Raw genomic sequence first — 54796 nt, 5'->3', positions numbered from 1 at the left:
CGGCGGGCGCGCGCCGTGCGGGCCTGATCTCGGAGCCCATCGCGGCGGCGATTGGCGCGGGGATGCCGATCACCGACCCCACCGGCAGCATGGTGGTCGATATTGGCGGCGGCACCACGGAAGTGGCGGTTCTCAGCTTGGGTGACATTGTCTATGCGCGCTCGGTCCGCGTGGGCGGCGACCGGATGGACGAAGCCATCGTCAACTTCTTGCGCCGCAACCAGAACCTGCTGATCGGCGACGCCACTGCTGAAAAGATCAAATGCTCTATCGGGACTGCCCGTATGCCCGATGACGGGCGCGGCAAATCCATGCTGGTGCGCGGGCGCGACCTGCTGAACGGCGTGCCGAAGGAAACCGAGATCACGCAGGCCCAAGTGGCCGAAGCGCTGTCGGAAACCGTGACCACCATGTGCGAGGCGGTGATGATCGCGCTGGAAACCACGCCGCCCGATCTGGCCGCCGACATCGTGGACCGGGGCGTCATGCTGACGGGTGGCGGCGCGCTGCTGGGCGAGCTGGACCTCGCGCTGCGCGAGCAGACGGGGCTGAGCATCTCGGTCGCGGATGAGGCGTTGAACTGCGTGGCCATCGGCACCGGCAAGGCGCTGGAATATGAAAAGCAGTTGCGCCACGCGATTGATTACGAAAGCTGACAGGTAGGGCTTGGCCTTGGCCAGCGAACGCCAGATCGACACCGATTATGTCCGCCCGCTCCGGCGTATTCTGGTGGGGGTGCTGGCGGTTGTGCTGCTGTTGGTGTTCCTTGTCTGGCGCATCGACAGCCCGCGCGTCGAAAGCTTCCGCATGGCGGTCATCGACCGCATCGTGCCCTCGTTCGACTGGGCGCTTGCCCCCGTCACGCAGGTCGCGGCCCTGGCCGAGGATTTCCGATCCTACGCGCGGATCATGGAGCAAAACCAACAGCTTCGCCGTGAATTGCAGCAAATGCGCGCATGGCGCGAGGCTGCGCTGCAACTGGAACAGCGCAATGCCGAACTTCTGGACCTGAACCAGGTGCGGCTGGACCCGCAACTGACCCATGTCACGGGCGTGGTGATGGCCGATAGCGGGTCGCCCTTTCGCAAATCCGTGCTGTTAAACGTGGGCACGCGCGACGGCGTGGTCGATGGCTGGGCGGTCATGGACGGGCTGGGGCTGGCGGGCCGCATCGCGGGCGTGGGCACGCGCACCTCGCGCGTGGTGCTGCTGACCGACAGCGCCAGCGCCGTGCCGGTCATCGTGCAGCCCTCGGGCCAGCGGGCCATGCTGACGGGCGACAACAGCGCGTTTCCGATCCTCGATTTCGTCGAAGACCCGGACGATCTGCGCCCCGGCGACCGGGTGGTCAGTTCCGATGATGGCGGCGTATTCCCGGCTGGCCTGCTGGTGGGCGAGGTGGTGATGACCCGCGACCGCCGCTTGCGCGTGCGGCTGGCGGCGGATTACGGGCGGCTGGAATTCCTGCGCGTGCTGCGCTCGCGCCCGATGGAAGAGATCACCTCGACCGGCGACCTGATCCTGCCGCCCGATCTGACGCAGGACAGCGTCGACACCATGCCCCAGACGCCTGACGCCACGGCCCCCGACGGCGCGCCGCAAGCTCCCGTCCTGCCGCCCGTGATCGTCGATCCGGGCCTTGCCCCCATCCCCGACGCGGCGCGCAGCGATGGCTGAGCGCAGCCTGTCCGGGCGCGTCTGGTTCGCCTCTGTGTTCCTTGGCCTTGGCCTTGTGCTATGGCTGGTGCGGGTGCTGCCGCTGCAAGGCTTGGGCGACCCGGCCACCACACCGGGCGAGACGGGGCTGACCCTGGGCACCTGGCCCGCGCCCGACATCATGCTGGCGCTGACGCTGGCCTGGGTCATGCGTCGCCCCGACCTGTTGCCCGCCCCGCTGATCGCGCTCTACTTCTTCCTGGAGGACATCCTGATGTTGCGCCCGCCGGGCCTGTGGGCGCTGATCGTGCTGGGCGCGACCGAATTCCTGCGCCGCCGCAACCCGACGCTACGCGGCCTGACCTTTTGGGTGGAATACGCGCTGATCGTGCCGCTTTTGCTGGCGATGGTCGTGCTCAACCGCGTGGTGCTCGCAATTGTGATGGTGCCGCAAGTGCCGCTTGGCTTGAGCCTTGCGCAATTTGTCGGCACTGTGGCGATCTATCCGGTCGTGGTGGCCTGCCTGCATTACGGCATGGGCCTGCGCAAACCCGCGACGGGCGAGGTGGACGAACTGGGGCAAAAGCTGTGAAACGGTCTGACCGCGAGAAGGAACTCAGCCGCCGCATGATCACGCGGCGCGCCTTGGGCTTGGGCGGCATCATGACGGCCGTGACCGGCACGCTGATGTGGCGGCTGCGCGACATGCAGTTGGAACAAGCCGATGCGTTTCGCCTGCTGGCCGAAGAAAACCGCATCAACCTGCGCCTGTTGCCGCCCATTCGCGGGCTGATCCATGACCGCAACGGCGTTCTGCTGGCTGGCAACGAGCAGAATTACCGCGTAGTCATGACCCGTGACGACGCGGGTGACATCGACCTTGTGCTGTCGCGCCTGCAAAAGCTGATCGCGCTCGATGACGAGGCGGTGGCCCGCGCCCGCGAGGACATGATGCGCAACCGCCCCTTCGTGCCCGTGACCGTGGCCGAACGGCTGAGCTGGGAAGAAATCAGCCGCATCGCCGCCAATGCCCCCGCCCTGCCCGGCGTGACGCCAGAGATGGGGCTGTCGCGCATCTACCCGTTGCAGGCCGATATGGCGCATGTGGTTGGCTATGTCGGCCCCGTGTCGGACCGCGATCTGGAAGGGCTGGAGCGCCCTGACCCGGTGCTGATGATCCCGCGGTTCCAGATCGGCAAAAGCGGGGTCGAGCGCGCCGAGGAAGAGCGGCTGCGCGGCAAGGCGGGCTCGCAGCGGGTTGAAGTGAACTCTGTGGGCCGTGTCATGCGAGAGCTGGACCGCGTCGAGGGCGAGGCGGGCGAAACCCTGCACCTGACCATCGACGCCCGGCTTCAGAATTACGCGCTGGAACGTATGGCCGGGCAATCGGCGGCGGCGGTGGTGATCGATGTGGCGTCTGGCGACATTCTGGCCGCCGCAAGTGCACCCAGCTATGACGCGAACCTGTTCGTACGGGGTATTTCCAGCCGCGATTACAACAGCTTGCTGGAAAACGAGTATCGCCCGCTGGTCAATAAATGCGTGCAAGGCATGTATCCGCCCGGCTCTACCTTCAAGATGGTCACGGCCTTGGCGGCGCTGGAAGCGGGCGAAACCGACGGGCGCGAGCGTGTCTTTTGCCCCGGCCATATGGATGTGGCCGACAACCGTTTCCACTGCTGGAAGCGCAGCGGCCACGGCCGGGTCGATCTGGTCGCGGCACTGGCCGAAAGCTGCGACGTGTATTTCTACGAGATGTCGCAGCGTTGCGGGATCGAACGCATCAACGCCATGGCCGAGCGTCTGGGTCTGGGCATTCGCTACGATCTGCCCATGACTTCTGTCGCGTCGGGCCTGAACCCCTCGCGCGAATGGAAGCAGCGCACCCGCGATGCCGATTGGCGCATCGGCGACACGGTCAACGTGTCGATCGGCCAAGGCTATGTGCTGACCACACCCTTGCAACTGGCGGTGATGACCGCGCGTCTGGCCAGCAACCGCGCCGTTCTGCCCCGCCTGATCCGCGACCCGCTGGAGCGTGCCGCGCCGCAAGCCGCCGATCTGGACCTGCGCCCCGAATGGCTGGAGATGATCCGCCGCGGCATGTCGAATGTCGTCAATGACCGGCGCGGCACGGCCTATTCGTCGCGCGTGACCGAACCGACCATGGCAATGGCGGGCAAAACCGGCACCAGCCAGGTGTTTTCCATCACCCGCGCCGAGCGCGAGGCGGGCATCCGAAGCCAGGAAGACCTGCCGTGGAACCGCCGCAACCACGCGCTGTTCGTCAATTACGCGCCGCTGGTTAACCCCAAGGTGGCCGTGGCGGTCATCGTGGAACATGGCGGCGGCGGGTCCACGGCGGCGGCCCCCATCGGGCGCGACATCTTGCTGGCGGCACTGAATGAAGGGCGCCCGCCCCTGTCGGCCTATCCGACCTCTCAGCGCAACCGCATCAGCGCCGAGCAAGAGGCGCTGTCCGAACGGCTGCGCGATCTGGGGTCGTTCCGGGTCAGCCGCGCATGAGTTACCTGGAATACAACACCCAACGGATGCCCAAGGGCGCGGCCAAGATCCTGCATCTGAACTGGGCGCTGGTGGTGCTGCTGGTGGCGGTGGCCTGCTATGGCTTCGTCATGTTGTTTTCCGTCGCAGGCGGCAGCGCCACCCCGTGGATGGAGCCGCAGATGCAGCGCTTCGCCATGGGTCTGGCGGTCATGTTCGTGGTCGCGCTGATCCCGATCTGGTTCTGGCGTTCGGTCTCTGGCCTGGCCTATGGCCTGTCCACCCTGCTGTTGCTGGGGGTCGAATTCTTCGGCTCTGTCGGGATGGGGGCGCAGCGCTGGCTGGAAATCGGGCCGTTGCGCTTGCAGCCCTCGGAACTGGCCAAGATCACCACCATCATGGCGCTGGCCGCTTATTACGACTGGGCCGACATCAAGAAAATCTCGCGCCCGGTTTTCGTGCTGGGCGCGGCGATGATCGTGCTGTTTCCGGTCTTTCTGGTTGTGCGCCAGCCCGATCTGGGCACCTCGCTGCTGATCGCGGCGGCGGGCGGTGCGGTGATTTTCGCAGCCGGTGTGCATTGGGCCTATTTCGCGGGTGTCATCGGCTCTGTTGCGGGGCTGGTCGTGGCGGTCTTCGTCTCTCGCGGGACCGAGTGGCAGCTTTTGAAAGACTACCAGTATCGCCGCATCGACGCCTTTCTGGACCCCACGCTCGACCCGCTGGGCGCGGGCTATCACATCAACCAGGCCATGATCGCGCTGGGGTCGGGCGGCTGGTCGGGGCGCGGCTTCATGGAAGGCACGCAATCTCGGCTGAACTTCTTGCCCGAAAAGCACACCGATTTCATCTTTACCACGCTGGCCGAGGAATTCGGCTTTATCGGCGCGGGGTCACTTCTGGTGCTGTACCTGATGATCCTTGCGTTCTGCCTTGTGACAGTGCTGCGCACGTCGAACCGCTACGCCGCGCTGCTGGCAGTTGGGGTGACGGCGAATTTCTTCCTGTATTTCGCGGTCAACACCGCCATGGTGATGGGGCTTGCGCCCGTGGTCGGCGTGCCCTTGCCGCTTATCAGCTATGGCGGGTCGGCCATGATGGTGCTGATGGTGGGCTTTGGCCTGCTGCAATCGGCGCATGTGCACCGCCCAAGGCTTCCGACATGACGCTGACGGCGCTGTTCGCGGCAGGCGAAGGCGATTTCGCGGAGTATGAAGCCCCCTTGCGCGCGGCGTTCGAAGCCTGTGGTCTGGATGTGGCCGTCGTGACAGAGGCCGCGCCGGATCAGGTCGATTACATCATCTACGCGCCCGCCAACCCGCTTCAGGACTTCACCCCCTTCACCCGTTGCCGCGCGGTGCTGTCCCTTTGGGCCGGGGTGGAGCGTATTGTCGGAAACCCGACCCTGACACAGCCCTTGGCGCGCATGGTCGATCCCAGCCTGACGCAGGGCATGGTCGAATATGTGACCGGCCATGTGCTGCGCTATCATCTGGGGCTGGACCGGCCTGCCACCGACTGGACCCCGATCGTGCCCCCTTTGGCGCAGGACCGCCGCGTGGGGTTTCTGGGCTTGGGCGAATTGGGGCGCGCCTGTGCGCAAGCGTTGGCGCAGCTTGGGTTCCAGGTCGCGGGCTGGTCGCGCACCCCGCGCGAGGTTGCAGGAATTGCCTGCCATCACGGGGATGAGGGGTTGCGCGCGGTGCTGGAACGCTCTGACATTCTTGTCACGCTTCTGCCGAACACGCCCGCGACCGCGAATATCCTGAACGCCGACACGTTGGCGATGCTTCCGAAGGGCGCGCGGATCATCAATCCGGGGCGCGGCTCTCTGGTGGATGACACGGCCCTTCTGGCGGCCTTGGACAGCGGCCATATCGGCGGGGCGACGCTCGATGTGTTCCGCATCGAGCCCCTGCCGCCAGAGCACCCCTATTGGGCGCACCCCTTGGTCACGGTTACACCCCATATCGCCGCCGCCACGCGGCCCGAGACCGCGTCGCAGGTCATTGCCCGGAATGTGGCACGGGTCGAGGCGGGCGAGACGCTTTTGCACGAAGTCTCGCGCAAAGCGGGCTACTAGGGCGCCTTCGTTCAAATAATCGTAACACCTGCGTGGCAGGCTGATCCCTCGCGCGGAACGTGGTTTTGCGCTAGTCTTTGCCTATGAAAGCCCGCCGCACCATGCGCCAGCCCGCGCCGCCCCTGCCCGAGCATCTGCGCCCGGCCCCGCCCGCGCCATCCGTGCGCGGCTGGCTGTGGCAGGTGCCCTTGGGCGTGGTGCTGACGCTGGGCGCGCTTTACTGGATCTCGGGGTTGGTCGATCATTGCGCGCAAAGCGGCCGCTTCTGCCCGCAGACCGCGCCGGTTGTGGACCGCGCAGCACTTCCCCCCGAACCTGCGCCTGCCGCCCCCGCGCCAAACGCGCCCGCGCGTCCGGTGATGGACCACGCACTGGCCCCCCTGCCCCTTAGCCTGGGCGACGGGCCTTTGTCGCAAAGCTATGTCCTGCCCCCCGGCCAGACGGTCGAGGATGCGGCGACCCAAGCCGCCCGCATCGCGCTGGACCAAGTGAACCTGATCGCCGTGGTCGAGGCAGATGGCATTCGCCACGCGCTGGTGCGCTTGCCCGACGGGCGCATCTTGCGGCTGCGCGAAGGCGACCGGCTGGAAGATGCGACCGTCGCGGCCATCGGGGACAACACGCTTTACATGCTGCGCCCCGACAACACGCCGCGCGCGCTGGTGCTGGGGGGTTAACCTTCGCCGCCACCCGCGACGGTCAGGCCCAACATGCGCCAGCCCTGCATCCCCCAACGGTAATAAGCGATCTTCTCGGCCGGATAGCCCGCCTCGATAATGCGCCGAATCGCGGCGGGCGACTGGCCGCACCACGGGCCGTTGCAGAACATCACAAGGTTCGGCACGACCTCTGCGTCGCAGATGAAACCTTCGAAATCGGGCGTGCAGCCTAGTTCATGCAGCTCATCCGCCATCTCTGTATAGGGCATGTTGATCGCGCCGGGGATGGTGCCGGTCTGCCAGTCGGGGCGCACGCGGCCATCGACGACCAGCGTGTTCGGGTCTTGCAGCGCTGCCAGAACCTCTAGCTCGCCCACGGTGCGCACGCCCTCGGCGGGCGTCATGGGCTGGATGCAGAAATCGGGACAGGGGCGCGCGATGCGGGCAAATTCGCCCTCGATCACGGCGGATTCGTCCTGAATGCGCGAGATTTCGACCTCTCCGCCCGGCACAGGCACGGTCACGCTGGACATGTCGGGCGTGATATTGACGGTCTCGGCCAGCGCAGGCGCGGCCAGAACGGCCAAGAGCGCGGTCATGGGGGCAAATCGTGTCATGGTCTCTCCTCCGAGATGTGGGACAGGCAAAGCCTATCGCAGAAGCGGCAGCTTGCAAAACCCCTCGTTTTCACTGGCCGAAGCGCTTGACAGCGCGGCGCTCGTGGTGCATTTGGCGGCTTCCGTTCGGACATTCGGTCCGCGCGGGCCTATAGCTATGTCCCAAACGGGGCACGCTGTCCGATGGCACCAAACGCCTGCGACGCTTGCAGGGGCCACAGGGCGCGGCAGAGAAACAAGGAATGACCGATATGTTCGCGGTCCTGAAAACAGGTGGCAAGCAATACCGGGTGCAGGCGGGTGACCTTCTGCGCGTGGAACGCATTGCCGCACAAGCTGGCGAAAAAGTCCAGTTCAACGAGATTCTGATGATCGGCGGCGACGCCCCCGTGATCGGCACCCCCAACGTGGCCGGTGCCGGCGTGCAGGCCGAGGTGATCGACCAGATCAAGGCCGACAAGGTCATCCATTATGTCAAGCGCCGCCGCAAGCACAGCTCGCAGCGCACCAAGGGCCACCGCCAGAAGCTGACGCTGCTGCGCGTGACCGACATCCTGGCCTCTGGCGCGGACAAGTCGGGCGTGAAAGAAGCAATCGGCACCGGGTCGGTGTCCGGCTTTGCCATCGAGGCCGCCGCACCCGCGCCGAAAGCCGCTGCAAAGCCTGCTGCCAAGAAAGCCGCGAAGGCTGAAGCCCCGGCTACCGAGGCTGTCGAAGGCACCCGTCCCGCCAACCTGCTGACCGAAGCCCGTGGCGGCAAGGCCGACGATCTGAAAAAGATCTCTGGCGTTGGTCCGAAACTGGAAGGCCTGCTGCACGAAAACGGCGTTTTCCACTTTGACCAGATCGCCGCTTGGGGTCCGTCCGAGATTGCCTATATGGATGACAAACTGTCGTTCAAAGGCCGTATCGAGCGTGACGGCTGGATCGACCAAGCCAAGCAATTCGCATCTGAACAGGAGTAACAGCTCATGGCACACAAGAAAGCAGGCGGTTCCTCCCGCAACGGTCGCGACTCTGCCGGACGCCGCCTTGGCGTCAAGCTCTATGGCGGTCAGCTCGCGATCCCCGGCAACATCATCGTGCGTCAGCGCGGCACCAAGCATTTCGCCGGTGAAGGCGTCGGCATGGGCCGTGACCACACCCTGTTTGCCCTGACCGAAGGTCGCGTGACCTTTACCAAAGGTCTGAAGGGTCGCAGCTTCGTATCGGTCCTGCCGGTCGCGGATGCCGCGGAGTAAGCCGAACTGTCACATATGACATGTTAGACAGGGTCGGCAGAAACGCCGGCCCTGTTTCTTTTTACGCCCCGCCCGCCTGTCCGGAGGAGCATGGTGACAGCGCGCCAGCAGGGCATCGGGCAAGCGCCCGACCGGAGGAGAGTATGACACTAGACACCACGATGGGTGCCGCCTTGCCGGTTCTGACCAGCGCGCGCCTTGTGCTGCGCCCGCTGCAAGCATCGGATGAAGGGCTGCTGGAGCTTTACACAAGCGATGCGCGCGTGGCCGAGGGCACGCGCTCCATCCCCCATCCGCTGCCGCCGGGCGCGACGGCGCAATTCATCACCCGCGCGCTGGCACCCGACCGCGACGAAGATGTTTGGGTCATGGATGGCGCGGCGCATGACAAGGCGTCGGTTCTGGGGCTGATCTCTCTCAAGGCGCTGGACCGGCAGCAAAGCCAGATCGGCTATTGGGTCGCGCCCGCTTTCTGGAACGCGGGCTACGCGTCAGAGGCCGTCGCCTGCCTGATAAAGGCCAACCCGCATAACGCACGCACGCTGTTTGCCGAAGTGTTTCAGGACAACGCGGCCTCGGCCCATGTGCTGACCAATGCGGGCTTCGACTATCTGGGCGATGCAGAGGCCTATTCCGTCGCCCGCCGCGCCAATGTGCCGACCTGGACCTATATCCGGCGGATGTAATCAAAAAGCCCGGCAGGTGATGCCGGGCTTTCGCGATCAGGGGTGCCGAAACCTCAGCGCGGCGCGATCATCATGATCATCTGCCGCCCTTCCATCTTGGGCATATTCTCGACCTTGCCGATTTCCTCGACATCGGCGGCCACGCGGTTCAGCAGGTCCGCGCCAAGGTTCTGGTGGGCCATTTCCCGGCCCCGGAAACGCAGCGTGACCTTGACCTTGTCGCCGCCTTCCAGAAAGCGCATGACATTGCGCATCTTGACTTCGTAGTCATGCGTGTCGGTGTTCGGGCGGAATTTCACTTCCTTGATCTCGATCACGTGCTGCTTCTTGCGGGCCTCTGCCTCGCGCTTCTGCTGCTCGTATTTGAATTTGCCGAAATCCATGATCTTGCACACAGGCGGTGTGGCATTCGGCGAAATTTCGACCAGGTCAAGACCGGCCTCATCGGCCAGCATCATGGCTTGAGACGGTTTTACCACGCCCAGGTTTTCGCCATCGGCACCGATCAGCCGTATCTCTGGCGCGCGAATGCGCTCGTTGACACGGGGTCCGGTATCGCGCTGGGGCGGGGCGTTGTGCGGTCTGCGGGCTATGGCTGAATTCCTTGTATATTTGAGATGATGGCGCAATTTAAGGCTGCGACAGTCATGTTTCAAGCGGGAATTACGCGCGCTATTCCGCCGGTTCACACGAGCTTGCCTTTGCAAGCGCAGCAAAACCTGTCATATCCCGGCACAGCGTATTTTTGGTTAAGAGGACCGTGCTATGAACAAGATGGTATTGACGCTCATTGCCGTGGCCGTGGCCGCGGTGGGCATCTGGCTGGGGGTGCAGTCGCGCACGCCCACCGACGTGAGCGCCCCGGTTGAAGCACCGTCTGCCGAGGTCGAAGCCGTGGAAGAGGCCGTCGAAGAGGCAGCCTCTGACGCGGAAGAGGCGGTTGAAGAGGCCGTCTCTGAGGCAGAAACCGCCGTGGAAGAGGCCGTGACCGAAGCCGAGGGGGCCGCCGCCGAAGCCGAACAGGCCGTCAGCGACGCCGTCACCCAGGCGACTGAAGCCGCCGAAGGCGTGGTCGAAGACGCAACCGCTGCCGTCGAAGGTGCCGTGCAAGACGCCACCGAAACCGTGCAAGACGCCGTCAATGGCGCTGTGGGCGAAGCCGAATCCATGGTCAACGACCTGATGGGCACCGGCTCTGACGCGGCAGACGTCGCCACCGACGCGACCGAAACAGCGGTGGAAGAAGCCTCAGAGGCGACCGATGTTATGGCAGAGGAAGCCACCGACGCCGCTGAGGCCACCGAGGTCATGGCGGAAGATGCCGGTGACACCGCCGCAGAGGCCGCAGAAGCGACCGAAGCCGTGGCAGAGGATGCCGCAGAGGCCACCGAAGGCGCCGTCGAGGCGACCGAAGAGATGGCAGAAGACGCAACCGACGCCGCAGCCGACACCGCAGAAGGCGCGGCAGAGGCGACCGGGGATGCCGCCGCAGAGGCAACCGACGCCGTCACCGACGCCGCAAATGCCGCTGCGGATGCGGCTGCCGAAGCCATCGAGGGCGCGATTGAAGAAGGTGCGCGTATCCTCGAGGATGCGGCGACCGGCACCCAGCAATAAGCCGGGCACAAGCTTGAAAAGAAACCCCCGATGCGCGCGCCGCATCGGGGGTTTTCATTTGTCAGGACAGTCGCGGCTTAGCGGCGAAGGAACGCGTCGCGAAAGCCCAGCCCGCGCACCTGTGCCAAGGCGCCATGCGCCTCTGCACCGCTGGCGAAGGGGCCGACCGTGACCACGTTCAGACCACGCGCGCGATAGCTGCCAGCGGGCAGGCCCGCGCCGCGCAGGCGTGCGACCAGCCGCTCTGCATTGCCGGGCACGGCAAAGCTGCCGACCTGCACGCGGGTGCCTGCCGCGACCGCCGCACGCGGCGAGGCCGCCACGGCTTGGACGGGTGTGGTGACATATTCGTCCAGAAACAGCGACGGGCTGGTCACGCAGCGCACCATCTTGCGGCCCAGTTCGGTATCGACCAACTGGCCATAGGGGGAGCTTTCCGGGCAGGACGGATGCCGCCCCGACGCATCGGCCTGCGGATAGCGGGGCTTGTGCGCGGCGCGCGGCGCAGAGCGGCGCGGCGCGACACTGGCGACCTGACGCTCTTTGCCCAGGAAACTCGGCTCTGGGCGGCGCACCGGGTCGGCCACCGCGCCCACGATCTCTATCCGGCCTTGCGGCGCGGCGGGTTCCGCCGCCGGGGCCGGGTCTTGCGCCATCTCGGCGGGTTCGGCGGCAGCGGGTTCCTCCGCCGGGTCAGACATGGCAACACTCGAGAAATCGGTCGGGCTTTGGCCGCAGACGGGATTGCGGTCCGGGCCATAGCGCGGCACCCAAGTCACCTCGCCCCCGAAGGTCGAACGCAGGAACGAACAGCCCGCGCTGTCAACGAATTCACGGCCCTCGAACCCTTCGGGCGGCAGGTTCGCCGGGTCCAGCCCGTTGGTTTGTGCCAAACCCGCGCTGCCCGCGCACAAAGCCGCGACACTCGCAGCCATCCAGAAACGCTTCATCCTAACCCCCGGTTATTCCCGTCCAAGAATGCCGCCGCAAGCCTTGGAAAGTAAACCCGATTCGCCGCGACCGTGCTTAAACGGTGCCGAAAATACGGTCGCCCGCATCGCCCAGGCCCGGAACGATATAGCCTTTCTCGTTCAGGTGGCTGTCCAAGGACGCCGTCACGATCCGTACATCGGGGTGGTGTTCGGCCATCACCGCCACACCTTCGGGGGCGGCCAGAAGGCAGATGAAACAGATCTGCCCGGCCCCTGCCCGCTTCAGCAGATCAATCGCCGCCGCAGCCGAGTGCCCGGTGGCCAGCATCGGGTCCACCGCGATGGTGAAACGGCCCGGCATGTCGGGGGGCAGCTTGTTGTAATATTCGACCGGGCGCAGGGTTTTCTCATCGCGGTAAAGCCCCACGAAGCCCACTTTCGCCGTCGGCACCACGTCCAGAACCCCGTCCAGCAAGCCGTTGCCAGCCCGCAGGATCGACACCACCGCCGGGTCCGGCCCATCCAGCATGGGTGCGTCCATGGCGGTCAGCGGCGTGTCGATGCGATGGGGGGCAACGGGCAGATCGCGCGTCGCCTCATAGGTCAGCAGCAGAGCGATTTCGCGCAGCAAGCGGCGAAATTCCGGGCTGGGCGTGCGCACATCACGCATCAGGCTTAGCTTGTGCTGCACCAACGGGTGGTCGATCACGGTCAGGTCGGGATGGGTCATGCGGTCTCCAATCGGTCGGACAGGCGGTGTTTGGTGGCCGCATCGCAAAACGCGGCGCTCAGCGCGGTCTGGGCCAGCGCGGTGAAGTGTTCTTGCTCCCAGCCGAATGCGTGGCTCAGGCCCGCGTATTCCGCGCTCATATCGGTGTGGAAAAACGGCGGATCGTCGGTCGAGACGGTGACGGCCACGCCCGCCGCGCGCAGCTGTTCAATCGGATGCGCGCGCAGGGACGGGTAGACGCCAAGCGCCACGTTGGAACCGGGGCAAACTTCTAGCACCGTGCCGGTTTCGGCCAGATGGTCCACTAGCAACGGGTCGTCGATCGCGCGCACACCATGGCCGATCCGAGAAACGCGCAGGTGCTTGAGCGCCGCGCGCAATTCGCTGGGGCCGCGCCATTCGCCGGCATGGGCGGTCAGGCCCAGCCCCGCCTCGCGCGCAGCGTCGAAACTATAGGTGAAATCGGCCAATTCGCCCGCATTCTCATCGCCCGCAATGCCGAAACCGGTGATGAAATCGCCCGCTGTTTCCTGCGCGCACCGCGCGATGACGCGCGCCTTTTCCGGCCCGAAATGGCGAATGCAGGTGATGCAGCCGCGCAAGGTCACGCCCATCTGCGCCTCTGCCGTGGCCGCCGCTGTCTGGATCGCGGCCATGTAGTCGCGCCACGCGCCCAGATCGCCGCCGCCGCAGAAATCGGGCGACAGGAACGCTTCGGAATAGATCACACCGTGGCTGGCCGATTGTTCCAGCACCGCCAGCGTCAGGTCGTGAAAATCCTGCGGCGTGGTTAGTACCGTGCAGGCAGCTTCATAGACGCGCAGGAAATCGACGAAACCGTCGTATTTATAGGCGCCCGTCTCGTCGAATATGCCCGACAGGTCCACGCCCTTGCGCTTGGCCTGTGCGCGGATAAAGGCGGGCGGGGCCGCCCCTTCCAGATGCAGGTGCAGCTCCAGCTTGGGGATGGCGGCGAAATCGCGGCTCATGTCAGAAAACTCCGTCCCGGCCCAAGGCTTGGCACGCCAAGGTGATGGGCGACAGATGCCGCGACATCGACGAAACCGCAATGCCCGATTTGCCCCGCGCCACGGCCCGCCACCAGAACCGGCACCCGCTCGCGGGTGTGGTCGGAACCCGGCGCGGTGGGGTCGTTACCATGGTCGGCGGTGAAGATCGCCATATCGCCGGGGCGCAAGCGATCGAGCATCCGGCCCGCCACCGCATCGAACCGTTCCAGCGCGCGTGCATAACCCGCCACGTCGCGCGGGTGGCCATAGAGGCTGTCGAACTCGACAAGGTTGCAGAAGGTAAGCGAGCCCTCCTCGGCCGTCTCCACCAGCCGCAGCAAATGATCGCAAAGTGCTGCATCATCGCGGCCTTTGTGGCTGTGGGTCAGGCCACGCCCCGAGAAGATGTCGGAAATCTTGCCGATGCCGTGCACCACGCGGCCCGCGCCGCTGACCCAATCGCAAAGCGTGGGCGCAGGCGGCGCGATGGCATAGTCGTGGCGGTTGGGGGTGCGCGTGAACGCGCCCACGGTTCCGACAAAAGGCCGCGCGATCACGCGGCCCACGCGCATGGCGTGCAGGTATGGGGCGAGGTCGGCGCAGAGCTTTTGCAGCCGCTCCAGCCCGGACACCTCCTCATGCGCGGCGATCTGGAACACGCTGTCGGCAGAGGTGTAGCAGATGGGCCAGCCCGTGCGCAGATGCTCGGCCCCGAGCTGTTCGATAATCGCCAGCCCGCCGGAATGGCAGTTGCCCAAGATGCCGTCGGTTCCGGCAAGCTCGCAGACCTTGGCGGTCAGATCGGGCGGAAAGGCCGGGGTCTGGCGCGGGAAATAAGTCCAGTCCCACGGCACGGGCACGCCCGCCAGTTCCCAATGGCCCGATGGCGTGTCTTTCCCGCGCGAGATTTCGGTGGCAGCCCCCCATAGGCCTGCGGGCTTTGCGCCCAAGCCCGGCGCGTCCAGCCCAGAGGCCAGCTTGATCGCCGCGCCAAGCCCAAGGCCGTCCAGCACCGGCAGGCTGAGCGGCCCGGAGCGGCCCTCATCCGCGCGCCCCTCGGCACAGGCCTGCGCGATATGGCCCAGCGTGTTGGCCCCCGCATCGCCAAAGGCGTCGGCATCGGGCGCACCGCCACAGCCGACCGAGTCGAGCACGACAAGAAATGCGCGCGCCATTACGCAAGCCCCATATGGTCCGCGCCGAACGCACCGGGTAGAAGGGCCGCGACCGTGGTTTCAAGCCGCGCGCCACCGACCGACAGAAGCGTGACGGGCACATCGGGCCCGGCGAATTCCGCGATTTTCTGGCGGCACCCGCCGCAAGGCGGCACGGGCGCGGGGCTATCGGCAATTACGACCAGTTCGGTAATGCGCGCAGCACCGCCCGCGATCATGGCGGCAATCGCGCCGGCCTCGGCGCAGGTGCCTTCCGGGTAGGCCACGTTTTCCACGTTGCAGCCCACGAACACCTCGCCCGTATCGGCCCGCAGGGCCGCGCCCACCTTGAAGTTGGAATATGGCGCATAGGCCCGTTCGCGCACGTCACGCGCGGCGTTTTCCAGTGTCATGTCGCACCCTCTTTTGGCCCAAGTTTGCGCCGCCACGCGGGCCGATGCAAGCCTTGGCCCGCGCGATATTCAGCGCCCCGTTGAAACAGCTTTAGCGCTACCGGGCCTTGCAGCCCGCCTGCAATAGTTTAAGGGTAAATCAATTTTCGGCAGGAGGGACAGATGACCGAGCAGAGCAATGACGACACCCGCCACCCGGCGCTGCTCTATCACGAATACCCGCGCCCCGGTAAGCTGGAAATCCGCGCGACCAAGCCCTTGGCCAATGGCTACGACCTGTCGCGCGCCTATTCGCCGGGCGTGGCCGAGGCCTGCCTGGAGATAAAGGCCAACCCCGATGAGGCCGCCCGCTACACCACGCGCGGAAACCTTGTGGCCGTGGTCAGCAATGGCACGGCGGTGCTGGGTTTGGGCAATATAGGCGCGCTGGCATCCAAGCCGGTGATGGAAGGCAAGGCCGTCCTGTTCAAGAAATTCGCCAATATCGACTGTTTCGACATTGAACTGAACGAACCCGACCCGGTGAAGCTGGCCGAGATCGTCTGCGCGCTGGAACCCACTTTCGGCGCGATCAACCTCGAAGACATCAAGGCACCCGACTGCTTCATCGTGGAAAAGATCTGCCGCGAGCGGATGGGCATTCCTGTCTTCCATGACGACCAGCACGGCACCGCCATCGTTGTGGGCGCAGCCGCGACCAACGCCCTGCGCGTCGCGGGCAAGAAGTTCGAGGACATCAAGATCGTCTCGACCGGCGGCGGGGCGGCGGGCATTGCCTGCCTGAACATGTTGCTGAAGCTGGGCGTGAAGCGCGAAAATGTGTGGCTATGCGACATTCACGGGCTGGTTCATGCGGGCCGCGAGGTCGATATGAACCCGCAAAAGGCCGCCTTTGCCCAAGCCACCGACGCCCGCACCCTGGACGAGGTGATCGACGGCGCGGACCTGTTCCTTGGCCTGTCCGGCCCCGGTGCGCTGACCCAAGACCATGTGGCGCGCATGGCCAAGCGCCCCATTATCTTTGCGCTGGCCAACCCCACGCCAGAGATTTTGCCCGACGCGGTGCGCGAGGTCGCACCCGATGCCATCATCGCCACCGGGCGCAGCGATTTTCCCAATCAGGTCAACAACGTGCTGTGCTTTCCGTTCATCTTTCGCGGTGCGCTGGACGTGGGCGCGACAGAGATTAACGACGCGATGCAGATCGGCTGTGTCGAAGGGATCGCGGCGCTCGCGCGCGCGACCACCAGCGCCGAGGCAGCGGCGGCCTATAAGGGCGAACAACTGTCTTTCGGCCCGGATTACCTGATTCCGAAGCCGTTTGACCCCCGCCTGATGGGCATTGTCGCAAGTTCGGTCGCGAAAGCGGCGATGGATTCGGGCGTGGCCAAGCGCCCCTTGGCCGATCTGGACGCCTATAAACGGGGTCTGGATGCGTCGGTCTTCCGCTCGTCCATGATCATGCGCCCGGTATTCGAGGCCGCGCGCCATGCCTCGCGCCGGATCGTCTTTGCCGAGGGCGAGGATGAGCGCGTGTTGCGCGCAGCCTCCGCCATGCTGGAGGAAACCACCGAGGTGCCCATCCTGATCGGCCGCCCCGAGGTGATCGCCAGCCGGCTGGAGCGCGCGGGCCTGTCGATCAAACCCGGTGTCGATTTCGAACTGGTCAACCCGCAGGATGACCCGCGCTATCGCGACTATTGGCAAAGCTATCACCAGATCATGCAGCGCCGGGGCGTCACCCCCGATCTGGCACGCGCCATTTTGCGCACCAATACAACAGCGATCGGCGCGATCATGGTGCATCGCGGCGATGCCGACAGCCTGATCTGCGGCACGTTCGGGCAATATCTGTGGCACCTGAACTATGTCACGCAAATCCTTGGCACCAAGGAACGGCACCCGGTCGGCGCGCTGTCCTTGATGATCCAGCAAGAGGGCAACCTGTTTGTGGCCGACACGCAGGTGCACCCAAACCCCACGCCCGAGCAGATTGTCGAAACCACCATCGGTGCCGCACGCCATGTGCGCCGCTTCGGGCTGGACCCGAAAATCGCGCTGTGTTCGCATAGCCAGTTCGGCAATCTGGACACGCCTTCGGGGCGCAACATGCGCGCGGCGCTGGAAATACTGGACGGGATGGGTCTGGATTTCGACTATGAGGGCGAGATGCATGTCGATGCGGCGCTCGACCCCGACCTGCGCGCGCGGCTTCTGCCCGATGCGCGGTTCGACGGGCCCGCGAATGTGCTGATCTTCGCCAATACCGATGCCGCAAGCGGGGTGCGCAACATCCTGAAAACACGGGCGGGCGCGCTTGAAGTGGGGCCGATCCTGATGGGTCTGGGCAACACGGCGCATATCGTGACCCCCTCGATCACGGCGCGGGGCTTGCTGAACATGTCGGCGCTGGCGGGCACGCCGGTTGCGCAATATGGGTAGCGTGCCCGCCGCGCCATCGGCGGGCCGGGGACTGCCGATCCGCGCTTGGATCGACAGAGCTTTATGGTGGCCATGTCCGTCGTCCGTCTGATCTGTGCGCTTGCGGCATCCAATTGGCAGGCCGCGGGACGGCCCGCCGATGGCGCGGCGGGCTGCGCCCTTGTTCCGCGCCAATTTGCAAATTTCGCATTCAATCCCGAAATACACGGGCCAGCAGAATAAGTTTGCAAACCCTTACCGCAAAATTGCAAACTTTCCGCGCCCCCTGCCCCCATGTTCCCGGTAACACCCATTGCCTAGCGCGCCCGCGCTCGGCTAAGCCATTTGCATTCTGAGGAGGATGACCATGGCCTATGCCGACCTGCACCGCGCATCATTGCAAGACCCAAACGCATTCTGGATGGAACAAGCCCAGGCCATCGACTGGGTAACACCGCCCTCGAAGGCGCTGTTCGACGAAAACGCGCCGCTTTACGAGTGGTTCAAGGACGCGCAGTGCAACACCTGCTGGAACGCGGTCGACCGCCATGTCGAGGCGGGGCGCGGCGAGCAGACGGCGATCATCTATGACAGCCCCATCACCGGCACCAAGCGGTGGATTTCCTACGTCGAACTGCGCAACCGCGTGGCCAGCCTTGCCGGTGCCCTGCGCGCCAAGGGCGTGGAAAAGGGCGACCGGGTCATCATCTACATGCCCATGATCCCCGAGGCTTTGGAAGCAATGCTCGCCTGTGCGCGGCTGGGGGCTGTGCATTCGGTCGTGTTCGGGGGGTTTGCCGCCAATGAACTGGCCGTGCGCATCGACGACGCGCAGCCCAAGGCCATCATCGCGGCAAGCTGCGGGTTGGAACCGGGGCGCGTGGTGCATTACAAACCGCTTCTGGATGCCGCGATAGAGGCCGCCGCCCACAAGCCCGACTTCTGCGTCATCTTCCAGCGCGAGCAGGAAGTGGCAGAGCTGATCCCCGGCCGCGACTATAACTGGCATGGCTTCCAGTTCGGGGTCGCACCGGCTGAATGTGTGCCGGTATCGGGCGACCACCCGGCCTATATCCTCTACACCTCGGGCACCACGGGCCAGCCCAAAGGCGTGGTGCGCCCTACGGCGGGCCATATGGTCGCGCTGCACTGGACGATGAAGGCCATCTACAATGTCGATCCGGGCGATGTGTTCTGGGCGGCGTCAGACGTGGGTTGGGTCGTGGGGCATAGCTACATCTGCTATGCGCCGCTGCTGGCCGGGAACACGACCATCGTGTTCGAAGGCAAACCCATCGGCACCCCCGATGCGGGCACGTTCTGGCGCGTTATCTCGGAGCACAGGGTGAAAAGCTTCTTCACCGCGCCCACGGCTTTCCGTGCCGTGAAGCGCGAAGACCCGAAGGGCGAATATGTGGGCAAATACGACCTGTCCTGTCTGGAACAGGTCTATCTGGCGGGCGAGCGCGCCGACCCGGACACGATCACATGGGCGCAAGACAAGCTGGGCGTGCCGGTGGTCGACCATTGGTGGCAGACCGAAACCGGCTGGGCCATCGCGGCGAACCCGTTGGGCGTGGAACAACTGCCGATCAAGATCGGATCGCCCGCCGTGGCGATGCCGGGCTATGACGTACAGGTACTGGACGAAGGCGGCCACCCGGTCGCGCCCGGCACCTTGGGTGCCATCGCCATCAAGCTGCCCCTGCCGCCGGGCACGTTGCCGACGCTCTGGAACGCCGAAACGCGCTTCCGCAAAAGCTATCTGGAGCAGTTCCCCGGATATTACGCCTCGGGCGATGCGGGCTATATGGACGAGGACGGCTATGTCTACATCATGGCCCGCACCGATGACGTGATAAACGTCGCAGGCCACCGCCTGTCCACGGGCGGCATGGAAGAGGTGCTCGCCAGCCACCCCGATGTGGCGGAGTGCGCCGTGATCGGCGTGTCGGATGATTTGAAGGGGCAGGTTCCGCTGGGCTTTTTGTGCCTGAACAAGGGCGCGGACCGCGACGCGGCCGAAGTCGTCAGCGAATGCGTGAAACTGGTGCGGGACAAGATCGGGCCGGTTGCCGCCTTCAAGCTGGCCGTGGTTGTGGACCGCCTGCCCAAGACCCGCTCGGGCAAGATCTTGCGTGCCACCATGGTCAAAATCGCCGATGGCGAGGCGTTCAAGATGCCCGCAACCATCGACGATCCGGCCATTCTGGACGAAATCGCCGTTGCCCTGCAAAGCCTTGGGCTACCTGCCACGAAAGCCTGAGAATACAACCTGCGGCATTTTTTAACGGGTGAAATACATCTCATCCGATAAATTGCGCTTGTTGTCGGCTTTGGCTTCGGACTACGCTGTGACGAACGGGCTGTGCTCGTTCGTCTTTCATGACGCAGCGTAACGGTGCCAAGAGAAATTATGCTTCAAGCAGACATAGATGAAACCATTCTGACAGCCTTTCTGGACCTCGGCGGCAGCGAGATGCGCCAAGCCTTGCTGGCGCAGGTGCACAGCGATCTGACGCGTTGCGGCGCGGCCTTGGCAGAGCTCTCGGAATGCGGCGATATGGGCGGATTGTGCCGTGCCGCGCATGAGATCAAGGGCATCGCCGCCACCATAGGGGCAACCACGCTGAGCGATCTGGCGGGCCAATCAGAAGCCGCCTGTGCGCATGGCGATGCCGCGCTGTTCGCGCGGTTGCAGCCAGAGCTGAGCGAACACACCCGGATCACGGCAGAAACGCTGTCATCCCTGATGCAGGTGTAACATGCCGCTCGCTGCTGCTGCCTTGGGCGACGGGTTGCTTCTGGTCGAAGACACGCCCTCGCTGCAAATGCTGTATGCCACGGTGCTGCGCAAGGCGGGCTACAAGCCGATGCTGGCCTCCAGCGGGGCCGAAGCACTGCAAAAATTCGCCGAACACGGGCCGCGCGTGGTGCTGTTGGATCTGATGCTGCCCGATGCCGACGGGCTGATGGTCATGCGCGAGATGCTGGAATTGCGCCCCGAAGCGCGGATCGTCGTCATCACCGCGAACGGGTCGGTCAACAACGCGATAGAGGCCACGCGCGAAGGCGCGTTCGATTTCCTCGTGAAACCCCTGGGCGATATTCGCATGATCGGCGCGGTCGCCAGCGCATTCGCCGATTTGCAGCAGGATGTCAGCCTTGCCGGCGACGATGCCAGCCGCAACGACGCGCTGGAGCGCGCGTTCATGGGCCGGTCCGACGCAATGCGCGACGTGCATTCGCGGATCGCGGCCGTCGCGGCGTCGACCGCGCCGGTCTTCATCCTTGGCGAAAGCGGCACCGGCAAAGAACTCTGCGCGCGGGCGGTGCACCTGAAATCGGCACGCGCGGCGCAGCGTTTCGTCACGCTCAATTGCAGCGCCGCCGATCCCGAACAGCTGGAAATCGAGCTTTTCGGCCATGCGGGCCAGAAATCGGGGCGCGGCAAAAGTGCGGCCCCCACCCGCGCGGGTGCCATCGCGCGCGCCGATGGCGGCACGTTGTTCCTGCAAAACATCCAGGACATGAGCCTTGATTTGCAATCGGGCTTCCTGCGCTTCCTGCAAAATGCCAGCTTCTCGCCGGTGGGCGACACGCGGCTTATCAAGGTCGATGTCCGGCTGATCTGCACCGCCAGCGGCGACCCGACAGAGCATCTGCGCGCGGGCCGGTTGCGCGAAGAGCTGTATTACCGGCTGTTCGTGATCCCGATTGCCATGCCGCCCCTGCGCGCGCGCGGCGGCGACATCGTGCTGCTGGCGCGGCATTACCTTGCACAGATCGCGGCGGATGAGGGTAAGCGCTTTCGCAAGCTTGCCCCCGATGTCGAAGACCTGTTCCTGCGCCTGCCCTGGCAGGGCAATGTCCGTGAATTGATCAACGTGCTGCGCCATGCGGTCGTGCTGCATGACGGTGAAACGGTAACACTGGACATGCTGCCGCCGGGCCTTGTGCAATCTGCCCCGCAGCCCCGCGATCCTGCCCTGCCCGATACGGGTGACGCTTTCGCGGGCCTGACCATGGCGCAGATCGAAGAGCGGGCGATCACCGCCGCGATCGCGCGTCATGGCGGGTCGGTGCCGCGCGCGGCGCGCGAGCTGGACATCGCCCCCTCGACCATCTACCGCAAGCGCGAGAGTTGGGACAAATCGTAAAGGGCGGCCATGCGCAGCGTTCTGATTACCGGCTGCAGTTCCGGCATCGGCCATCACGCGGCCCATGCGCTTGCGCGGCGCGGCTGGCAGGTTCTGGCCACCTGCCGCGACCCCGAGGATTGCGACCGGCTACGGGCCGAGGGGCTTGACAGTTTCCCGCTGGACCTGACCGACCGCACCAGCATTCACGCCGCCGTCGCGCAAACGCTGGACCGCACGGGCGGGCGGCTGGATGCGCTGTTCAACAATGGCGCCTTCGCCCTGCCCGGCGCGGTAGAAGACCTGCCCACCGACGGCTTGCGCGCGCTGTTTGAAACCAACCTGTTTGGCTGGCACGAACTGACCCGCGCGGTGATCCCGGTCATGCGCGCGCAGGGGCATGGGCGGATCGTGCAGAACTCGTCTGTTCTTGGGCTTGCGGCGCTGAAATGGCGCGGGGCCTATGTGGCCAGCAAATTCGCGCTTGAAGGGCTGTCGGACGTGATGCGGCTGGAACTGGCGGATTGCGGCATCCATGTGGTGCTGATCGAACCGGGGCCGGTCACGTCGCGCATTCGCCAGAATTCCATCCCGCATTTCGAGCGCTGGATCGACTGGCAGGCCAGCCCCCGCGCCGCGCAATATCGCGACAGCCTTCTGACACGGCTTTATGACAAGACAGAGCCGGATTTTTTTGAGTTGCCGCCAGACGCCGTGACCCGCCGCCTGATCCATGCGCTAGAGGCACGCCGCCCCCGCGCGCGCTACCCGGTGACAACGCCCACCTACCTGCTGGGCGCGCTCCGGCGCGTTCTGCCGACACGGTTGCTGGACATGATCTTGCAGCGGCTCTGAGGGTGCGGCGAAATTAGGGGTCGCAACCAGCCGCAGACGGGTTAAGTTGCCGCCCAGAGACGAAAGGCCCGGGGGACCGCCGATGTTTGCAAATGATCCACTTTTCATCGCCGCCGTGGTGGCCTGCCTTGCGGTGCTGGGCGTGCTGGTCGTGGGCATTGGTGGCTTCGGCAAGGGCGGCGCCTTTAACCAGAAGCATGGCAACCGCATGATGCGCTGGCGGCTTTACCTGCAATTCATCGCCGTCATTCTGATCGTGGCCTTCGTCTATTTCCGGCAAAAAGGGGCCTGACATGGTTGTTTTGAACAAGATCTACACGCGCACGGGCGATGCGGGGGAAACCGCGCTGGGCAATGGCGCGCGCGTGGCCAAGCATTCGCAGCGCGTCACCGCCTACGGCACGGTCGATGAGCTAAACGCGGTCATGGGTGTGGCCCGGCTGCACGCAGAGGGCGATATGGCCGCCGCCATGGCGCGCATCCAGAACGACCTGTTCGACCTTGGCGCGGACCTGTGCCGCCCCGATATGGAGCGCGATGCGGAAGCCGAATACACGCCCCTACGCATCATCCCCGAACAGGTCACGCGGCTGGAGACGGAAATCGATGCGATGAATGCAAATCTGCAACCGCTGCGCAGCTTCATCCTTCCCGGCGGCACGCCGCTCGCCGCCCATTTTCACATGTGCCGCACTGTTGCGCGCCGGGCCGAGCGGGAGACCATCGCGCTGGCCGCGATCGAGAGCGTGAACGAGGCGGCGGTCAAATACCTCAACCGCCTGTCGGACTGGTTCTTTGTCGCGGGCCGCGTGGTCAACAACAACGGCGCCGACGACATTCTTTGGGTGCCCGGCGCGAACCGCTAGGTCAGACGCCCAGCTCTGCCGCCTGCAACAGCTGCACGCCGTTGATCTGCCAGCCGTTCTCGGTCTCGATCATCTGGTAGTCCAGCAAGTGGAAGCGGCCTTGCGCGTCGCGGATCATGACCCGCTGCACCTTGGCCCCGCCGATGTCGCGCAGTTCCAACATGCGCACTTCGGCGGGGCGATAGACCATCGGATAGCCGTTTTGCACCATCTGCCCGAAGCGTTCGGGCGTGCCGAACAGGCGTTTGATATTGGGGCTGGCATAGTCGAAGGCAGTGGCGAAATCATCGGCCTGAAAGGCACTGATCTGGTCGCGGATCACATCGGGAACGGCTGTGCCTTCGGCGCGCAGACTGGCGGGGGCAAGCAAGACGGCAAGCAACAAGGCGGGAAGAAAGCGCATGGCATGTCCTTTCGCATATCTGAGTTTACGTAACGACAGCACGGCCAGATCAGTTTCAGCCCAAGGCCATCAATCGGCCCAGCGGGTGCCATATTCGTCTGACACTGATAGGATCGTCATTTAACGAGTGTCTGATCCGATGAAACTTGCCTATCCGCCCGACCGCCCCAAGATGAAGCCCGCCCTGCAGGCGGTGCTCACTGCGCGCGCGGGCATGGCCTGTGCAGAGGTGGCGCGCCGCGGCCCGGCGGCCAGCGTCTTTGAGCTACGCAAGCGCGCCAAAGAAATGCGCGGGCTGTTGCGGTTGCTGCAAGGCGTCTGGGAGGACGCCCCACTCTGGCAAGCGCGCATCCGCGATGCGGCGAAAGATCTGGCCCCCGCCCGCGATGCCGAGGTGATGTTGGAGACCTTCGACAGCCTGACCGCGCGGCGCCGCGCGCCCCGTGAATTCGACAGCCTGCGCCAGATGCTTCTGGATGAGATCGACATCTGCGACGCAGCACTTGACCCCGACGCCATGGCGCGATTCGCCACGCTGATGCACACCTTCGCAGAGGGTGCGGGCAAGTTCACCCCTTCGGCCAAGACCGCTCCGCGTGTCTGGCGCAATCTGGACCGCACATGGGCCAAGGGCGCGCGCGCCTATGCCAAGGCACATAAGACCAGCGACAACACAGAGGCGTTCCATGACTGGCGCAAATGGTTGAAACGGCACTGGTATCAGGCGCGGTTTTTCAAACCCGTCGACCGCGCGGGCCTGCGCGCGCATATCGCTTGTGTCGATGCCTTGGCGAAAACACTTGGCGCGCACAACGATCTGGATGTCTTGCACCAATATCTGCGCGCGACCTGCCCGCATGATCCCGCCCTGCCCCGGCTGGAGCGGGATTTGCTGGCCGCACGTGCGCGCCATGCGCAGCAGGCCTTGCAGATGGGCGCCGCGCTTTACGCGGCCCCTGCCCCGGCCAAGGCGTGGCGCGCCCGCTGGCAGGCATGGCGCAAGGGCTAAGCCCCGATCAGCATCTGCCCCGCCAGCCCCAGCATGAACCCCAGCACGGCCCCCAAGGGCGGCCCCCAATGGTTGTCCAGCCGCACTTGCGGCGCGATGTCCTGAAACAGCAAGTAGAGGATGCCGCCAGCCGCGAACAACATGATCGCGCCAACGAGCACTGTGGCTTGGGCGAACAGAAAAAACCCCGCCAGCCCCAGAACCGGACCCAGCAGCGCCACCAGCGCGAAACTGGCAACCAGTTTCTTGGGCGGCTTGCCCGTGTGTTCGGCCAATTCACGATAGGCATTGAAGCCCTCGGGCAGGTTTTGCATGGCGATTATCAGGGCCAGAAGGGGGGCTGCCTTGCCATCACTGGCCAGTGTGGCCCCCAGCGCCAGCGCCTCTGGCAGGTAATCGGCCAGCATGGCCACCAACTGGCTGGCGGGCGTGCCCTTGCGCGCCAGCATGACGTCCAGCGCCATGAAGCTGAGCGCCCCCGCCAGAAGCACCGCACAGGCGGCCAGCGGCGATAGGTGGCGCACGCCTTCGGGCACCAGCACCAAGGCCACCGCCGCCAGCAGCGCACCGCCGCCAAAGGCGATGACGCCGTGGCGAAACTCGGTCTCCATCCAGTTGGGGCGCAGCGATTGCCAGCGCCCCAGCGCCGCGCCCAAGGGCATGGTCAAGCCCGCCCCCAGCGTCAGCGCCACCACGGCCAGCCAATCCGGAAGGCCGCCCAACATCGCCTTTAGCCCGCCAACTCGCCTGACAGCGCGCGCTCGATCAGCGCGACGGTTTCCGACAGGCCGTAAAGCGCGATGAAACTGCCCCAGCGCGGGCCTTGGTCCGAGCCCAGAAGCACCTCGTAAAGCACCTTGAACCACGCGCGCAGGTTGTCGAACCCGTGCGCCTTGCCGGTGTCGCGCACAACCGACATGAACAGTTCCTCGCTGAACGCGTCATATTCGGCTGCATGGGCCTCTGGCACGGCACCCGTTTCCGCCATCGCGCGCAGGGTTGCGGCAAGATCTTCCAGTGCGGCGCGTTCTGCCGCATCGGGCGCACGTGGCTTCAGGGTGGGGGCCACGAAATCGGCGAAATAGCGCACCGCAAAGCCCGCGGCCTGGTCAAGGTCCGGGTGCGTTTCCGGCGCGGCTTCGGGCGCGTAGCGGCGGATGAAGCCCCAAAGCGTGTCCTTGTCCTGCGCGCGCGCAACCGAGGCGAGGTTCAGCAAAAGCGAGAAGCTGACCACCATGCCCGACGCCGGCACCTGCCCGCCATGGATATGCCAGACCGGGTTCGCCGCCTGCTGGTCGGGCGTCTGGTCAGGATAGGCGCGCAATTGCTGGTGATATTCATCCACCGCTTTCGGGATCACGTCCCAGGACAGCCGCTTCGCGGTGCGCGGCTTCAGGAACATGTAATAGGCAAGCGACTCCGTGCTGGCATAGGTCAGCCATTCGTCGATGCTGATGCCGTTGCCCTTGGATTTCGAGATCTTCTCGCCATTCTCGTCAAGGAACAACTCGTAGATGTAATGCTCGGGCTTGCGTCCGCCCAGAATTTCGCAAATCCGGTCATAGATCGGCGTGTTGGCGGCATGGTCCTTGCCATACATCTCGAAATCGACGCCCAAAGCGGCCCAACGCGCGCCGAAATCGGGCTTCCATTGCAGCTTCACATGCCCGCCCGTCACCGGCAGCGTCCATTCGCGGCCCTCTTCGTCGTCGAATGTGATCTCGCCCTTGGCGCCATCCACATGCTTCATCGGCACATACAGAACGCGCCCGGTTTCCGGGTGGATGGGCAGGAAGATGGAATAGGTCTGCTGGCGCTCCTCGCGCAGGGATTTCAGCATCACCGCCATCAGCTCGTCATAGCGTTCCGCCGCGCGCAGCAGCACGGCATCCAACTGGCCGGATTTGTAATAGTCGGTGGCCGAGATGAACTCATACTGAAACCCGAACGTGTCCAGAAACCGCCGCAGCATGGCGTTGTTGTGATGGCCGAAGCTTTCGAACTTGCCGAACGGGTCGGGCACGGAGGTGAGCGGCTTTTGCAGATGTGCGCGCAAAGCGTCAGGGTCGGGCACGTTGTCGGGCACCTTGCGCATCCCGTCCATATCGTCAGAGAAACAGATCAGCCGGGTCGGGATGTCGCTGATCGTCTCGAACGCGCGGCGGATCATGGTGGTGCGCGCCACCTCGCCAAAAGTGCCGATATGCGGCAGGCCCGACGGGCCATAGCCGGTCTCGAACAGCACATAGCCATTTTCCGGGGCCTTGTCCTTGTAGCGTGCCGCGAGTTTGCGGGCCTCTTCAAACGGCCAGGCTTTCGAGGTCAGGGCAGCATCGCGCAGGCTGGACATGGGGTCGGTCACTTCCGTGTGGGGGTGCAGGGTCTGGGCCCGGTTCCTATTGCGGCGGCGCGCCCGCGTCAATATTCTGCACCCGCACAGAGCATAGACAGGACAATAAACATGGCCCCGCTTCCGCATCCGATGTCACCGCAAGACAGCCTTGTGGCGGTGATGATCGCGGTCTCTGCCGCCGACCAAAGCATTGATACCGCAGAGTTGGTCGCCATCCAGACCTTGGTGAACCACCTGCCGATCTTTGCCGAGTATGACACCGACCGTATCCGCAGCATCGGGCAGACCGTGTTCGAGCTGTTCGAGGAAACCGACGGGCTGGACGCGTTGTTCGGGCTGATCCGCGACAACCTGCCAGAGCGTTTGTTCGAAACCGCCTATGCGCTTGCCTGCGACGTGGCCGCCGCAGATGGCACGCTGACACAGACCGAATTGCGCTTGCTGGAGGAAATCCGCTATGAGCTGGGGATCGACCGGCTGCACGCCGCCGCCATCGAACGCGGCGCGCGCGCGCGCCACATGACGCTGTAATCACCCGGAAGGAGCCGCCCCATGGCCATGCCCATCGACCAGCAATTGCGCTACTGGGGCATTGCCGGGGTGCTGTTCATCGCCCTTTTATGGGTGATGGGCGACGTTTTGTTGCCCTTCATCACCGGTATGGCGATTGCCTATTTCCTGAACCCGGTTGTCACCAAGCTGCAAGACCGGGGCGTGCCGCGCACGCTGGCGGTTTCGGCGCTGATGGCGCTGGCCATCGGTGCGGTGGTGCTGGCGGGGGTGCTGGTGATCCCGGCGGTCATCTCGCAGGTGGTGCAATTCTCTGAAACCGCGCCGGACCTGTTCGCGCGGCTGCAAGAATTCCTGACCGCGCGCTTTCCCGACATTGCGCAACTGGAACAGACCTTGCGCAACTCGCTCTCCTCGATCGGCGAGGCGATCCGCGACCGCGGTGCGGCACTTGCGCAGGGCGTGTTGCGCTCTGTCTCTGGCTTCGTGAATGCGCTGGTCTTTCTGGTGGTCACGCCGGTCGTGGCCTTTTACCTGCTGCTGGACTGGGAACGCCTTGTGCGCCAGATCGACGATCTGCTGCCGCGCCAGCACGCGCCCGTGCTGCGCCGTCTGGCTGGCGAGATCGACAAAAGCATCGCCGGTTTCGTGCGCGGGCAGATGACCGTGTGTTTCATCCTTGCCGCTTACTATGCCACCGCGCTGGGGTTGATCGGGCTGCAATTCGGGCTGGCGATTGGCGTGACGGCGGGGCTGATTTCCTTCATCCCCTATATCGGGGCTATTCTTGGCGGCGTTTTGGCCATCGGCGTGGGGCTGTGGCAGTTCTGGGGCAGCCCGGTCGAGATCGGGCTTGTGCTGGCCGTTTTCGCCTTTGGGCAGGTGCTGGAAGGCAACATCCTTGTGCCGCGCATCGTGGGCAACTCGGTGCAACTGCATCCCGTGTGGCTGTTATTCGCGGTCTCTGCCTTTGGTACGCTTCTGGGCTTTACCGGCATGTTGATCGCCGTGCCCTTGGCCGCCAGCGTGGGTGTGCTGGTGCGCTTCGGGGTCAGCCAATACATGGACAGCAAGCTTTACGGCAAAGGTGGCGGGCAGCCATGACACCCCGCCAGAAGACCTTCGCGCTGGACCTGCCCGCGCGGATGGACCGCGCCAGTTTCGTGCCAAGCGCCTGTAACGCGGCGGCCCTTGGGCTGCTGGCCCTGCCCCTGCCCGGCGGGCGGTTGGTGCTGCACGGGCCGGAAGGGGCGGGCAAGTCGCATCTGGGGCAGATCTGGGCCGACGCGCATGGAGCCGCGCGCCTGACCGGCGAAAACCTTGCGCAGGCCGACATCGCCGCCCTTGGCCAAGCGCCCGCGCTTTGGCTGGACGACGCCGCGCGCGTGGCCGAAACAGAGGCAGGCCAGACCGCGCTTTTTCACCTGCTGAACCTTGCCGCCGCCAACGGGGCAGAGGTTCTGCTGACCGCCCGCGCGCCTGCGCGCGACTGGGGCGTGCGGCTGCCTGACCTGGCCTCGCGCCTGTCTGCCTGCACCCATGTGGCGCTGGCGCCCCCCGATGACGCGCTGCTGGCCGCCGTGCTGGAAAAGCTGTTCGCAGATCGGCAGGTCGGCATTCCCGACACGCTGATCCCGTATCTTCTGCCCCGGATGGAACGCTCGCTTGCTGCCGCGCAAAGCTTGGTCGCAAGGCTCGATGCCGAGGCGCTGGCGCGCGGCAAGCCCATCGGGCGCGCCTTGGCGGCGGAACTTCTGGACGGGGCTTAGGGCAAAGCCGCGCTCTCTCGCGCAATCGTCACGGGCTTTGTGGCCGGACCCGCTTGCCGTGCGCCGGGGCCGCGCTTAGTGTGTTGAAAACACATTTCAAATGATCCGAGGCAAATTCCGTGATCCGTGCCCTGACCCTTGCCCTTGGCCTTGTGCTGGCGGCGCTTCCGGCCCAGCCCCAGACAGAGGGGGCGGCCACCCGCCAGATCAGCGGAGAGGTCGTGCTCTCGGAACGTATCGCCCTGCCCTTCGGCACCAGCTTCATGGTCGATCTGGCCGATATGCAGGACAAGCCGGTCGCCACAAACCGGATGGATGCGGGCGATGCGCAAAGCCCTTTCGCCTTCGTGCTGGACGCCCCCACCGACCTCAGGCTGATCTTGCGCGCGGGCTTGCGCGTGCCCGGCGGCGCGCTCTGGCTGACCGAACCCATCGTTCTAGAGCCCGGCACCGACCCGCTGGACCTGCCCCCCCTGCGTGCGCTGACCACGCCCGAAATGGGGCTTGCCGGGCTGCTGAATTGCGGCGCGCAATATGTCGAGATCGGCTTTTTGCCCGAAGCGCTGCGCCTGCGCTTCAACGAGCAGGTGCTGACCCTTGCCCCGCGCGCGGCCGACAGCGGCCTCTATTTCGAAGACCCGGCCAATCCCGCCACCTCTGCCCGGCTGCAAGACGGCACGGCGATGCTGCGCATTGACGGGGCGGAACTGGCCGAGTGCCAGGTGCTGCGCGGCGATGACGAGCTGACCCAAGGGATCTGGAACCTGACCCAGATCGACGGCACGGCGGCACTGTTTCCATCGCGCACGGAACTGGTTTTCTTCGCCGATGGCAGGTTCTCGGCCACCGTGGGCTGCAACCGGCTGATCGGCGGGTTCCAGCGCCATGGCGGCATTCTGGCCTTCGGGCGCATCGCCAGCACCCGAATGGCCTGTTCCGAGCAGACCATGGCGCAAGAGCAGCGCTTCGCCCGCGCGCTTGACCGGGTCGATGGCTACCGCCTTGTGCCAGAAACCGGGCGGCTGACCCTGACCGCGGGCGGCGCGCCCCTGATCGACGCCCGACGCCAATAGCGCCAACCGTTACAGAACCGACATATTCCCCGATTATGCGACAGCCATGACCCAGCAAACCCCTTCGGCAGATTTTCTGTCCAGCCCGTTTCCCGAACCCGTGACCCTGCCGGATTTCGACCCGACCGGGCCGGATCGGTTCTTTAACCGCGAATTGTCGTGGCTCGCGTTCAACTGGCGGGTGCTGGAAGAGGCGATGAACCCCCGCGTGCCGCTGCTGGAACGTGTGCGCTTCCTGTCGATCTCGGCCACCAATTTGGACGAATTCTATACCGTGCGCGTCGCGGGCCTGCGCGAATTGGCGCGGGCGGGGCATTCCACGCCCTCGGATGACGGGAAAACCCCCGCCGAACAGCTTGTGCTGATCGACGAGGATGCGCGCCGCCTGATGAGCAAACAGCAAGAGGTCTGGGCCGCCCTGCGCCCGCTTCTGGCCGCCGAGGGCATCCTGATCCTGTCGCGCCACGACCTGACCGATGCGGACCGCAGCGGGCTGCAAGACTGGTATCTCGACCATGTCTTCCCGGTGCTCTCGCCGCTTGCAATCGACCCCGCGCACCCGTTTCCCTTCATCCCGAACGCGGGTTTTTCGCTGGCGCTGGAACTCGAAGACCCAACCGGCCGCCAATTGGACGCGCTGGTGCCCATTCCCAGCCAGATCGACCGTTTCGTGCGCGTGGGCAGCAACCCCGTGCGCCTGCTGCCATTGGAAGAGCTGATCCTGGCCGAGCTGGACAGCCTGTTTCCCGGCTACACCCTGCGCGGGTCATGCACCTTCTCGGTGCTGCGCGACAGCGATCTGGAGGTCGAGGAAGAAGCCGAAGACCTTGTGCGCGAGTTCGAGGTCGCGCTGAAACGCCGCCGTCGGGGCGAAGTGGTGCGCATGAAACTGTCGCATGGCGCGCCTGACGATCTGCGCGAAATGGTCATGGAAAAGCTGCGCGTCTCTGCCGAAGAGGTGGTCGAGGTCGAGGGCATCATGGGGATCTCGACCCTGAAAGAGCTGGTGCTGGATGAACGCCCCGACCTTTTGTGGCCCAGCTTCAGCCCGCGCGTGCCCGAACGCGTGCAGGACCATGACGGCGACATGTTCGCCGCGATCCGCCAAAAGGACATGCTGCTGCACCACCCGTATGAGACCTTCGACATGGTGGTGCGCTTCCTGCAACAGGCCGCGCGCGATCCCGATGTGCTGGCGATCCGGCAAACGCTGTACCGCACCTCGCGCAACAGCCCCATCGTGGAAGCCTTGTGCGAGGCCGCCGAGGATGGCAAATCCGTGACCGCGCTGGTCGAGCTGAAGGCGCGCTTCGACGAGGCCGCGAATATCCGCCAGTCGCGCCGGCTGGAACGCTCGGGGGCGCATGTGGTCTATGGCTTCGTGAACTATAAAACACACGCCAAGATCAGCACCGTGGTGCGCCGCGAAGGCGACCGGCTTGTGACCTATACCCATTGGGGCACCGGCAATTACCACCCGATCACCGCGCGCATCTATACAGACCTGTCGCTCTTTACCTGCGACGCGGCACTGGGGCGCGATGCGGCACGGGTGTTCAACTATGTCTCGGGCTATGCCGAACCCGCGCGGCTGGAAAATCTTGCGATCTCTCCCAAGGGCATCAAGCCGCGCCTGTTGTCACTGATCGCGGCAGAGGCCGAGAATGCCCGCGCGGGCCGCCCCGCCGCGATCTGGGCCAAGATGAATTCGCTGATAGAGCCTGACGTGATCGACGCGCTCTATGACGCAAGCCGCGCGGGCGTGAAGATCAGCCTTGTCATTCGCGGCATCTGCGGCCTGCGCCCCGGCATCAAGGGTCTGTCCGAGAATATCCGCATCAAGTCGGTCGTGGGGCGCTTTCTGGAGCATTCCCGCATCGTCTGCTTCGGCAATGGCGCGGCCCTGCCATCGGGGCAGGCGCGGGTGTTCATCTCCTCCGCCGATTGGATGGGCCGCAACCTGAACCGCCGGGTGGAAACCCTGGTCGAGATCATGAACCCCACCGTCAAGGCGCAGATCGTGCGGCAGGTGATGGCCGCCAATCTGGCCGACGAGGCGCAAAGCTGGGTGCTGCAACCCCAAGGCCCGGCGTTGCGGATGCTGCCGGAAGAAGGCGACGAACGGCGGCTGTTCAACTGTCACCGCTTCTTCATGGAAAACCCCTCGCTCTCGGGGCGCGGATCGGCCGGGGCCGATGACGTGCCGGAACTGACGCATGGGGATGATTGAAGGACAGGCCCACCGCATGGGTGACGTGGCGCACGGGTCATGCCTGTGCGGCGCGGTCCGCTTCCGGATAGAGGGCGCATTCGAGGCCTTTTTCCTGTGCCACTGCACGCGCTGCCGCAAGGATAGCGGATCGGCCCATGCCGCGACGCTGTTCGCGTCGCAGGCGCGGCTTGTCTGGCTGTCGGGCGAGACCTGCGTGCGGACCTATCACCTTCCCGGCACGCGGCACGGCAAATGCTTTTGTGGCAGATGCGGGTCTGCCCTGCCACTTCTGGCCAAGGACGGCACGCTTGCCGTGCCCGCCGGATCGCTTGATACGCCCGTCAGCACATCGCCTGATGCACATATCTGCTGCGCCAGCCGCGCGGAGTGGGACAGGGGCTTGGACAAGGTGCCAAGGATCGACGGGCTGCCGGGGTGATCTTCCGCCTTTTGCGATATGGGCTGGGTCTTGATTCCCACATGGCCACAAGCCTATGACAGCGCATGAGCACGCCCTGCCCCGCCCCGTTCAACATGGCCGCCTATGTGCTGGCCGCAGGTCAAGCGACGCCCGACAAGATCGCGCTGGAAATCCTGCGCGCAAGCGGGGCGGAACGCGCTGGTCTTACGCGCGGCTGGACGCTGCCGTGCGCGGCACGGGCGCGGGGCTTGCGGCACTGGGCCTGCCCCCCGGCGCGCGCGTGCTTTTGCGCTTGGGCAACAGCGTGGATTTCCCGCTGGCTTTCTTGGGCGCGATTGCCGTGGGTCTGGTGCCCGTGCCCACATCGACCGCGCTGACGGGGCCAGAGATGACCGCCATGGCCCAAGGGCTGGACCCCGCGCTGGTCATCTGGGACGGCGATGCCGCCCTGCCCGACCACCCTGCCCCGGTCCTGACGCTGGAGCGGTTGCGCGCCATGCGCGAGCTGCCGCCCTGCGCCTATGACATGGGGTCGCCCGACCGGCCCGGCTACATCGTCTTCACCTCTGGCAGCGGCGGGCGGCCGCGTGCCGTCGTTCACGCCCATCGCGCCGTCTGGGCGCGGCGGATGATGTGGGATGGCTGGTATGGGCTGCGGCCCGACGACCGGATGATGCACGCGGGCGCGTTCAACTGGACCTATACGCTGGGCACGGGCCTGTTGGACCCATGGGCCATAGGCGCAACCGCGCTGGTCTGCGCGCCCGGTGCGCCCATGGGCCTGCTGATGCGCCGCCATGACGCGACGATCTTCGCCGCTGTGCCGGGTGTCTACCGCCAGCTTCTTGACGGGGGCCGGGTCCGCGATCTGCCCCGCCTGCGTCACGGCCTGTCGGCAGGCGAGAAATTGCCAGAGGCCACGCGCGCGGCTTGGAATGCGGCCACGGGCACCATGATCTATGAGGCGCTCGGCATGTCCGAATGCTCGACCTATATCTCTGGCAGCCCCGCCCGGCCCGCACCGCCGGGGGCGCTGGGCTATCCGCAAGACGGGCGGCGCATCGCGGTGCAGGACGGCATCCTTGCCATCCATCGCAGCGATCCGGGGCTGATGCTGGGTTATCTGGGGCCGGATGGGCTTGACCTGCCCTTGCAAGGCGAATGGTTCCTGACCGGCGACCGCGTCGCGCAAGCCGAAGATGGCGCGGTGACATATCTGGGCCGCGACGATGACATGATGAACGCGGGCGGCTTTCGCGTGTCGCCGCTAGAGGTGGAGGCCAGTTTGGCCGGGCACCCGCAGATCGACGACATCGCCGTGACAGATGTCGAAATCCGCCCCGATGTCCGGATCATTGCCGCTTTCTACACCGCCGCGCTGCCCTTGGACGAGGACGACCTCTCTGCCTTTGCAGCCGAGCGGCTGGCGCGCTACAAGCAGCCGCGACTCTATCGCCATATGCCCAGCCTGCCGCGCGGGGCGAATGGCAAGCTTTCCCGGCGCAGCTTGCGCGATCAGTTCAGGGCCGATGATGATAACTCTTGAGATCTATTCCGACCCGGTCTGCCCGTGGTGCTTTATCGGCAAGGTCGCGCTGGAACGCGCGCTGGAAGCACGCCCGAACCACCCTTTCGCGGTCACATGGCACCCGTTCATGCTGAACCCCGACATGCCAGCGGACGGGATGGACCGGCAGGAGTATCTGGAGCTGAAATTCGGCGAGCGGCTGGTCGACGCCTATCGCCCCATCGTGGAACGCGCCGAGGCACTGGGGCTAAACCTGAACCTGCCCGCGATCACGCGCCAGCCCAACACCGCCGCCGCCCACGCGCTCATTCATTGGGCGGGGCTGGAGGGCAAGCAGAACGCGGCTGTCAGCGCGCTGTTCCGTGCCTATTTCCAGCAAGGCCGCGATATTGGCGCGCGCGAGGTGCTTCTGGACATCGCCAATAGCATCGGTATGGACGCGGACCTGACCGCCCGCCTGCTGGACGCGGGCGCGGATCGTGACGCGGTCATCGAGGCCGACCGCACCGCCCGCGCGCGCGGTATTCAGGGCGTTCCGTTCTTCGTGGTGGCGGGCCAGCACGCGGTGCCGGGCGCGCAACCGGCCGAGTTGTGGATGCAGGTCATCGACGAATTGGCGGAACAGTCGTGAACTGGCCGCGCCCCACCCGGTCCCTGCGCTTTGGCGAGTTCGTGGCGCTGATGGCGCTGATGATGTCATCGGTCGCCTTTTCCATCGACGCCATGCTGCCCGCGCTGCCCACGATCGGCGCAGAGCTTTCGCCCGATGCACCGCAAACGGGGCAGTTGGTCATCACCAGTTTCGTGCTGGGGATGGGGATCGGCACGCTGGTATGCGGGCCGATTTCAGACGCGTTCGGGCGCAAATCGGTGCTGTTGGTGGGCATCACGATTTATATCGCGGGCGCACTGGCCGCGATGCAGGCGCAAAGCATCGAAGGCCTGCTGGCCGCGCGCTTCATTCAGGGCTTAGGCGCCGCGGCCCCGCGCGTGGTCGCGACCGCGATGGTGCGCGACCTTTATGAAGGGCGCGCCATGGCGCGGGTCACAAGCCTTATCATGACGCTCTTCGTGCTGGTCCCGGCGCTTGCTCCGTCGGTGGGCGCGGCAATCATCTGGCTGGCCGATTGGCGCGCGATATTCCTGGCCTTCGTGGGCTTTGGCCTGCTTTCTGGCGCATGGCTGACGCTGCGCCAGCCCGAGAGCTTGCCGCCCGAACGCCGCCGCCCGCTGAGCATTCGCAACATCTGGGCCGCGCTGGTCGAGATCACGACCACGCCCGCCGTTATGATCTATGTCGTCACGCTGGTCTTTGCCTTCGCGCCGCTGTTCGCATGGCTGTCGAACCTGCCGATGATCTTTGCCGATGTCTATGACCGCGCGGCAAGCTTTCCCTTGTGGTTCGGGCTGACCGCGCTGGTCGCGGGCAGCGCGAGCGTGGTCAATTCGAAACTGGTCATGCGGCTGGGCATGAAGCGGATCGCCACGGCGGCCTTTCTGTGGCAAGCGAGCGTGTCGATCTTCTTTCTGGGCCTTTTGCAACTCAACCTGCCCGCGCCGTGGGATTTCGCGTTCTTTTTCGCCTTCATGTGCAGCGCGTTCTTCTCCATCGGGCTGACCTTCGGCAACCTGAACGCGCTTGCGCTGCAACCGTTGGGGCATATGGCGGGCATCGGGTCCGCGGTTGTGCAGTCGCTCTCGACCGTGGGGTCGGTCATGGTCGCGGTGCCGATATCGCTGGCCTATAACGGCACGCCCATGCCGCTGATTACAGGCATGGCCTTTTGCGCCTGCACGGCGCTCGCGCTGATGCTTTGGGCGCGCAAACTGGCACCAGAGGTCGCGGCGGAATAGCTCTGGCCGCACAACTCACGCAAGCGTGGCTTGCGCGCAGGGTCGGACTGCGGGACGCTCGGGCAAACCGGAGGATCCCCATGCGCCGCGCACCCCTTAGTTTGAAAGTCGCCTGTCTTGCCTGCCTGACCGCAACCCCCACGCTGGGGCTGGAGTTTTCGGGCTGGACGGAACAACGTTTCTCGATGTTTTCAAGCAACAGCTACCAGCAGGGCGGCAACCGGTTGGATGTCACCTCTCGCGGGACAGTGTCACTGCTCTGGACACGGCTGGCCCCGTCGCAGCGGGATAGCACAGGCGCAAGCTGGCAATGGTCGGTCGCGCAAAGCGTTCCGCCCACGGCATTGGACCGCAAGGGCGGCGATGACCGAAACCTGTCCTTGTATTTCGTGTTCCTGCCCGCCGCGCAGGTCGCCGAATTGGAAAACAGCACGATCCGTCGCCTGCTGGAAGCCGAAGAGGCGCGCGTTTTGATGTATGTCTGGGGCGGTCAGTCGGCGCGCGGCAGCGTTCTGCCCTCGCCCTATCTGGGGGCACGCGGCAAAACCGTGGTGCTGCGTCCGGCGGGCACTGGCAGTTTCAACGAACAGGTCAACCTGCACGCCGATCTGCGCCGCGCCTTTGGCGGAATGCCGGACGCCCAACTTGTTGGCGTGGCGGTGTCTGCCGATAGCGACGACACGGACAGCGCGATCAGCGCGGTGATCGCAGGGCTGCGGTTGAACTGACGCGCCGCCTTTGGCCAGATCCCGCGTCGCTTCTTCTGGCGGCAAAGTGCGGCTTGGGCTACCATTGACCCCGGTTATTTCGCGGCCCGCGCCGCCGAGCTAGGGAATTTGACATGGAACTGATCCTTGCACTGGCCGTGCTGATCGTCTTGATCGTGCTGATGGGCCTGAAAATCGTGCCACAGGCGCAGAATTTCGTCATCACGCGGCTGGGGGCCTATCACCGCACGCTGGATGCGGGCGTGAACGTGATCGTGCCCTTTCTGGACAAGGTCCATGCGAAAGTGCCGGTCAATGACCAGGTTCTGAACGATATCCAGCTAGAGGTCGTCTCGGCCGATAACGTGGTCTTTGGCGCGAAGCTGCTGGTCGTCTACCGTATTGAAAACGCCGAAGCGGCGGTGTTCCGGGTGAACAAGATCGACGAGCTGGTCATCGGGCTGGTGCAGTCGCTGGTGCGCTCGGAGCTGGGCAAGGTGGAACTGGACACGGTGCAATCCGACCGTGGGTCTTTGAACGTGGCGCTGCTGACGGCGCTGGAGGATGCGGGCAAGACCTATGGCATTCGGATTTCGCGGTCAGAGATCATCGACGTGAACCTGAACGCCACCACCCAAAGTGCCATGGCCGAAGTGCTGGCAGCAGAGCGCGAACGCCGCGCGGCCATCACCCGCGCCGAGGGCGAGCGCCGCGCGACGGAACTGGCTGCCGATGCCGAGCTTTATGAGGCGCAGCGCAAGGCCGACGCGATCCGCGCCATCGCGCAGGCCAATGCTGAAGCCAACCGTATGCTGGCCCTGTCGCTGGATGGTGAAACCGCGCGCGAGGCGCTGATCTTCCAGACCGCGCGGATGCAGGTCGAGGCGCTGGAAGGGTTGGCGAAATCCTCGAACGCGAAGCTAATCATGCTGCCCGGCGGGCCGTCGAACAGCTTCCGCGAGGCGGCGGCGATCCTGAAGGAGATGTAGGCGATGGATATGTTCGCCCTGCCCGACTGGTCCATCTGGGGTATCATCGCCGTGGTGCTGCTGATCGGCGAGATGCTGACCACAGCCTATGTCGCCCTTGGCTTTGCCGTGGCGGCGGCGCTGATGGCGGCGCTTGTCTGGATCGTGCCGGGCCTGCCCGTGGTCGTGCAGGCGTTTATCTGGGCCGCGCTTGGATTGGCCGTGTGGCTGGCCCTGCAACGCATGGGCCGGCGCAAGACGGGCCGCAAGGACATCAACGATTACGACCCGCGCGACAGCCTGCCCCCCTCGGATCGGGGCGGCTGGACCGGCAAGGATTAGTCACCCAGAGAGCTGTAAAGCCCCTCGTAGATCGGCTGCAAGGTCTCTGTGTCGAACAAGGACGACACCGAGGTGCCTTTCCATGTATTCAGGATCGCTTGGGCAAACATCGGCGCGGTGGCAACGATACGGATATTCGGCGCGGCTTTCACGGCCTCTGTCGGCGCGATGGAATCGGTGATGACCAGCGATTTCATCACGGAATTGGTGATCCGCTCGACCGCCGGGCCGGACAGCACGCCATGGGTGATGTAGCTATGCACCTCGACGGCGCCGGCGTCCATCAGCACCTCGGCGGCCTTGCACAGCGTGCCGGCGGTGTCGCAGATGTCATCCACGATGATACAGGTTTTGCCGGTCACATCGCCGATCACCGTCATCTCGGCCACTTCGCCCGCCTTCTCGCGGCGCTTGTCCACGATGGCCAGCGCACAGCCCACGCGCTTGGCCAGTTCCCGCGCCCGAGTCACGCCGCCCACATCGGGCGAGATTATGACCACATCGTCCAGCCGCCCCTTGAAATGGTGCAGCACGTCCAGCGCAAACACCGGCGCGGCATAGAGGTTGTCCACCGGAATATCGAAAAAGCCCTGTATCTGCGTGGCGTGCAAATCCAGCGTCAGAACCCGCTCGATGCCCGCTTGGGTTATCATGTTCGCCACCAGCTTGGCCGAAATCGGCGTGCGCGCCTTGGTGCGGCGGTCCTGCCGGGCATAGCCGAAATACGGGATCACGGCGGTAATGCGCGCGGCGGACGAGCGTTTCAGCGCGTCGGCAATAATCAACAACTCCATCAGGTTGTCATTCGCCGGACGCGAGGTCGACTGGATGATGAACATGTCCTCGCCGCGGACATTCTCATAGACCTCGACGAAAATTTCTTGATCGTTGAAGCGTTCGACCCGCGCGTCGACCAGCCCCGTGCTGACGCCGCGATGCAGTGACATCCGCCGTGCGATGGCCTTGGCAAGGCCGGGGTTCGAGTTCCCGGCGATCAGCTTGGGTTCGGTACGGTCGATCATGGGGGCAGTCCTTCGCGAGTCGGCGGCGTTGACACCGCTTACCACCCCGATACGGTCTTGCAAATGTTACAACCACCAAAAAAGGGGCCGCATATGTCGCAGATCGACTATTACCTTAGCCCGATTTCACCTTGGACACATCTGGTCGGCGACCGCGCGGCGCAGATTGCCCGCAAGGCGGGTGTGCCGCTGCGCTACAAGCCTCTGGACCCGATGGCGCTGTTTCCGCGCATGGGCGGGCAGGTGCTGGCAGAGCGCCATGACAGCCGCAAGGCCTATCGTTTGCAGGAACTGGAACGCTGGTCGCGACGGTTAGGCGTGCCTTTGAAGCTGCAACCGCGCCATTTCCCGACCAACCCCGCCCCTGCCGCATATGCGATTATTGCCGCGCAGGAAAAGGGTGGCGGCGATCTGGACAAGCTGGTGACGGGCCTGTGCCGCGCCTGCTGGGAAGAGGATCGCGACATTGCCGAGGATGAGGTGATCCGCGACTGTCTGGCCGCGGCGGGCTTCGACACCGCGCTGGCCTTCAGCGGCATGTTGGTGGGGGCAGAGATCTACCCCCGCAACCTTGAAGACGCGGTGGAAGCGGGCGCGTTCGGGGTGCCCTTTTTCGTGGTCGATGGCGCGCGTTTCTGGGGGCAGGACCGGCTGGATTTCCTGGCCGAGCATCTGGGCGTCACGCCGTGACCCATGAAAAAACCCCGCAGGGTTCGCCCTGCGGGGTTTGATCCGGTCCGTCTGGCGGGGTCAGGCCGCTTCGGCCTCTGCCTCGGCAGCCGCCCGACGTTCGCTTTCCTCGCGCGACAGCGCGACCGAGGTGCGCACACCCTTGGCCACGAATTCCATCAGCCCGGCCACGACCCGCTCATTGGGGTCGATGCCCGCGCAGCTCAGCACTTCGCGCCCATCGCGCGACCGTGCCCAGCGGGCGATCTGTTCGGGACCGTTGCCGTATTTCTTGTCATCTGCGATCGCATCGTCCAGCGCCGCCAGAACGACCGCTGCAAACAGTTTGCGGGCCCGCGCCCCCTGCTCATGGGTAAACGCCGTTCCATCCGCTGCGTCAAACATCATCCGTCCTTTATTCTTGCTCTTGCATTCACCGCGAACGCCTGCCTACCCTTTTTCGGCATTGATTCGCTAGTCCGCCAATGCATATCAGCCATGTCAATTTTGCATAGCAAGCAAAGTCAGGCTTCCATATCCTGTTCTTGCGTGCCCCACCGTCACGGGATATAGGCATCGCAACTGAAAAGTCACGCTTTTGCCAAGGTCAAACTGATGCCCAAGATCAACGGAAACGAAATTCGCCCCGGCAACGTGCTGGAGCATGATGGCGGCCTGTGGGCGGCGGTCAAGGTCAGCCATGTGAAACCCGGCAAAGGCGGTGCATTCGCGCAGGTCGAGATGAAGAACCTGCGCGACGGGCGCAAGCTGAACGAGCGTTTCCGCTCGGACGACAAGGTCGAGCGTGTGCGGCTGGAGCAGAAAGACCAGCAGTTCCTGTATGAAACCGATGGCCGTCTGGTCGTGATGGACATGGACACGTTCGAACAGGTCGAACTGGATGCCGAGATCCTTGGCGACCGCCGTCCCTTCCTGCAAGACGGCATGACCGTCACGGTAGAGTATTACGGCGAGGAAGCGTTGAACATGACGCTGCCGCAAAAAGTCATCTGCAAGGTGGTCGAGACAGAGCCGGTCGTCAAAGGCCAGACCGCCGCGAACAGCTTCAAGCCCGCCGTTCTGGACAATGGCGTGCGCGTTCTGGTGCCGCCTTTCGTGGGCCAGGACGAGGATATCGTCGTCAATACCGAAACCTTTGAATATTCCGAGCGCGCCTGATCCCAGCATCTTGCGCGGCATCGGTCCGGGACCATGCCCATGCGTGTCTTTACCCTAGCTTGCGCCGCCATTGCCCTTGGGCAGGGCGCGCTTGCGCGGGACGTGGCGCTGGTGCTGGACTGGCCGGATGCAGCCCCGGCTGCCGAGATCGTGGCGGTTGCGCGCGACAGCGCGGGCGCGGTGCTGGAAGTGCAGCGCCTGCCCCTGCCAGAGGGCACGCAACAGGCGGTGCTTCCCCTGCCCAGCCTGTCGCGCCAGACCAGCACGGTGCAGGTCGGCGCCTTGGTGGCAGGTGCCTTCGCCCTGCAAAGCTCGCGCGTGGCCGCAGAAGGCGGCCAGCCCCCCGAGCGGCTGCGCCTGAGCGCGGCACTGACCGCCAGCTTCAGCGCCGATTACCTATGCGCATCCGGTCAGGTCATCGCCCTGCAGGCGCAAGAGGACGGGCTGCGCGTCGGCATGGGCGACAGCGCGCAGATCTACATGCCCGGCGATCTGGACAGCCGCTTTATCGGCCCCGAGGGCACTGCGCTGACCCGCATTCCCGGCCTTGTGCAATTCGATGCCGCCGATGGCACGCTGCTGGATAGCTGCCGGCCAATCCCGTCGCGGCCGGTTTTGCCCTTGAGCGCTTTGGGTCGCACCACCCCCTCCGACACGGGCTGGGCGGTGTTCACGGGTCTGGACGGGTCGGTCCTGTCCCTGCCCGGCCAGCCCCCGCTGCCCGACGACACCCCGCCCCCGCGCGTGGCCACCAGCCTTGGCCCGATTGAGGCCGACCGGCTGCGGCTGGACATCGGCGATCACGCCCTCGCGCTTGCCCCCGGCCCCTGCCAGCTTCCGGGCCAGAGTATGCCCTACCCGCACACTGCCACGCTGACCGGGCCGGGTGGCCCGTTCGCACCGGGCTGCGCAGGCGATCCGTTGCGCGCGCTCGAAGGGGCCGCGTGGCAGGTCAGCCACCTTTTTGGCCAGCCCTTGCCGCATTCCGACAGCGAGGCACCCGCGCTGACCTTTCAGGTCGATACCGGGCGCCTGTCGGGGCGGACCAGTTGCAACCGCTACCTTGGCCGCGCCGTGGTCGAGGGCGGTATCTTGCGCATCTCGGAGCTGGGCACGACCCGGCTGGCCTGCGGGGCCGCGCTGTCCAACCTGGAAACCCGGTTTCTGGACGCGCTGGAAGGCGCGCGCGACATCGCGCAGCTGAAAGATGGGCGCGTGGCCCTTTACGCGGGGGCCACCGCCGTTTTGCTGCTGGAGCGGCGGGACTAGACGCCGAAATCCGCGACATCTCGCAAGGGCAGGCTGCGCGCGCGCGTGCCTGTCAGGGCAAAGAGCGCATTGGCAAGCGCGGGCATGGATGGCGGCGTGCCCGGCTCTCCCACGCCGCCCATATGTGGGTTGGTGTTCAGGATGGCCACGTCAATGCGCGGCACGTTGAACATGCGCAGCGCGTCGTAATCGGGGAAGTTCTGCTGCTCGACCGCGCCCTCGGCAAAGGTGATCTCGCCCATCACCGCCGCCGACAGACCGTATATCAGCCCAGATTCCATTTGCGCGCGCACGATGCCGGGGTCCAACACCAGCCCCGGATCGCAGGCCATGAAGGCACGGTCTATGCGGATGCGGTCGCCGTCGCGGGCCAGTTCGATCACCACCGCCGTCGGCGTGCCGAAGGACCATGTCATCGCCACGCCGCGCGCGCGCCCCTCGGGCAAGGGCGTGTCCCAGCCTGACATCTCGCGCACGCGCTCCAACACGCCCGCCGCAACCGGGCTTTCGGGCGCGACATGCGCCAGCCGGAACGCCAAGGGGTCCGCGCCCGCCGCATGGGCCAGCTCGTCGATGAAGCTCTCGTGGAAGAACCCGTTGAAGGACGCGCCCACCGACCGCCAAAAGCCGATCGGCACGTCCAGATCGGCCAGATGCCCGGCCACGCGGTAATTCGCGATGGCATAGGGCTGGTCGAACGCCCCTTCGACATGGCCCTTGTCGGCCCCGCCCGGCGCGCGGCCCATGATGCGGGTCATTGCTGCGCGGGTAACGGACGGCGCGGCAATAGCGGCGTTGAAATGGCTGATGCGGCCTTGATCCACCGCGCCTTGCATCCGCGCCATCGCGGCGGGGCGGTAGAAATCATGGCCCATGTCTTCTTCGCGCGACCATGTCAGGCGAATGGGGGTGCCGGGCAGTTGGGCCGCGATGCGGGCAACTTGCGCGACCGTGTCGGTTTCCGCCCGCCGGCCAAAGCCCCCGCCCATGAAGGTTGTGTGCAGCGTGATCGCGTCCTCGGCCAGCCCCGATGCCTCGGCGGCTTTTTGCACGCAAAGACGCGGGGCTTGGTTGCCCGCCCAGATGGTCATGCGCCCGTCTTGCAGCCATGCGGTGGCCCCTTGGGGTTCCATCGTGGAATGGGCAAGGAAGGGCACGCGGTAGTCGGCGCTGATCGCCCCCTCGGGCAGCGCGGTCGCATCGCCATCATCGCGCAGGGTAGAGTTCGGCTCTGCGTCGAACGCGGCCTCAATCGCTTGGAACATTCCGTCCATATCGGCGGGCAAGGGCGAAGGTGTCCAGTCGATCTGGACCGCCCGCGCCCCTTCCATCGCGGCCCACGTGTTGCGCGCGATGACCGCCACGCCATTGCCCATGTCGATCACCTGCTCGACCCCCGGCATGGCGAGCGCGGGCGCGGGGTCGAACGATGCCATTCCGCCGCCCAGATGCGGGCAGATGCGGACGGTGGCGAATTTCATCCCCGGCAGTTTGATGTCTGTCGCATATTGCGCCTGCCCCGTGATCTTGGCGCGCATGTCGCTGCGCGGCAGCGCGCGGCCCAGTAGTTTCCACTCGGATTGCGGGCGCAAACTCACATCCGGCACGGGGCGCGTGGCGGCCTCTGCGGCCAGATCGGCATATGGAATGCGCGTGTCGTCGGGCGCGATGACGAAACCGGCTTCGGTGCGCAGATCGGCGCGCGCCACGCCAAGGCGGTCGGCGGCGACGGCTTTCAACGCCTCGCGTGCGCCCGCGCCCGCCAGCCGCATCTTTTCATAGGCATCGACGGTCGAGGTGGACCCGCCCGTCACCTGCAACCCGATCAGCTTGCTGACCGCGCCCAGACCGCCCACCAGCGTGTGTTGCCAATCCTTCATGGCGTAATCGGCCACGGGCAACGCGCCATGCATCAGCGCGCCGTTGTAATAGGCGCTCGAAGGCGGCCCGTGTTCGACGCGGATGCTATCCCAATCCACGTCCAGCTCTTCGGCCACAAGGGCGGCAAGGGTCGTGTGCACCCCCTGCCCCATTTCAGCGCGGGGCGCGATGATGGTGATACCCGTCTGGTCGATGATGACATAGGGGTTGAGCGTGGCCCCCTGATCGGGGTCCAGCGGGTTCTCGACCGGTTTTTGCACTTGATAAACGCCAAAGGCCGCGCCACCGGCCACGGCGACCGCACCGAGCAAAAGCCCGCGCCGGGTGATCTTGCCCAAAGTGCTCATTGGTTGCCCCCCATCTCGCGCGCGGCGTCCTTGATGGCGGCGCGAATGGCGCTGTAGGTGCCGCAGCGGCACAGGTTGCCGCCCATGGCCGTGTCGATCTCGTCATCGGTGGGGTTGGGAATGTTGGCCAGCAGATCCGCCGCCTGCATGATCTGGCCCGACTGGCAATAGCCGCATTGCGCGACCTGATGGCGCTCCCACGCGGCTTGCAGGGGCGTCAGGCCTTGCGCGGATAGCCCTTCGATGGTCGTGACCGCCCCCCACAGATCGCCCACGGCCACCTGGCACGAGCGCACCGCCTGCCCATCAACATGCACGGTGCACGCCCCACAGGCTGCCACGCCGCAGCCGAACTTGGTGCCGGTCAGGCCCAACTCATCGCGCAGCACCCACAGAAGAGGCGTCTCTGGCGCGGCATCGGTCTGGTAGTCGGTGGCGTTGACGGTCAGGCGGATCGACATGAGACGGACTCCTCGGCTGTGCTGTGGCAGATATGGGGCGCAACCGCGCCCTGTCCAAACACGACCCTGCGTCAGGCCCTTACGGGTAGCGCGCCGCCCCCAGAACCGGGCCAAGCCCCTGCTCTTGCACCACCACCGCCAGACCAGTACCATCGGGCAGCGCGTCTGTCACAGTGTAGCTGAAGGCCTGCGCACCGTCCCATGTGCCGAGCACGTTCCAATCTGTGACGATGTTGCGATAGGTGATCTCGCGGCCCGCATTCTCGCCGGATTCAATCTCGACCGTGGCGCGGTCCAGAAAGCGGACAAGCTGCACATCGGTCGCGTAATCCAGCACGCCGGTGGATTGCGCGGTGATGGTCACGCCGCCGCCCGCCCGTTCTGCAATGCGCACCGAAACCCGGCCAGCGCCGATGGGGTTCATCCGGTGCTCTGCCAGCAGGCCCATGACCTGCATCGCGGCATTGCCCTGCACGTCATGCACGCCGCCGATCACCATCTGCGGAGTATAGACGGATTTGCGGCCCATACGCCGCGCGTAAGACTTCTGACGCTCGCTGAACTGCGTTTGCCCGAACGTGTCGGCCCAGCCGATGTAATCCCAGTAATCCACATGCAGCGCCAGTGGCAGGATTTCCTCGTGCTGCGCCATCTGGTTCAGCAACTCATCCGCCGGCGGGCAGGCCGCGCAACCTTGCGAGGTGTAAAGTTCGACCACGATCGGGCTTTGCTGCGCCAGTCCCGGCCCGGCCAGTCCGAGTGTCGCAGCAAAGGCAATGGCAGCAGTAAGGTTAACTTGCATCAACGGCTCGTTTCTTGATCCCTTCGCGATCTAACCACCCCGGACGGCCACGGCCAATCAAGGTTTTGCGAGGGTCTGACACACGCGGCACAAAGGCCACAGGCAGCGCTTGAGGTGATTTTTGTGCACAACGGTATACAAAAATGCGCAATCCCCCTTGATCGCGGCACCGCAGAATGGCAAATGCAAAGGGCCAAGACCCCTGTCCACATATTACGGAGGCCCAGCCCCATGACCATTATCGTCGGCAAAGACAGCGCGGGTGCGCGCAAGACGCTTACCGTCGCAGGCAAATCCATCGCCTATTACTCGATCCCGGCCGCGCAGGCCGCGGGCCTGGGCGAATTCGACAAGCTGCCCGCCGCGCTGAAAGTGGTGCTGGAAAACATGCTGCGCTTCGAGGATGGCAAGACGGTGACGACCGACGACATCCGCGCCTTTGCCGACTGGGCCGCACAAGGTGGCAAGAACCCGCGCGAGATTGCCTATCGCCCCGCCCGCGTGCTGATGCAGGACTTCACCGGCGTGCCCGCCGTGGTGGACTTGGCCGCCATGCGCGACGGTATCAAGGCACTGGGGGGCGATGCGCAAAAGATCAACCCGCTGAACCCGGTCGATCTGGTCATCGACCACTCGGTCATGATCGACGAATTCGGCAACCCGCGCGCGTTCCAGATGAACGTGGACCGCGAGTATGAGCGCAATATCGAGCGCTATACCTTTCTGAAATGGGGTCAGAAGGCGTTCAACAATTTCCGCGTTGTGCCGCCGGGCACCGGCATCTGCCACCAGGTGAACCTTGAATACCTCGCGCAAACCGTCTGGACCGATACCGACCAGAATGGCGCGGAAGTGGCCTACCCTGATACGCTCGTGGGCACCGACAGCCACACCACCATGGTCAACGGTCTGGCGGTTCTGGGCTGGGGTGTCGGCGGGATCGAGGCAGAGGCCGCGATGCTGGGTCAGCCCGTGTCGATGCTGATCCCCGAAGTCGTGGGCTTCAAGCTGACCGGCGCGATGGTCGAAGGCACTACCGCCACCGACCTTGTGCTGAAGGTCGTGCAAATGCTGCGCGCCCATGGCGTGGTCGGCAAATTCGTCGAATTCTACGGCGAAGGGCTGGACCACCTGCCGCTGGCGGACCGCGCCACCATCGCCAACATGGCGCCCGAATACGGCGCGACCTGTGGCTTCTTCCCGATTGACGACGAAACCCTGCGTTACCTGCGCCAGACCGGCCGCGACGAGGACCGCGTGGCACTGGTCGAAGCCTATGCCAAGGAAAACGGCTTCTGGCGCGGGGCGGATTACGCGCCCGTCTACACCTCGACGCTGGAGCTGGACATGGGCAGCGTCGTGCCCGCCATTTCCGGCCCGAAACGCCCACAGGACCACACGCCGCTGGATCAAGCCGCCGCCAAGTTTCTGGACGTTGTGTCGGAATATCGCGGCGTGGCCACGGATAATGAGGCTGCCGAGATGGCAGATGAGGGCCCTGCCCCCACTGCCCCCGCCGACCCGCGCAAATCCGCGCCCGTCAAGGGCGAGGATTACAGCTTGCGCGACGGCTCTGTCGTGATCGCGTCGATCACGTCCTGCACCAACACGTCGAACCCCTATGTGATGATCGGCGCGGGGCTTGTCGCCCGCAAGGCCCGTGCGCTGGGTCTGACCCGCAAGCCTTGGGTCAAAACCTCGCTCGCGCCCGGTTCCCAGGTCGTGTCGGCCTATCTGGAAGCGGCGAACCTGCAAGAGGATCTGGACGCCATCGGCTTCAACCTTGTGGGCTATGGCTGCACCACCTGCATCGGCAACTCTGGCCCGCTGCAAGAGGAAATTTCCAAGGCGATCAACGAAAACGACCTGATCGCCACCAGCGTGCTGTCGGGCAACCGCAACTTTGAAGGCCGCATCAGCCCCGATGTGCGCGCGAACTACCTCGCCAGCCCGCCCTTGGTGGTGGCCTATGCGCTGGCCGGGGACATGAATATCGACATCACCAAAGACCCGATCGCGCAGACGCCGGACGGCAAGGATGTCTACCTCAAAGACATCTGGCCGACCCAGAAAGAGGTCGCGGACCTTGTGGAAGCGACCGTCACGCGCGACGCGTTCCAGTCGAAATACGCCGATGTGTTCAAGGGTGACGAGAAATGGCAGGCCGTCAAGACCACCGACTCGGAAACCTATGATTGGCCGGCCTCGTCGACCTATATCCAGAACCCGCCCTATTTCCGGGGCATGGGCACCGAAGCGGGCAGCATTTCCGACCTGAAAGGCGCGCGTATTCTGGCACTTCTGGGCGACATGGTCACGACCGACCACATCAGCCCGGCGGGCAGCTTCAAGGCCTCGACCCCCGCAGGCCGCTACCTGGAAGAGCGCCAGGTGCCGGTGCGCGAGTTCAACAGCTACGGCTCGCGTCGCGGCAACCACGAGGTGATGATGCGCGGCACCTTCGCCAATATCCGCATCCGCAACGCCATGCTGGACGGGGTCGAGGGCGGCTATACCAAGGGGCCGGATGGTCAGCAAACGTCGATCTTCGACGCCGCGATGGCCTATCAGGCCGAAGGCACACCGCTTGTCGTGATCGGCGGCAAGGAATACGGCGCAGGCTCCAGCCGCGATTGGGCGGCGAAGGGCACGAACCTGCTGGGTGTGAAAGCCGTGATCGCGGAAAGCTTCGAGCGCATTCACCGCTCGAATTTGGTCGGCATGGGGGTTATCCCCTTCGAATTCACCGGCGGCGACACCCGTGAAAACCTTGGCCTGACCGGCGACGAAGTTATCAATATCAGCGGCTTGGAAGGCGATCTTAAACCACTTTCCGAAGTGCCCTGCACGATCACCTTTGCCGATGGCACGGAAAAGACGATCACGCTGAAGTGCCGCATCGATACCGGCATCGAGAAGGAATATGTCGAGCATGGCGGCGTGCTGCATTACGTGCTGCGCAACCTCGCCAAGGCCGCGTAATCGCTTCACATTCCCGACAGCCCCCGGCGCGACCCTCGCGCCGGGGTTTTCCTTTGCGCGGGCTTGAGGTTATCTGTCCAAAAACCCGGAGATCGCATGGCCACCCGTATCGTTGCGCTTGTTTTCCTTGGGCTGTTTCTGGCCTTCGTGGCCGTCATGGCCTCTGTCACCCTGTTCGTGCGTGACCCTCTGCCCATCATCGGGCCGAACCAGCGCCTTGGACTGGAGACCACGCAAATCACCCCGCCGCTGCGCGCCGAAATCGCGGTCAGCGGCGATTACGAGGCCACGATCACCGTCACCCCCATCGAGCAGGTCGACCGCGTGCGCCTGCGTTTCACCGGCGCCGATGACATCCCGCTTCTGGCGGATGGCAACACCGCCGAAGGGCAATTCACCCGCACCGGCCGGTGGGAACTGGTGCTGACCGCAGGCGGCACAGAGGAAGTGCTGGCCTTCGTGCTGCGAGACTAGGCGCTTCGCGCGGCGAAAGCGCGCGCAGGCTGTTCACAAGCCTGTTCAGGCGGTTAGGATGGGCGGCAACCAAAGATGCGGGGCCGCCCTTGTTCGAAACCATCATCCTCAGCTTTGCCTTCGCCTTTGGCCTTGCGGTGCGCCAAGTGGGCCTGCCCCCGCTGGTGGGCTTTCTGGCCGCGGGCTTTGCCATAAACGCGCTTGGTGCGCCCTTGGGCCTGCCGCAGGAAACCGGGCCGATCCTGCACCATGTCGCGCATCTGGGTGTGCTGCTCTTGCTGTTCACGGTGGGGCTGAAGCTGAAACTGGGCCAGATCGCGCAACCGCAGGTCATTGGCGGCGCGGTGCTGCATTTCGCGATCAGCGTGGGCCTGTTTGCCCCCGCCGCCAAGCTGTTGATGGGCGTGGCGTGGGAAACCGCATTATTGATAGGGATCGCGCTTGCGTTCTCATCAACCGTGCTGGCGGCCAAACTGCTGGAAGGCAAACGCGAATTGGGCGCGTTCCATGGGCGCACCGCCATCGGTATCCTGATCGTGCAGGACATTATCGCGCTTGTGGTGCTGGCCATCTGGTCGGGCAAAAGCCCCAATATCTACGCACTTCTGGTGTTGGGCCTGCCACTGTTGCGCCCTGTGCTGCACAAGCTGCTGGACCTTGCGGGCCATGACGAAATCCTTGTGCTGATGGGAATGCTTCTGGCGCTGGTGATCGGTGGCTACGGGTTCGAAGCGATGGGGCTATCGTCCGAGATCGGCGCGCTGGCGATGGGGGTTCTCTTGTCGAACCACGCGCGCGCGGGCGAGCTGTCGCGCGCGCTGTGGTCGCTGAAGGAAGTATTCCTTGTCGCCTTTTTCCTTGAAATCGGGCTGACCGGCCTGCCCGATGGCCCTGCCCTGATTTTCGCGCTGGTCGTCGGGCTGGCGCTGCCGCTAAAGGGCGTGTTGTTCTATGCGCTTCTGGTCGCGTTCAAGCTGCGCGCGCGCTCGGCATTTTTGTCGGCGCTCAGCCTGACCGCCTATTCCGAATTCGGGCTGATCGTGGCGGCGGGCGTGCTGCCTGACTACCTCGTGCCCTTGGCGCTGGCCGTCACCCTGTCCTTCCTGATCGCGGCCCCCCTGAACCGCATGGCTCACCCGCTCTATGAACGGCTGGAATCGCGCCTGCAACGCTTTGAGCGCGCGACCATGCACCCGGATGAGCAACCCAAGGACTTGGGCGATGCGTCGGTTCTGGTCTTTGGCATGGGGCGCACCGGGACCGCCGCCTATGACCGCCTGCTGGATGCGGGCCTGTCGCCCGTGGGGCTGGATGCCGACACCTACCGCGTCGAGGGCCACCAAGAGGCCGGGCGCAACGCGCTTTTCGCCGATGCAGAGGACAGCAATTTCTGGCGCTCGGTCGATCTGGGCCGCATCAAGGCCGCCGTGCTGGCCTTGGGCGACCTGGAGGCCAAGGTCATCGCCGTGCGGTCGCTGCGCGCGCGCGGCTTCACCGGCCCGGTGATTGCGCATGTCATGCATGAAGACACCCGCCACGTTCTGCGCGAGGCGGGTGCGGATTATACCTATCTGACGATGACGCAGGCGGGTGTGAACCTCGCCGACCGCACGCTGACCGTGCTAGAGGTTGAGGGCGAGCATGGCGCTTAACGCGCCGCCGCCGCCTCCATCGCGGGGCGGATGCGGGTTTCCATGATCTCGCGCGTGATGGGCCCGGCATAGCGGAATTCGATGGTGCCGTCGCCCGCAACCACGAAGGTTTCCGGCAGGCCCACGACGCCCCAATCCAGCCCGGTGCGCGCGGCGGGGTCGGACCCGATGGCGCGGAACGGATCGCCCAATTCGTCCAGAAAATCCTCTGCCTTGTCGGCCTGATCGCGGTAGTTCACGCCGTAGATGACCGTGCCTTCCTGCGACAGCTCTTCCAAGAACGGGTGCTCGGCGCGGCAAGGCGGGCACCATGTGGCCCAGAAATTGACCAGCGTCACCTCGCCCTCGCGCAGCATGTCATCGGTGAAGAGCGTGCGCTCGCCCAGTTGCTCCACGCCCAAGGCAGGCGCTTGCTGGCCCGCGCGGGCAGAGGGCAGCTCGTCGCGGCCCTCGCGGAAGTTGCCGATCAGGAACAGCGCCGCAAGGCCCAGAAACAGCAGCGGCGGCAGGAACATCAAGGGGCGGATTTTACCCATGTTTTCCTCGTTTCTTTTCAAACGCATCCAGTTCGCGCCGCACCCGGCGGCCGCGCGCGATATACCAGCCGACCAGCGCGAGCAGCATTGCAAGCGACACCACATAGGCCGACGTCACCTCGACCGCGTATCGTCCAAGATCGGGCATCATGCCATGCGCTCCCGTGCGACAAGGGCTTTCATGCGGCGGGCGCGGATTTCGGTGCGCGTGCCCGCCAGCACGAGCGCGAGAAAGATCAGCCCGAAGCCCACCATGCAGGTATAAAGCGGCGCTTTATAGGCCCAGTCCATGCGCGTGCCGGGTGCGACCGACAGCGACGCGCCCTGATGCAGCCCTTGGTTCCAGAACATTGCGGCGTAGCGCGACAGCACCGCGAAAACAGACCCGACAAGGCACAGCACGGCGGTCAGGTCCGCGCCCGTGTCGGGGTCGTCAATCGCGGCCCACATGGCGATATAGCCCAAGTAGAACAGGAACAGGATGAGGAACGAGGTCAGCCGCGGATCCCACGCCCACCATGTGCCCCACATGGGCTGGCCCCAGACTGCACCTGTAATCAGCCCTATCACGGTCATCGTGGCCCCGATGGGGGCGGCTGCACGGGCGGCCAGCGCGCTGACATGGTGGCGGCGGATCAGCCAGATCAGGCTGGCCACCAGCATCATGACCCAAGCATTGATCGCCATCATCGCGGCGGGCACATGGATGAAGACGATTTTCACGGTCGACCCCTGACGAAAATCATCGGGCGTGAAGAAGAACCCCCAGATCAACCCGGTGGCCGTGACAACCACGGCGGCAACCGCCACGATAGGCAGCAGCCAATCCGTGGTGCGCATGAATTTCAAAGGGTTGGCATATTCCCAGAGCGACGACATGAGCATTACCTATCTTTGGGTGGGGTGGCTCTCAAGCGAAACAGATGCGGATCACCGAAGGTTTATCCGGATGACATGGGCAGAGGCAAAGGGCAATAATGCCACAGCCCCCGCCGTGATCCCGGCGAGCAGCGCGAGCGGCGTGCCCACGGCCAGCCCTTGCGCCCCGCGCGAGACGACCTCTGCCCCGAACACGAGCGTCGGGATATAAAGCGGCAGCACCAAGAGCGACAGCAAAAGCCCGCCCCGCTTCAGCCCCACGGTCAGGGCCGCGCCAAAGGTGCCGATCACCGACAGCGCGGGCGTGCCAAGCGCAAGCGACAGCAAAAGCCAGCCATAGGCGGGCACCGGCAGGCTGAGCAGCAGGCCCAACACCGGCGAGACCAGCACAAGCGGCACCCCCGTGGTCAGCCAATGCGCGAGCGCCTTGATCGTGACGACCCCTTCCAGCGGCACGGGCGCGGTGGCCAGCAGATCGAGCGAGCCGTCTTCGTAGTCGAGCGCGAAAATCCGGTCGAGCGACAAAAGGCATGCCAGCAAAGCGCCCACCCACAGAATACCCGGCGCGATCAGCGCCAGCGTGGGGCGGTCTGGGCCGACGCCCAAGGGCACAAGCACCGCAAGGATCAGGAAGAATGCCAACCCGAGGCCAAAGCCCCCGCCCGCGCGAAACGCCAGACGCAAATCTCGAAGCAAGAGCGCGATCATAGAAACGCCTCGTCAAACCCGCCCGACGGCTCTGGCAGCTTTGCCTTGAAGGGGGCAAGGTCCAAGACCTGCGCCTCTGGCAAGCCAAGGTCGATATGCGTGGCCATCAGCGCCATGCCGCCACTGGCTAGATGCCCGCGCACCACATCGGCAAAGAGCGCGACCGACGCCGCATCCAGCGACACGGTCGGTTCATCCAGCACCCAGACGGGCCGCCCCGTCACCATCAGCCGCGCCAGCCCCAACCGCCGCTTTTGCCCTGCCGACAGGTTCTGTGCCGCGCGGTCGGCCAAGCTGCGCAGGTTCATGCGGTCCAGCGCATGGTCGATGCCCTTGGTGCCGTAGATCGCGGCCCAAAAGCCAAGGTTCTCGGTCACGCTCAGCGTGGCTTTCAGCCCATCGGCATGACCGGCATAGGCAATCGCATCGGGTGCGCAGTCGATATGGCCGTCCAGCGCCGGTTGCAGCCCGGCAATCGTGCGCAAGGCGGTGGTTTTGCCGCAGCCATTCGGGCCGCGCAGCACCAGCGCCTGACCGGGTGCCAGCGCGAAGCTGACCCCTTCCAGAATGGGCAAACCGCCACGGGCGCAGGCCAGATCTGTTACCTTCAAAGACATGAATGTCCGCATAGCCCGCTTTGCGCCCCAAGGGAAGGGCGCGGCGCTATTCCACCGTCACGGATTTCGCCAGGTTGCGCGGCTGGTCCACATCGGTGCCACGGTGCAGCGCGGTATGGTAGGCGATCAGCTGCGCAGGCACGGCATAGACGATGGGCGCGATCAGGTCGGGCACGGGCGGCATTTGCAGCCGGTGGGGCACCTCGCCCGCCGCCGCCAGCCCCGCCGGGTCCGACACCAGCAGCACCTGACCCTGCCGCGCCATCACCTCCTGCATGTTCGAGACGGTCTTGTCATACAGCCCGTCATGCGGGGCGAAGACAATGACCGGGAATTCCGAGTCGATCAGCGCGATCGGCCCGTGTTTCAGCTCACCCGCTGCATAAGCTTCGGCATGGATGTAGCTGATTTCCTTCAGTTTCAGCGCGCCCTCCAACGCCAGTGGATACATCGTGCCGCGCCCAAGAAACAGCACGTCGCGCGCTTGGGCCAGCATCTTGGTCAGGCGTTCAATCTCGCCCTCGCGGTCCAGCGCTTGCGCCACAAAGCCCGGCAGGCTGTGCAGTTCTTCGAGCAGCCGCGCGT

At 65.0% G+C, this 54796-nt stretch carries 57 protein-coding genes and 1 pseudogene (2 of these 58 only partly in view); 37 read left to right on the top strand and 21 right to left on the bottom strand.

All coding sequences use genetic code 11. The features are described from left to right. From J1C52_RS02830 to J1C52_RS02800, 7 genes are all read left to right on the top strand, one after another. Positions 1–656 carry the 3' portion of a rod shape-determining protein gene (locus tag J1C52_RS02830; protein ID WP_121093746.1) on the top strand. 382 nt of this gene lie to the left of the window's left edge, so only the last 656 of its 1038 coding nucleotides appear in the window; the start codon falls outside the window, past its left edge; it ends in the stop codon at positions 654–656. 16 nt (positions 657–672) lie between these two features. Next, positions 673–1677 carry a rod shape-determining protein MreC gene (gene mreC, locus J1C52_RS02825; protein ID WP_227426412.1) on the top strand — a complete coding sequence of 335 codons (1005 nt, stop codon included), beginning with the start codon at positions 673–675 and terminating at the stop codon, positions 1675–1677. After that, complete coding sequence (locus J1C52_RS02820; protein ID WP_227426411.1) at positions 1670–2248, top strand: rod shape-determining protein MreD; 579 nt, start codon at positions 1670–1672, stop codon at positions 2246–2248. The genes mreC and J1C52_RS02820 overlap by 8 nt, the downstream gene beginning before the upstream one ends. Beyond that, the gene (mrdA, locus tag J1C52_RS02815; protein WP_227426410.1) at positions 2245–4182 is read left to right on the top strand and encodes a penicillin-binding protein 2; all 1938 of its coding nucleotides are present in this window, start codon (positions 2245–2247) and stop codon (positions 4180–4182) included. Before J1C52_RS02820 ends, mrdA begins: the two co-directional genes overlap by 4 nt. Continuing rightward, positions 4179–5327, top strand: a complete 1149-nt coding sequence (gene rodA / locus J1C52_RS02810; RefSeq protein WP_227426409.1) for a rod shape-determining protein RodA — start codon at positions 4179–4181, stop codon at positions 5325–5327. The genes mrdA and rodA overlap by 4 nt, the downstream gene beginning before the upstream one ends. Then, positions 5324–6244, top strand: a complete 921-nt coding sequence (locus tag J1C52_RS02805; RefSeq protein ID WP_227426408.1) for a 2-hydroxyacid dehydrogenase — start codon at positions 5324–5326, stop codon at positions 6242–6244. The genes rodA and J1C52_RS02805 overlap by 4 nt, the downstream gene beginning before the upstream one ends. 83 nt (positions 6245–6327) lie before the next feature. After that, on the top strand, positions 6328–6921 hold the full coding sequence (locus J1C52_RS02800; protein WP_227426407.1) for a hypothetical protein: 594 nt from the start codon (positions 6328–6330) through the stop codon (positions 6919–6921). On the opposite strand, the gene J1C52_RS02795 is transcribed toward J1C52_RS02800, so the two are convergent. Continuing rightward, positions 6918–7520: a rhodanese-like domain-containing protein gene (locus tag J1C52_RS02795; RefSeq protein ID WP_227426406.1), complete on the bottom strand. Its 603-nt coding sequence runs from the start codon at positions 7518–7520 to the stop codon at positions 6918–6920. The two genes, J1C52_RS02800 and J1C52_RS02795, sit on opposite strands and share 4 nt — an antisense overlap. Before the next feature lie 251 nt (positions 7521–7771). Between J1C52_RS02795 and J1C52_RS02790 the strand changes: the two genes are divergently transcribed. From J1C52_RS02790 to J1C52_RS02780, 3 genes are all read left to right on the top strand, one after another. After that, positions 7772–8485, top strand: a complete 714-nt coding sequence (locus tag J1C52_RS02790) for a 50S ribosomal protein L21 (protein WP_227426662.1) — start codon at positions 7772–7774, stop codon at positions 8483–8485. A gap of 6 nt (positions 8486–8491) precedes the next feature. After that, entirely contained in the window at positions 8492–8761 is a 270-nt protein-coding gene (gene rpmA / locus J1C52_RS02785; RefSeq protein ID WP_227426405.1) for a 50S ribosomal protein L27, read from the top strand. Positions 8762–8904: 143 nt separating this feature from the next. Continuing rightward, on the top strand, positions 8905–9447 hold the full coding sequence (locus J1C52_RS02780) for a GNAT family N-acetyltransferase (protein ID WP_227426404.1): 543 nt from the start codon (positions 8905–8907) through the stop codon (positions 9445–9447). A gap of 53 nt (positions 9448–9500) precedes the next feature. On the opposite strand, the gene infC is transcribed toward J1C52_RS02780, so the two are convergent. Next, positions 9501–10040 (bottom strand): translation initiation factor IF-3, encoded by a 540-nt coding sequence (gene infC / locus J1C52_RS02775; protein WP_227426661.1) that lies wholly within the window; start codon positions 10038–10040, stop codon positions 9501–9503. 172 nt (positions 10041–10212) lie between these two features. On the opposite strand from infC, the gene J1C52_RS02770 reads away from it, so the two are divergent. Further along, positions 10213–11064: a hypothetical protein gene (locus J1C52_RS02770; protein WP_227426403.1), complete on the top strand. Its 852-nt coding sequence runs from the start codon at positions 10213–10215 to the stop codon at positions 11062–11064. A gap of 77 nt (positions 11065–11141) precedes the next feature. On the opposite strand, the gene J1C52_RS02765 is transcribed toward J1C52_RS02770, so the two are convergent. From J1C52_RS02765 to J1C52_RS02745, 5 genes are all read right to left on the bottom strand, one after another. Continuing rightward, positions 11142–12014 (bottom strand): SPOR domain-containing protein, encoded by an 873-nt coding sequence (locus J1C52_RS02765; RefSeq protein WP_227426402.1) that lies wholly within the window; start codon positions 12012–12014, stop codon positions 11142–11144. 76 nt (positions 12015–12090) lie between these two features. Next, positions 12091–12726 carry a uracil phosphoribosyltransferase gene (gene upp, locus J1C52_RS02760; protein WP_227426401.1) on the bottom strand — a complete coding sequence of 212 codons (636 nt, stop codon included), beginning with the start codon at positions 12724–12726 and terminating at the stop codon, positions 12091–12093. Beyond that, positions 12723–13715, bottom strand: coding sequence for an adenosine deaminase (locus J1C52_RS02755; RefSeq protein ID WP_227426400.1), 993 nt, complete (start codon positions 13713–13715; stop codon positions 12723–12725). The genes upp and J1C52_RS02755 overlap by 4 nt, the downstream gene beginning before the upstream one ends. Continuing rightward, positions 13712–14911, bottom strand: a complete 1200-nt coding sequence (locus J1C52_RS02750) for a phosphopentomutase (protein WP_227426399.1) — start codon at positions 14909–14911, stop codon at positions 13712–13714. Before J1C52_RS02750 ends, J1C52_RS02755 begins: the two co-directional genes overlap by 4 nt. Continuing rightward, on the bottom strand, positions 14911–15303 hold the full coding sequence (locus J1C52_RS02745; RefSeq protein ID WP_420493653.1) for a cytidine deaminase: 393 nt from the start codon (positions 15301–15303) through the stop codon (positions 14911–14913). The genes J1C52_RS02750 and J1C52_RS02745 overlap by 1 nt, the downstream gene beginning before the upstream one ends. Positions 15304–15465: 162 nt before the next feature. Between J1C52_RS02745 and J1C52_RS02740 the strand changes: the two genes are divergently transcribed. From J1C52_RS02740 to J1C52_RS02710, 7 genes are all read left to right on the top strand, one after another. Then, positions 15466–17745 (top strand): NADP-dependent malic enzyme, encoded by a 2280-nt coding sequence (locus J1C52_RS02740; protein WP_227426397.1) that lies wholly within the window; start codon positions 15466–15468, stop codon positions 17743–17745. Between the two features lie 346 nt (positions 17746–18091). Beyond that, complete coding sequence (gene prpE, locus J1C52_RS02735) at positions 18092–19990, top strand: propionate-CoA ligase PrpE (RefSeq protein ID WP_227426396.1); 1899 nt, start codon at positions 18092–18094, stop codon at positions 19988–19990. 150 nt (positions 19991–20140) lie between these two features. Next, on the top strand, positions 20141–20488 hold the full coding sequence (locus J1C52_RS02730; protein ID WP_227426395.1) for an Hpt domain-containing protein: 348 nt from the start codon (positions 20141–20143) through the stop codon (positions 20486–20488). A 1-nt stretch (position 20489) separates the two neighbouring features. Continuing rightward, positions 20490–21884, top strand: coding sequence for a sigma-54-dependent transcriptional regulator (locus tag J1C52_RS02725; RefSeq protein ID WP_227426394.1), 1395 nt, complete (start codon positions 20490–20492; stop codon positions 21882–21884). A 9-nt stretch (positions 21885–21893) separates the two neighbouring features. Beyond that, the gene (locus J1C52_RS02720) at positions 21894–22718 is read left to right on the top strand and encodes an SDR family oxidoreductase (protein ID WP_227426393.1); all 825 of its coding nucleotides are present in this window, start codon (positions 21894–21896) and stop codon (positions 22716–22718) included. 82 nt (positions 22719–22800) lie between these two features. Next, positions 22801–23010, top strand: coding sequence for a twin transmembrane helix small protein (locus tag J1C52_RS02715; RefSeq protein WP_227426392.1), 210 nt, complete (start codon positions 22801–22803; stop codon positions 23008–23010). A 1-nt stretch (position 23011) separates the two neighbouring features. After that, positions 23012–23584, top strand: coding sequence for a cob(I)yrinic acid a,c-diamide adenosyltransferase (locus J1C52_RS02710; protein WP_227426391.1), 573 nt, complete (start codon positions 23012–23014; stop codon positions 23582–23584). Position 23585: 1 nt separating this feature from the next. Here J1C52_RS02710 and J1C52_RS02705 read toward each other — a convergent pair whose 3' ends face one another. Further along, on the bottom strand, positions 23586–23987 hold the full coding sequence (locus J1C52_RS02705) for a DUF4864 domain-containing protein (RefSeq protein ID WP_227426390.1): 402 nt from the start codon (positions 23985–23987) through the stop codon (positions 23586–23588). A 139-nt stretch (positions 23988–24126) separates the two neighbouring features. On the opposite strand from J1C52_RS02705, the gene J1C52_RS02700 reads away from it, so the two are divergent. After that, positions 24127–24996, top strand: a complete 870-nt coding sequence (locus J1C52_RS02700; RefSeq protein ID WP_227426389.1) for a CHAD domain-containing protein — start codon at positions 24127–24129, stop codon at positions 24994–24996. Here the strand turns inward: J1C52_RS02700 and J1C52_RS02695 are convergent. Both J1C52_RS02695 and J1C52_RS02690 read right to left on the bottom strand, forming a co-directional pair. Continuing rightward, complete coding sequence (locus J1C52_RS02695; protein WP_227426388.1) at positions 24993–25721, bottom strand: ZIP family metal transporter; 729 nt, start codon at positions 25719–25721, stop codon at positions 24993–24995. The genes J1C52_RS02700 and J1C52_RS02695 overlap by 4 nt on opposite strands. A 5-nt stretch (positions 25722–25726) precedes the next feature. Then, positions 25727–27346 (bottom strand): lysine--tRNA ligase, encoded by a 1620-nt coding sequence (locus J1C52_RS02690; protein ID WP_227426387.1) that lies wholly within the window; start codon positions 27344–27346, stop codon positions 25727–25729. A gap of 111 nt (positions 27347–27457) precedes the next feature. On the opposite strand from J1C52_RS02690, the gene J1C52_RS02685 reads away from it, so the two are divergent. The 12 genes and pseudogenes from J1C52_RS02685 (at position 27458) to J1C52_RS02630 (ending at position 38733) form a co-directional block, all read left to right on the top strand. Next, positions 27458–27880 carry a tellurite resistance TerB family protein gene (locus tag J1C52_RS02685; protein WP_227426386.1) on the top strand — a complete coding sequence of 141 codons (423 nt, stop codon included), beginning with the start codon at positions 27458–27460 and terminating at the stop codon, positions 27878–27880. 21 nt (positions 27881–27901) lie between these two features. Then, positions 27902–28963 carry an AI-2E family transporter gene (locus tag J1C52_RS02680; protein WP_227426385.1) on the top strand — a complete coding sequence of 354 codons (1062 nt, stop codon included), beginning with the start codon at positions 27902–27904 and terminating at the stop codon, positions 28961–28963. Next, positions 28960–29628, top strand: coding sequence for an AAA family ATPase (locus tag J1C52_RS02675; protein ID WP_227426384.1), 669 nt, complete (start codon positions 28960–28962; stop codon positions 29626–29628). The genes J1C52_RS02680 and J1C52_RS02675 overlap by 4 nt, the downstream gene beginning before the upstream one ends. Positions 29629–29747: 119 nt before the next feature. Further along, positions 29748–30701 (top strand): META domain-containing protein, encoded by a 954-nt coding sequence (locus J1C52_RS02670; RefSeq protein WP_227426383.1) that lies wholly within the window; start codon positions 29748–29750, stop codon positions 30699–30701. Between the two features lie 46 nt (positions 30702–30747). After that, a complete protein-coding gene (locus J1C52_RS02665) occupies positions 30748–32931 on the top strand; it encodes an RNA degradosome polyphosphate kinase (protein ID WP_227426382.1) in 2184 nt (727 codons plus the stop codon). Further along, positions 32918–33352, top strand: a complete 435-nt coding sequence (locus J1C52_RS02660; RefSeq protein WP_227426381.1) for a GFA family protein — start codon at positions 32918–32920, stop codon at positions 33350–33352. Before J1C52_RS02665 ends, J1C52_RS02660 begins: the two co-directional genes overlap by 14 nt. A 65-nt stretch (positions 33353–33417) precedes the next feature. Beyond that, positions 33418–34880 (top strand): annotated as a pseudogene (locus J1C52_RS02655) (class I adenylate-forming enzyme family protein). Further along, positions 34867–35493 carry a DsbA family oxidoreductase gene (locus tag J1C52_RS02650; RefSeq protein ID WP_227426380.1) on the top strand — a complete coding sequence of 209 codons (627 nt, stop codon included), beginning with the start codon at positions 34867–34869 and terminating at the stop codon, positions 35491–35493. The pseudogene J1C52_RS02655 and the gene J1C52_RS02650 overlap by 14 nt, the downstream one beginning before the upstream one ends. Further along, positions 35490–36716, top strand: coding sequence for a multidrug effflux MFS transporter (locus J1C52_RS02645; protein ID WP_227426379.1), 1227 nt, complete (start codon positions 35490–35492; stop codon positions 36714–36716). Before J1C52_RS02650 ends, J1C52_RS02645 begins: the two co-directional genes overlap by 4 nt. Positions 36717–36796: 80 nt before the next feature. Next, a complete protein-coding gene (locus tag J1C52_RS02640; protein ID WP_227426378.1) occupies positions 36797–37444 on the top strand; it encodes a DUF3047 domain-containing protein in 648 nt (215 codons plus the stop codon). A gap of 113 nt (positions 37445–37557) precedes the next feature. Beyond that, complete coding sequence (locus J1C52_RS02635; RefSeq protein WP_227426377.1) at positions 37558–38412, top strand: SPFH domain-containing protein; 855 nt, start codon at positions 37558–37560, stop codon at positions 38410–38412. 3 nt (positions 38413–38415) lie between these two features. Beyond that, positions 38416–38733, top strand: a complete 318-nt coding sequence (locus J1C52_RS02630) for an NfeD family protein (protein ID WP_227426376.1) — start codon at positions 38416–38418, stop codon at positions 38731–38733. Here J1C52_RS02630 and J1C52_RS02625 read toward each other — a convergent pair. Continuing rightward, positions 38730–39755 carry a ribose-phosphate pyrophosphokinase gene (locus tag J1C52_RS02625; protein ID WP_227426375.1) on the bottom strand — a complete coding sequence of 342 codons (1026 nt, stop codon included), beginning with the start codon at positions 39753–39755 and terminating at the stop codon, positions 38730–38732. The two genes, J1C52_RS02630 and J1C52_RS02625, sit on opposite strands and share 4 nt — an antisense overlap. A 93-nt stretch (positions 39756–39848) precedes the next feature. Here J1C52_RS02625 and J1C52_RS02620 point away from each other — a divergent pair, with 93 nt between their 5' ends. Further along, on the top strand, positions 39849–40445 hold the full coding sequence (locus tag J1C52_RS02620; RefSeq protein ID WP_227426374.1) for a 2-hydroxychromene-2-carboxylate isomerase: 597 nt from the start codon (positions 39849–39851) through the stop codon (positions 40443–40445). Between the two features lie 60 nt (positions 40446–40505). On the opposite strand, the gene J1C52_RS02615 is transcribed toward J1C52_RS02620, so the two are convergent. Continuing rightward, positions 40506–40829 (bottom strand): DUF6280 family protein, encoded by a 324-nt coding sequence (locus tag J1C52_RS02615; RefSeq protein ID WP_072245747.1) that lies wholly within the window; start codon positions 40827–40829, stop codon positions 40506–40508. Positions 40830–41039: 210 nt separating this feature from the next. Here J1C52_RS02615 and efp point away from each other — a divergent pair, with 210 nt between their 5' ends. Next, positions 41040–41603 (top strand): elongation factor P, encoded by a 564-nt coding sequence (gene efp, locus J1C52_RS02610; RefSeq protein ID WP_227426373.1) that lies wholly within the window; start codon positions 41040–41042, stop codon positions 41601–41603. Between the two features lie 39 nt (positions 41604–41642). Then, entirely contained in the window at positions 41643–42872 is a 1230-nt protein-coding gene (locus J1C52_RS02605) for an META domain-containing protein (RefSeq protein ID WP_227426372.1), read from the top strand. Here the strand turns inward: J1C52_RS02605 and J1C52_RS02600 are convergent. The 3 genes from J1C52_RS02600 to J1C52_RS02590 form a co-directional block, all read right to left on the bottom strand. Further along, positions 42869–45100, bottom strand: a complete 2232-nt coding sequence (locus tag J1C52_RS02600) for a xanthine dehydrogenase family protein molybdopterin-binding subunit (RefSeq protein ID WP_227426371.1) — start codon at positions 45098–45100, stop codon at positions 42869–42871. The two genes, J1C52_RS02605 and J1C52_RS02600, sit on opposite strands and share 4 nt — an antisense overlap. Beyond that, positions 45097–45561: a (2Fe-2S)-binding protein gene (locus J1C52_RS02595; protein ID WP_227426370.1), complete on the bottom strand. Its 465-nt coding sequence runs from the start codon at positions 45559–45561 to the stop codon at positions 45097–45099. The genes J1C52_RS02600 and J1C52_RS02595 overlap by 4 nt, the downstream gene beginning before the upstream one ends. A 79-nt stretch (positions 45562–45640) precedes the next feature. Beyond that, positions 45641–46363, bottom strand: a complete 723-nt coding sequence (locus J1C52_RS02590) for a DUF1223 domain-containing protein (protein WP_227426369.1) — start codon at positions 46361–46363, stop codon at positions 45641–45643. Positions 46364–46594: 231 nt separating this feature from the next. Between J1C52_RS02590 and acnA the strand changes: the two genes are divergently transcribed. From acnA to J1C52_RS02575, 3 genes are all read left to right on the top strand, one after another. Beyond that, positions 46595–49345 (top strand): aconitate hydratase AcnA, encoded by a 2751-nt coding sequence (gene acnA / locus J1C52_RS02585; RefSeq protein ID WP_227426368.1) that lies wholly within the window; start codon positions 46595–46597, stop codon positions 49343–49345. Positions 49346–49441: 96 nt separating this feature from the next. Beyond that, positions 49442–49819: a hypothetical protein gene (locus tag J1C52_RS02580; RefSeq protein ID WP_227426367.1), complete on the top strand. Its 378-nt coding sequence runs from the start codon at positions 49442–49444 to the stop codon at positions 49817–49819. A gap of 89 nt (positions 49820–49908) precedes the next feature. Beyond that, positions 49909–51471, top strand: coding sequence for a cation:proton antiporter family protein (locus tag J1C52_RS02575; RefSeq protein ID WP_227426366.1), 1563 nt, complete (start codon positions 49909–49911; stop codon positions 51469–51471). Here J1C52_RS02575 and J1C52_RS02570 read toward each other — a convergent pair. The 6 genes in view from J1C52_RS02570 to glmS are tightly spaced (at most 51 nt apart) and all read right to left on the bottom strand, a layout consistent with a single transcriptional unit that may run on beyond the window. After that, positions 51468–52007 carry a DsbE family thiol:disulfide interchange protein gene (locus J1C52_RS02570; protein WP_227426365.1) on the bottom strand — a complete coding sequence of 180 codons (540 nt, stop codon included), beginning with the start codon at positions 52005–52007 and terminating at the stop codon, positions 51468–51470. The two genes, J1C52_RS02575 and J1C52_RS02570, sit on opposite strands and share 4 nt — an antisense overlap. After that, entirely contained in the window at positions 52000–52158 is a 159-nt protein-coding gene (ccmD, locus tag J1C52_RS02565) for a heme exporter protein CcmD (RefSeq protein ID WP_227426364.1), read from the bottom strand. The genes J1C52_RS02570 and ccmD overlap by 8 nt, the downstream gene beginning before the upstream one ends. Further along, positions 52155–52886, bottom strand: coding sequence for a heme ABC transporter permease (locus tag J1C52_RS02560; protein WP_227426363.1), 732 nt, complete (start codon positions 52884–52886; stop codon positions 52155–52157). Before J1C52_RS02560 ends, ccmD begins: the two co-directional genes overlap by 4 nt. A 51-nt stretch (positions 52887–52937) precedes the next feature. Further along, the gene (gene ccmB / locus J1C52_RS02555; protein WP_227426362.1) at positions 52938–53594 is read right to left on the bottom strand and encodes a heme exporter protein CcmB; all 657 of its coding nucleotides are present in this window, start codon (positions 53592–53594) and stop codon (positions 52938–52940) included. Next, positions 53591–54211 (bottom strand): heme ABC exporter ATP-binding protein CcmA, encoded by a 621-nt coding sequence (gene ccmA, locus J1C52_RS02550; RefSeq protein WP_227426361.1) that lies wholly within the window; start codon positions 54209–54211, stop codon positions 53591–53593. The genes ccmB and ccmA overlap by 4 nt, the downstream gene beginning before the upstream one ends. 46 nt (positions 54212–54257) lie before the next feature. Further along, positions 54258–54796, bottom strand: the end of a protein-coding gene (glmS, locus tag J1C52_RS02545; RefSeq protein WP_227426360.1) for a glutamine--fructose-6-phosphate transaminase (isomerizing). The gene runs 1279 nt beyond the window's last position; only the last 539 of its 1818 coding nucleotides appear in the window; the start codon falls outside the window, past its right edge; it ends in the stop codon at positions 54258–54260.

Source organism: Roseibaca sp. Y0-43 (assembly GCF_020667835.1).
GTDB lineage: Bacteria > Pseudomonadota > Alphaproteobacteria > Rhodobacterales > Rhodobacteraceae > Roseinatronobacter.
The sequence above is the reverse complement of the archived record's forward strand: the minus strand, read 5'-3'. Positions and strand labels throughout refer to the sequence as shown.

What these genes read in the sequence shown, in the direction of transcription:
- J1C52_RS02820 (WP_227426411.1), top strand. Translation starts at nt 1,670, where the DNA reads ATGGCTGAGCGCAGCCTGTCCGGGCGCGTCTGGTTCGCCTCTGTGTTC.
- rodA (WP_227426409.1), top strand. Translation starts at nt 4,179, where the DNA reads ATGAGTTACCTGGAATACAACACCCAACGGATGCCCAAGGGCGCGGCC.
- J1C52_RS02805 (WP_227426408.1), top strand. Translation starts at nt 5,324, where the DNA reads ATGACGCTGACGGCGCTGTTCGCGGCAGGCGAAGGCGATTTCGCGGAG.
- J1C52_RS02800 (WP_227426407.1), top strand. Translation starts at nt 6,328, where the DNA reads ATGAAAGCCCGCCGCACCATGCGCCAGCCCGCGCCGCCCCTGCCCGAG.
- J1C52_RS02795 (WP_227426406.1), bottom strand. Translation starts at nt 7,520, where the DNA reads ATGACACGATTTGCCCCCATGACCGCGCTCTTGGCCGTTCTGGCCGCG.
- J1C52_RS02790 (WP_227426662.1), top strand. Translation starts at nt 7,772, where the DNA reads ATGTTCGCGGTCCTGAAAACAGGTGGCAAGCAATACCGGGTGCAGGCG.
- rpmA (WP_227426405.1), top strand. Translation starts at nt 8,492, where the DNA reads ATGGCACACAAGAAAGCAGGCGGTTCCTCCCGCAACGGTCGCGACTCT.
- J1C52_RS02780 (WP_227426404.1), top strand. Translation starts at nt 8,905, where the DNA reads ATGACACTAGACACCACGATGGGTGCCGCCTTGCCGGTTCTGACCAGC.
- J1C52_RS02770 (WP_227426403.1), top strand. Translation starts at nt 10,213, where the DNA reads ATGAACAAGATGGTATTGACGCTCATTGCCGTGGCCGTGGCCGCGGTG.
- J1C52_RS02765 (WP_227426402.1), bottom strand. Translation starts at nt 12,014, where the DNA reads ATGAAGCGTTTCTGGATGGCTGCGAGTGTCGCGGCTTTGTGCGCGGGC.
- upp (WP_227426401.1), bottom strand. Translation starts at nt 12,726, where the DNA reads ATGACCCATCCCGACCTGACCGTGATCGACCACCCGTTGGTGCAGCAC.
- J1C52_RS02755 (WP_227426400.1), bottom strand. Translation starts at nt 13,715, where the DNA reads ATGAGCCGCGATTTCGCCGCCATCCCCAAGCTGGAGCTGCACCTGCAT.
- J1C52_RS02750 (WP_227426399.1), bottom strand. Translation starts at nt 14,911, where the DNA reads ATGGCGCGCGCATTTCTTGTCGTGCTCGACTCGGTCGGCTGTGGCGGT.
- J1C52_RS02745 (WP_420493653.1), bottom strand. Translation starts at nt 15,303, where the DNA reads ATGACACTGGAAAACGCCGCGCGTGACGTGCGCGAACGGGCCTATGCG.
- J1C52_RS02740 (WP_227426397.1), top strand. Translation starts at nt 15,466, where the DNA reads ATGACCGAGCAGAGCAATGACGACACCCGCCACCCGGCGCTGCTCTAT.
- prpE (WP_227426396.1), top strand. Translation starts at nt 18,092, where the DNA reads ATGGCCTATGCCGACCTGCACCGCGCATCATTGCAAGACCCAAACGCA.
- J1C52_RS02730 (WP_227426395.1), top strand. Translation starts at nt 20,141, where the DNA reads ATGCTTCAAGCAGACATAGATGAAACCATTCTGACAGCCTTTCTGGAC.
- J1C52_RS02725 (WP_227426394.1), top strand. Translation starts at nt 20,490, where the DNA reads ATGCCGCTCGCTGCTGCTGCCTTGGGCGACGGGTTGCTTCTGGTCGAA.
- J1C52_RS02720 (WP_227426393.1), top strand. Translation starts at nt 21,894, where the DNA reads ATGCGCAGCGTTCTGATTACCGGCTGCAGTTCCGGCATCGGCCATCAC.
- J1C52_RS02715 (WP_227426392.1), top strand. Translation starts at nt 22,801, where the DNA reads ATGTTTGCAAATGATCCACTTTTCATCGCCGCCGTGGTGGCCTGCCTT.
- J1C52_RS02710 (WP_227426391.1), top strand. Translation starts at nt 23,012, where the DNA reads ATGGTTGTTTTGAACAAGATCTACACGCGCACGGGCGATGCGGGGGAA.
- J1C52_RS02705 (WP_227426390.1), bottom strand. Translation starts at nt 23,987, where the DNA reads ATGCGCTTTCTTCCCGCCTTGTTGCTTGCCGTCTTGCTTGCCCCCGCC.
- J1C52_RS02700 (WP_227426389.1), top strand. Translation starts at nt 24,127, where the DNA reads ATGAAACTTGCCTATCCGCCCGACCGCCCCAAGATGAAGCCCGCCCTG.
- J1C52_RS02695 (WP_227426388.1), bottom strand. Translation starts at nt 25,721, where the DNA reads ATGTTGGGCGGCCTTCCGGATTGGCTGGCCGTGGTGGCGCTGACGCTG.
- J1C52_RS02690 (WP_227426387.1), bottom strand. Translation starts at nt 27,346, where the DNA reads ATGTCCAGCCTGCGCGATGCTGCCCTGACCTCGAAAGCCTGGCCGTTT.
- J1C52_RS02685 (WP_227426386.1), top strand. Translation starts at nt 27,458, where the DNA reads ATGGCCCCGCTTCCGCATCCGATGTCACCGCAAGACAGCCTTGTGGCG.
- J1C52_RS02680 (WP_227426385.1), top strand. Translation starts at nt 27,902, where the DNA reads ATGGCCATGCCCATCGACCAGCAATTGCGCTACTGGGGCATTGCCGGG.
- J1C52_RS02675 (WP_227426384.1), top strand. Translation starts at nt 28,960, where the DNA reads ATGACACCCCGCCAGAAGACCTTCGCGCTGGACCTGCCCGCGCGGATG.
- J1C52_RS02665 (WP_227426382.1), top strand. Translation starts at nt 30,748, where the DNA reads ATGACCCAGCAAACCCCTTCGGCAGATTTTCTGTCCAGCCCGTTTCCC.
- J1C52_RS02660 (WP_227426381.1), top strand. Translation starts at nt 32,918, where the DNA reads ATGGGGATGATTGAAGGACAGGCCCACCGCATGGGTGACGTGGCGCAC.
- J1C52_RS02650 (WP_227426380.1), top strand. Translation starts at nt 34,867, where the DNA reads ATGATAACTCTTGAGATCTATTCCGACCCGGTCTGCCCGTGGTGCTTT.
- J1C52_RS02640 (WP_227426378.1), top strand. Translation starts at nt 36,797, where the DNA reads ATGCGCCGCGCACCCCTTAGTTTGAAAGTCGCCTGTCTTGCCTGCCTG.
- J1C52_RS02635 (WP_227426377.1), top strand. Translation starts at nt 37,558, where the DNA reads ATGGAACTGATCCTTGCACTGGCCGTGCTGATCGTCTTGATCGTGCTG.
- J1C52_RS02630 (WP_227426376.1), top strand. Translation starts at nt 38,416, where the DNA reads ATGGATATGTTCGCCCTGCCCGACTGGTCCATCTGGGGTATCATCGCC.
- J1C52_RS02625 (WP_227426375.1), bottom strand. Translation starts at nt 39,755, where the DNA reads ATGATCGACCGTACCGAACCCAAGCTGATCGCCGGGAACTCGAACCCC.
- J1C52_RS02620 (WP_227426374.1), top strand. Translation starts at nt 39,849, where the DNA reads ATGTCGCAGATCGACTATTACCTTAGCCCGATTTCACCTTGGACACAT.
- J1C52_RS02615 (WP_072245747.1), bottom strand. Translation starts at nt 40,829, where the DNA reads ATGTTTGACGCAGCGGATGGAACGGCGTTTACCCATGAGCAGGGGGCG.
- efp (WP_227426373.1), top strand. Translation starts at nt 41,040, where the DNA reads ATGCCCAAGATCAACGGAAACGAAATTCGCCCCGGCAACGTGCTGGAG.
- J1C52_RS02605 (WP_227426372.1), top strand. Translation starts at nt 41,643, where the DNA reads ATGCGTGTCTTTACCCTAGCTTGCGCCGCCATTGCCCTTGGGCAGGGC.
- J1C52_RS02600 (WP_227426371.1), bottom strand. Translation starts at nt 45,100, where the DNA reads ATGAGCACTTTGGGCAAGATCACCCGGCGCGGGCTTTTGCTCGGTGCG.
- J1C52_RS02595 (WP_227426370.1), bottom strand. Translation starts at nt 45,561, where the DNA reads ATGTCGATCCGCCTGACCGTCAACGCCACCGACTACCAGACCGATGCC.
- J1C52_RS02590 (WP_227426369.1), bottom strand. Translation starts at nt 46,363, where the DNA reads ATGCAAGTTAACCTTACTGCTGCCATTGCCTTTGCTGCGACACTCGGA.
- acnA (WP_227426368.1), top strand. Translation starts at nt 46,595, where the DNA reads ATGACCATTATCGTCGGCAAAGACAGCGCGGGTGCGCGCAAGACGCTT.
- J1C52_RS02580 (WP_227426367.1), top strand. Translation starts at nt 49,442, where the DNA reads ATGGCCACCCGTATCGTTGCGCTTGTTTTCCTTGGGCTGTTTCTGGCC.
- J1C52_RS02570 (WP_227426365.1), bottom strand. Translation starts at nt 52,007, where the DNA reads ATGGGTAAAATCCGCCCCTTGATGTTCCTGCCGCCGCTGCTGTTTCTG.
- ccmD (WP_227426364.1), bottom strand. Translation starts at nt 52,158, where the DNA reads ATGATGCCCGATCTTGGACGATACGCGGTCGAGGTGACGTCGGCCTAT.
- J1C52_RS02560 (WP_227426363.1), bottom strand. Translation starts at nt 52,886, where the DNA reads ATGTCGTCGCTCTGGGAATATGCCAACCCTTTGAAATTCATGCGCACC.
- ccmB (WP_227426362.1), bottom strand. Translation starts at nt 53,594, where the DNA reads ATGATCGCGCTCTTGCTTCGAGATTTGCGTCTGGCGTTTCGCGCGGGC.
- ccmA (WP_227426361.1), bottom strand. Translation starts at nt 54,211, where the DNA reads ATGTCTTTGAAGGTAACAGATCTGGCCTGCGCCCGTGGCGGTTTGCCC.